The organism is Pleionea sp. WD8-19 (assembly GCF_055326765.1).
The window spans coordinates 1-57,671 of the sequence record NZ_JBUZOU010000007.1; the positions used below are offsets into that span (position 1 = coordinate 1).

Annotated in this window: 44 protein-coding genes (1 of these 44 running past the window's edge); 17 read left to right on the top strand and 27 right to left on the bottom strand. The window is 42.1% G+C overall.

Features of this window, described 5'->3' with window-relative positions:
• Positions 1-141: 141 nt before the first annotated feature.
• Complete coding sequence (gene recG / locus ACTUJY_RS10000; RefSeq protein ID WP_463615946.1) at positions 142-2,220, bottom strand: ATP-dependent DNA helicase RecG; 2,079 nt, start codon at positions 2,218-2,220, stop codon at positions 142-144.
• A 155-nt stretch (positions 2,221-2,375) separates the two neighbouring features.
• Here recG and ACTUJY_RS10005 point away from each other — a divergent pair, with 155 nt between their 5' ends.
• A complete protein-coding gene (locus ACTUJY_RS10005) occupies positions 2,376-2,564 on the top strand; it encodes a DUF6316 family protein (protein WP_463615947.1) in 189 nt (62 codons plus the stop codon).
• A gap of 8 nt (positions 2,565-2,572) precedes the next feature.
• Here ACTUJY_RS10005 and tcdA read toward each other — a convergent pair whose 3' ends face one another.
• Positions 2,573-3,367, bottom strand: a complete 795-nt coding sequence (gene tcdA, locus ACTUJY_RS10010; RefSeq protein ID WP_463615948.1) for a tRNA cyclic N6-threonylcarbamoyladenosine(37) synthase TcdA — start codon at positions 3,365-3,367, stop codon at positions 2,573-2,575.
• Positions 3,368-3,436: 69 nt separating this feature from the next.
• Between tcdA and rsuA the strand changes: the two genes are divergently transcribed.
• Positions 3,437-4,147 carry a 16S rRNA pseudouridine(516) synthase RsuA gene (gene rsuA, locus ACTUJY_RS10015; protein ID WP_463615949.1) on the top strand — a complete coding sequence of 237 codons (711 nt, stop codon included), beginning with the start codon at positions 3,437-3,439 and terminating at the stop codon, positions 4,145-4,147.
• Positions 4,148-4,150: 3 nt separating this feature from the next.
• Positions 4,151-4,873 (top strand): pseudouridine synthase, encoded by a 723-nt coding sequence (locus tag ACTUJY_RS10020; RefSeq protein WP_463615950.1) that lies wholly within the window; start codon positions 4,151-4,153, stop codon positions 4,871-4,873.
• 8 nt (positions 4,874-4,881) lie between these two features.
• On the opposite strand, the gene ACTUJY_RS10025 is transcribed toward ACTUJY_RS10020, so the two are convergent.
• Entirely contained in the window at positions 4,882-8,046 is a 3,165-nt protein-coding gene (locus tag ACTUJY_RS10025) for a ligand-binding sensor domain-containing protein (RefSeq protein ID WP_463615951.1), read from the bottom strand.
• Positions 8,047-8,104: 58 nt separating this feature from the next.
• Positions 8,105-9,763 carry a S8 family peptidase gene (locus tag ACTUJY_RS10030; RefSeq protein WP_463615952.1) on the bottom strand — a complete coding sequence of 553 codons (1,659 nt, stop codon included), beginning with the start codon at positions 9,761-9,763 and terminating at the stop codon, positions 8,105-8,107.
• 446 nt (positions 9,764-10,209) lie between these two features.
• Between ACTUJY_RS10030 and ACTUJY_RS10035 the strand changes: the two genes are divergently transcribed.
• From ACTUJY_RS10035 to ACTUJY_RS10050, 4 genes are all read left to right on the top strand, one after another.
• Positions 10,210-13,269 carry an ATP-binding protein gene (locus ACTUJY_RS10035; RefSeq protein ID WP_463615953.1) on the top strand — a complete coding sequence of 1,020 codons (3,060 nt, stop codon included), beginning with the start codon at positions 10,210-10,212 and terminating at the stop codon, positions 13,267-13,269.
• Positions 13,270-13,291: 22 nt separating this feature from the next.
• On the top strand, positions 13,292-13,456 hold the full coding sequence (locus tag ACTUJY_RS10040) for a hypothetical protein (protein WP_463615954.1): 165 nt from the start codon (positions 13,292-13,294) through the stop codon (positions 13,454-13,456).
• A 32-nt stretch (positions 13,457-13,488) separates the two neighbouring features.
• Positions 13,489-15,351 (top strand): S8 family serine peptidase, encoded by a 1,863-nt coding sequence (locus ACTUJY_RS10045; protein WP_463615955.1) that lies wholly within the window; start codon positions 13,489-13,491, stop codon positions 15,349-15,351.
• Positions 15,352-15,544: 193 nt separating this feature from the next.
• The gene (locus tag ACTUJY_RS10050; protein WP_463615956.1) at positions 15,545-16,249 is read left to right on the top strand and encodes a 2OG-Fe(II) oxygenase; all 705 of its coding nucleotides are present in this window, start codon (positions 15,545-15,547) and stop codon (positions 16,247-16,249) included.
• Between the two features lie 2 nt (positions 16,250-16,251).
• On the opposite strand, the gene ACTUJY_RS10055 is transcribed toward ACTUJY_RS10050, so the two are convergent.
• Both ACTUJY_RS10055 and asnB read right to left on the bottom strand, forming a co-directional pair.
• A complete protein-coding gene (locus tag ACTUJY_RS10055; protein ID WP_463615957.1) occupies positions 16,252-16,863 on the bottom strand; it encodes a MarC family protein in 612 nt (203 codons plus the stop codon).
• 113 nt (positions 16,864-16,976) lie between these two features.
• Positions 16,977-18,680 carry an asparagine synthase B gene (gene asnB, locus ACTUJY_RS10060; RefSeq protein ID WP_463615958.1) on the bottom strand — a complete coding sequence of 568 codons (1,704 nt, stop codon included), beginning with the start codon at positions 18,678-18,680 and terminating at the stop codon, positions 16,977-16,979.
• 160 nt (positions 18,681-18,840) lie between these two features.
• On the opposite strand from asnB, the gene asnC reads away from it, so the two are divergent.
• Together asnC and bluB are read left to right on the top strand one after the other, a co-directional pair.
• Positions 18,841-19,299, top strand: a complete 459-nt coding sequence (gene asnC / locus ACTUJY_RS10065) for a transcriptional regulator AsnC (RefSeq protein ID WP_463615959.1) — start codon at positions 18,841-18,843, stop codon at positions 19,297-19,299.
• A gap of 20 nt (positions 19,300-19,319) precedes the next feature.
• Positions 19,320-19,955: a 5,6-dimethylbenzimidazole synthase gene (gene bluB / locus ACTUJY_RS10070; protein WP_463615960.1), complete on the top strand. Its 636-nt coding sequence runs from the start codon at positions 19,320-19,322 to the stop codon at positions 19,953-19,955.
• Here the strand turns inward: bluB and ACTUJY_RS10075 are convergent.
• Positions 19,949-21,310 (bottom strand): ABC transporter substrate-binding protein, encoded by a 1,362-nt coding sequence (locus tag ACTUJY_RS10075; protein WP_463615961.1) that lies wholly within the window; start codon positions 21,308-21,310, stop codon positions 19,949-19,951. The two genes, bluB and ACTUJY_RS10075, sit on opposite strands and share 7 nt — an antisense overlap.
• Positions 21,311-21,456: 146 nt before the next feature.
• On the opposite strand from ACTUJY_RS10075, the gene ACTUJY_RS10080 reads away from it, so the two are divergent.
• Complete coding sequence (locus ACTUJY_RS10080) at positions 21,457-23,865, top strand: hypothetical protein (protein WP_463615962.1); 2,409 nt, start codon at positions 21,457-21,459, stop codon at positions 23,863-23,865.
• A 121-nt stretch (positions 23,866-23,986) separates the two neighbouring features.
• On the opposite strand, the gene ACTUJY_RS10085 is transcribed toward ACTUJY_RS10080, so the two are convergent.
• The 11 genes from ACTUJY_RS10085 to ACTUJY_RS10135 form a co-directional block, all read right to left on the bottom strand.
• On the bottom strand, positions 23,987-24,229 hold the full coding sequence (locus ACTUJY_RS10085) for a hypothetical protein (RefSeq protein WP_463615963.1): 243 nt from the start codon (positions 24,227-24,229) through the stop codon (positions 23,987-23,989).
• A gap of 307 nt (positions 24,230-24,536) precedes the next feature.
• Complete coding sequence (locus ACTUJY_RS10090) at positions 24,537-25,259, bottom strand: pseudouridine synthase (RefSeq protein ID WP_463615964.1); 723 nt, start codon at positions 25,257-25,259, stop codon at positions 24,537-24,539.
• Positions 25,237-27,093 (bottom strand): serine hydrolase domain-containing protein, encoded by a 1,857-nt coding sequence (locus ACTUJY_RS10095; protein WP_463615965.1) that lies wholly within the window; start codon positions 27,091-27,093, stop codon positions 25,237-25,239. The genes ACTUJY_RS10090 and ACTUJY_RS10095 overlap by 23 nt, the downstream gene beginning before the upstream one ends.
• A gap of 55 nt (positions 27,094-27,148) precedes the next feature.
• Entirely contained in the window at positions 27,149-27,994 is an 846-nt protein-coding gene (locus tag ACTUJY_RS10100) for a methyltransferase domain-containing protein (protein WP_463615966.1), read from the bottom strand.
• The gene (locus ACTUJY_RS10105) at positions 27,994-29,208 is read right to left on the bottom strand and encodes a DUF418 domain-containing protein (protein WP_463615967.1); all 1,215 of its coding nucleotides are present in this window, start codon (positions 29,206-29,208) and stop codon (positions 27,994-27,996) included. The genes ACTUJY_RS10100 and ACTUJY_RS10105 overlap by 1 nt, the downstream gene beginning before the upstream one ends.
• A 49-nt stretch (positions 29,209-29,257) precedes the next feature.
• On the bottom strand, positions 29,258-29,935 hold the full coding sequence (gene trmH / locus ACTUJY_RS10110) for a tRNA (guanosine(18)-2'-O)-methyltransferase TrmH (protein WP_463615968.1): 678 nt from the start codon (positions 29,933-29,935) through the stop codon (positions 29,258-29,260).
• Between the two features lie 27 nt (positions 29,936-29,962).
• A complete protein-coding gene (locus ACTUJY_RS10115) occupies positions 29,963-30,349 on the bottom strand; it encodes a RidA family protein (protein ID WP_463615969.1) in 387 nt (128 codons plus the stop codon).
• 215 nt (positions 30,350-30,564) lie between these two features.
• Entirely contained in the window at positions 30,565-32,667 is a 2,103-nt protein-coding gene (gene spoT / locus ACTUJY_RS10120; RefSeq protein WP_463615970.1) for a bifunctional GTP diphosphokinase/guanosine-3',5'-bis pyrophosphate 3'-pyrophosphohydrolase, read from the bottom strand.
• A 125-nt stretch (positions 32,668-32,792) separates the two neighbouring features.
• Positions 32,793-33,035: a DNA-directed RNA polymerase subunit omega gene (gene rpoZ, locus ACTUJY_RS10125; protein ID WP_463615971.1), complete on the bottom strand. Its 243-nt coding sequence runs from the start codon at positions 33,033-33,035 to the stop codon at positions 32,793-32,795.
• Positions 33,036-33,163: 128 nt separating this feature from the next.
• On the bottom strand, positions 33,164-33,781 hold the full coding sequence (gene gmk / locus ACTUJY_RS10130) for a guanylate kinase (RefSeq protein WP_463615972.1): 618 nt from the start codon (positions 33,779-33,781) through the stop codon (positions 33,164-33,166).
• Positions 33,782-33,881: 100 nt separating this feature from the next.
• Positions 33,882-34,736, bottom strand: coding sequence for a YicC/YloC family endoribonuclease (locus tag ACTUJY_RS10135; RefSeq protein WP_463615973.1), 855 nt, complete (start codon positions 34,734-34,736; stop codon positions 33,882-33,884).
• A 157-nt stretch (positions 34,737-34,893) separates the two neighbouring features.
• Between ACTUJY_RS10135 and rph the strand changes: the two genes are divergently transcribed.
• Positions 34,894-35,610, top strand: a complete 717-nt coding sequence (rph, locus tag ACTUJY_RS10140) for a ribonuclease PH (RefSeq protein WP_463615974.1) — start codon at positions 34,894-34,896, stop codon at positions 35,608-35,610.
• A 136-nt stretch (positions 35,611-35,746) separates the two neighbouring features.
• Here the strand turns inward: rph and ACTUJY_RS10145 are convergent, their stop codons facing one another.
• The 4 genes from ACTUJY_RS10145 to hrpB all read right to left on the bottom strand — a co-directional run bounded on the left by ACTUJY_RS10145 (position 35,747) and on the right by hrpB (position 42,907).
• Positions 35,747-37,921 carry a tetratricopeptide repeat protein gene (locus ACTUJY_RS10145; protein WP_463615975.1) on the bottom strand — a complete coding sequence of 725 codons (2,175 nt, stop codon included), beginning with the start codon at positions 37,919-37,921 and terminating at the stop codon, positions 35,747-35,749.
• Positions 37,922-37,931: 10 nt separating this feature from the next.
• Complete coding sequence (locus ACTUJY_RS10150; RefSeq protein WP_463615976.1) at positions 37,932-39,920, bottom strand: DUF3857 domain-containing transglutaminase family protein; 1,989 nt, start codon at positions 39,918-39,920, stop codon at positions 37,932-37,934.
• Between the two features lie 248 nt (positions 39,921-40,168).
• On the bottom strand, positions 40,169-40,366 hold the full coding sequence (locus ACTUJY_RS10155; protein WP_463615977.1) for a hypothetical protein: 198 nt from the start codon (positions 40,364-40,366) through the stop codon (positions 40,169-40,171).
• A gap of 21 nt (positions 40,367-40,387) precedes the next feature.
• A complete protein-coding gene (gene hrpB, locus ACTUJY_RS10160) occupies positions 40,388-42,907 on the bottom strand; it encodes an ATP-dependent helicase HrpB (protein WP_463615978.1) in 2,520 nt (839 codons plus the stop codon).
• Between the two features lie 139 nt (positions 42,908-43,046).
• Between hrpB and ACTUJY_RS10165 the strand changes: the two genes are divergently transcribed.
• The 3 genes from ACTUJY_RS10165 (at position 43,047) to ACTUJY_RS10175 (ending at position 45,832) form a co-directional block, all read left to right on the top strand.
• Positions 43,047-43,805, top strand: coding sequence for a DUF4097 family beta strand repeat-containing protein (locus ACTUJY_RS10165; RefSeq protein WP_463615979.1), 759 nt, complete (start codon positions 43,047-43,049; stop codon positions 43,803-43,805).
• Positions 43,806-43,932: 127 nt separating this feature from the next.
• On the top strand, positions 43,933-44,898 hold the full coding sequence (locus tag ACTUJY_RS10170; protein ID WP_463615980.1) for a ribonuclease Z: 966 nt from the start codon (positions 43,933-43,935) through the stop codon (positions 44,896-44,898).
• A gap of 163 nt (positions 44,899-45,061) precedes the next feature.
• Complete coding sequence (locus ACTUJY_RS10175) at positions 45,062-45,832, top strand: DUF4922 domain-containing protein (RefSeq protein WP_463615981.1); 771 nt, start codon at positions 45,062-45,064, stop codon at positions 45,830-45,832.
• A gap of 112 nt (positions 45,833-45,944) precedes the next feature.
• Here ACTUJY_RS10175 and ACTUJY_RS10180 read toward each other — a convergent pair whose 3' ends face one another.
• Entirely contained in the window at positions 45,945-46,406 is a 462-nt protein-coding gene (locus ACTUJY_RS10180; protein ID WP_463615982.1) for a nuclear transport factor 2 family protein, read from the bottom strand.
• 233 nt (positions 46,407-46,639) lie between these two features.
• Between ACTUJY_RS10180 and ACTUJY_RS10185 the strand changes: the two genes are divergently transcribed.
• Positions 46,640-48,238 carry a protein adenylyltransferase SelO gene (locus tag ACTUJY_RS10185; protein WP_463615983.1) on the top strand — a complete coding sequence of 533 codons (1,599 nt, stop codon included), beginning with the start codon at positions 46,640-46,642 and terminating at the stop codon, positions 48,236-48,238.
• Between the two features lie 137 nt (positions 48,239-48,375).
• Here the strand turns inward: ACTUJY_RS10185 and ACTUJY_RS10190 are convergent, their stop codons facing one another.
• Together ACTUJY_RS10190 and ACTUJY_RS10195 are read right to left on the bottom strand one after the other, a co-directional pair.
• Positions 48,376-49,233, bottom strand: coding sequence for a hypothetical protein (locus ACTUJY_RS10190; protein ID WP_463615984.1), 858 nt, complete (start codon positions 49,231-49,233; stop codon positions 48,376-48,378).
• A 198-nt stretch (positions 49,234-49,431) separates the two neighbouring features.
• The gene (locus tag ACTUJY_RS10195; protein WP_463615985.1) at positions 49,432-50,025 is read right to left on the bottom strand and encodes a DUF3011 domain-containing protein; all 594 of its coding nucleotides are present in this window, start codon (positions 50,023-50,025) and stop codon (positions 49,432-49,434) included.
• Positions 50,026-50,239: 214 nt separating this feature from the next.
• Between ACTUJY_RS10195 and ACTUJY_RS10200 the strand changes: the two genes are divergently transcribed.
• A complete protein-coding gene (locus ACTUJY_RS10200) occupies positions 50,240-51,361 on the top strand; it encodes a serine hydrolase domain-containing protein (protein ID WP_463615986.1) in 1,122 nt (373 codons plus the stop codon).
• A gap of 67 nt (positions 51,362-51,428) precedes the next feature.
• Here the strand turns inward: ACTUJY_RS10200 and ACTUJY_RS10205 are convergent, their stop codons facing one another.
• Positions 51,429-52,340, bottom strand: coding sequence for a Vgb family protein (locus ACTUJY_RS10205; RefSeq protein ID WP_463615987.1), 912 nt, complete (start codon positions 52,338-52,340; stop codon positions 51,429-51,431).
• A gap of 316 nt (positions 52,341-52,656) precedes the next feature.
• On the opposite strand from ACTUJY_RS10205, the gene ACTUJY_RS10210 reads away from it, so the two are divergent.
• Positions 52,657-56,763 (top strand): two-component regulator propeller domain-containing protein, encoded by a 4,107-nt coding sequence (locus tag ACTUJY_RS10210; protein WP_463615988.1) that lies wholly within the window; start codon positions 52,657-52,659, stop codon positions 56,761-56,763.
• A gap of 49 nt (positions 56,764-56,812) precedes the next feature.
• On the opposite strand, the gene ACTUJY_RS10215 is transcribed toward ACTUJY_RS10210, so the two are convergent.
• Positions 56,813-57,671 carry the 3' portion of an ABC transporter substrate-binding protein gene (locus ACTUJY_RS10215; protein ID WP_463615989.1) on the bottom strand. The gene runs 437 nt beyond the window's last position, so 859 of the gene's 1,296 nt are visible here — the last part of the coding sequence; the start codon falls outside the window, past its right edge; its stop codon occupies positions 56,813-56,815.

Here is a 57,671-nt window from a genome sequence, read left to right on the forward strand (position 1 = left end):
CGGTCAGCGCCTTACCTGATTGAAGTTGTTCTAATGCTTTATTAAAGTCGAATTCTTGAGTCATAGGTCATTCCTGTTTTTAACAGTTTACTGAAATGACACAGATTTCTAAACACTACCAAGGCGGGGTATCCCGCCTTTTTATACCTGCCCATAATCTTCTCGCCTACCAAGCCACCGCTGAATCAATTCATCAGCAACTTCAGGTGATTCTTCAATCACCTTTTTCGCCGCCTGGCTTACCTGTGGAAGCAATAGCCGATCGCGCAACACATCCGCAATTTTAAATTGTACTAATCCGGTTTGCCGTGTACCCAGTACTTCGCCCGGACCGCGTAACTCCAAATCTTTTTCAGCAATTTTAAATCCATCATTCGTCGCTCGCATGGTTTCCAGTCGAGCCTGCCCGTTTTGAGAAAGCGGTGCGCGATACAATAGCACGCAGTGGCTTTCTTCGCTGCCGCGACCCACACGACCGCGTAATTGATGTAATTGCGCTAACCCAAGCCGTTCTGGGTTTTCAATCACCATTAAACTGGCGTTAGGCACATCCACCCCTACTTCAATCACCGTTGTGGCCACCAACAGATCGATTTCACCACGTTTAAACGCATCCATAACTTCCTGTTTATCGAACGGCTTCATTCTTCCATGAACAAGACCAACAGAAAGATTCGGTAAGCTCTCAGCCAATTGTCGCGCAGTCTCTTCCGCCGCTTGACACTGTACCTCTTCCGACTCCTCAATAAGAGTACACACCCAGTAAGCTTGAACTCCCCGACTGCTGCACGCATTTTCGACTCGCTGCACGACCTGGTCCCTACGATTATCGGGGATCACCACCGTGGTTACGGGTTTGCGGCCTGGTGGCAGCTCATCAATTATGGAAGTATCAAGATCGGCATAAGCCGTCATTGCCAATGTCCTGGGAATAGGGGTCGCTGTCATGATTAATTGATGAGGGACAATGCCATTCTGCTTCCCTTTATTTTTCAGGGCCATGCGCTGGTGAACCCCAAAACGATGCTGCTCATCGATAATCACCAATGCCAAATTAGCGAACTCGACGCCTTCGGAAAATAAAGCGTGCGTACCAATCACCATTTGTGCGTTGCCAGAAGCAACATCGGCCAAAACTTGTTTTCGTTCACTTGCCTTTAACTTGCTCACCAAATAACCGCAGTGGATATCCAGAGCTTCCAACCACCCGGAAAAATTATTCCAATGCTGTTCCGCTAAAATTTCGGTCGGAGCCATCAATGCCACTTGATATCCCTGCTCTAAGGACTGTAATGCGGCCATGACAGCGACCAGCGTTTTACCAGATCCAACATCTCCCTGAACCAACCGTAACATCGGATGAGGTACTTGCAAATCCGCTTCGATTTCCCCCACCACGCGCTGCTGCGCGTTAGTCAGTTGAAACGGTAGACTTTGTTTCAGTTTTTGCGCCAAGTGTTGAGACGGAGAAATAGCAACCGAATGTTCGCGCATGAGTTTACTTCGTAATTTGAGCATTGATAAATTAAATGCCAGCAACTCTTCAAGCGCTAATCGTTGCTTGGCCGGATGATGACCGCTTTGCACTTGCTCAAGATCAACACCCACCGGTGGTCGGTGCACAAACATCAATGCGTCCGCCAAATCACCAAGGTTAAAATGTGTTTTTATCGAGTCCGGTAACAACTCTTTTAATTGACCGGCTTTAAGCTTAGGTAAAATCTGCTCGGTCAAGCTACGGAGCGTGTGTTGTTTTATACCATCCGTGACCGGGTAAACTGGTGTTAAACGATCATTCAATGACGGTTTTCCATTGGCTGACAGATACTTCAACTCCGGATGGATCATAGTAAAGCCATTACGACCATGATGAACTTCACCGTAACACAGCAGCTTTTGACCTCGATGCAACCGGTCCTTTTGCGCTTTCGAAAAATAGAAAAAGCGCAAATCCAAAAAGCCGCTTCCATCGCTTATACGGCATACCAATGCTCGGCGTTTACCAAAGGTTATTTCACAATGTTCTACGGTACCAATCACCTGTGCCATTTCGGAAGGTCGCAATTGGCCTATCCGCTGCACCCGCGTTCGATCTTCATAACGATGAGGTAAATGAAACAATAAGTCTTGCCAAGTTTCGATACCCAAACGTGCCAGCTTTTCCCGTACCGCCGGCCCCACTCCTTTCAACTCACCTATGTCATAACTCTTAAAATCCATAGTGTTCTATTTTTGAAATCGATTAAATAATACAATGGCTACAAAGCGAAAATTGCTTATAAGAATACCTTTGTTTTACAAGCAAATACCATAAAAAATCGGGTTGAGATTCACTACAATATAATTGATGCTCTTGTACAAAGGGAGTGAGGCATATGTTAGTACGATCTGGTGAGTCCAAAAAAACCTGGTTTCGAGGTGATCGATTTTTTCATACTGAGTCGGGATGGTTTTTTATCACTCGAGAGAACACTCAGGAAGGGCCGTATAAGACCCATAAAGAAGCGGAAAACGAGCTGAATTTATACATTCGTCATGTTAATGGCGACATCTATCAACATTAATTGCGTAGCTACCGGTTTACAACCGTTAACTTCTTCATTATCTTCTCTAGCACACGAGATGTGGCAATCATGCCAAATGTCGCAGTAACCACACTGGCCGCGCCAAAACCACTGGCACAGTCTAGCCGTGTCGAGCCATCAGCAAAGGATTTTGACTGACAAACGGTTCCATCGGGTTTCGGATAGACCAACTGCTCTTCCGAATAAACACACTCAACACTGTACCGACGTTTCGGATTTCGTGAAAAGTTATAAAATCGTCGCAGTTCACCGCGCACCTTAGCAGCAAGCGGATCTTGCTGTGTACGATTCAAGTCGGCAACTTTAATTTGGGTGGGATCCTTTTGTCCCCCCGCACCACCAACAGTAATCACAGGTATTTTGTTTCGCTTGCAAAAAGCTATCAGAGCCACTTTGGGTTTAACACTGTCGATGGCATCCACCACCACATCCATCTGACTATTGATGTGTTTTTCCAGATTGTCTTGGGTTATAAAGTCTTCAACGACATGTATTTTACACTGAGGATTAATTTGGCGGACTCGTTCTGCCATTACCGATACTTTCATTTTGCCTACGGTATCGTCCATAGCGTGGATCTGGCGATTAATATTGGAAGTACAAATATCATCCAAATCGATAAGCGTCATTTCACCAATTGCCGAGCGCGCTAAAGACTCAGCTACCCAGCTTCCCACTCCTCCAATACCAACCACGCACACATGAGATTGAGTAAAGGCATCAACGGCTTCATTGCCGTAGAGTCGCTTTAAACCACCAAAACGAAAGTCGAAATCATTCATTGCTCAAATAAACACACAATTTCAGTTACACTATCGTCAATTATACGCAGTTCAGTAATCCGACTCATTATGAAATTCCCTATCCGACTCGATAAACTAATAAGCCAATCCTCCGACTTATCTCGCAAGGAAGTTAAACGTCTTGCCCATAAAGAAGAAATCACGGTTAACGGCGAAATCGTTAAGTCTACAGATGTTAAAGTCACTGAGCTGGATGAAGTTTATTGTCAGGGAGAAAAAATCGGAGCCATCGGCCTACGATATTTTATGCTAAATAAGCCGGAAGGGTTTGTTAGCGCCACCAAAGATCACGAACACCTTACAGTGTTGGAATTTATCGATGAGCCACGCAAGGATAATTTAAGCGTTGCAGGCCGACTGGATATCGACACGACCGGACTGGTGCTTCTAACCGATGATGGGCAATGGTTACATCAGGTGATCTCACCCAAACACCATTGTGAAAAAGTCTATTTAGTAGAAACCATAAAACCGCTTACCGAAAAAGCGATCAGTAAATTAGAGCAAGGCGTTTGGCTGAACAACGAAAAAACGCGAACCAAGCCGGCAAAGGTAGAAGTCGTCGACGAGTATAATTATCGTTTGACCATTATCGAAGGCCGATATCATCAAGTGAAGCGAATGTTTGCCGCACTCGACAATCACGTGGAAAGCTTGCACCGCGAGCGCATCGGTGGCATTGAGTTGGATAGTGATTTAATGCCCGGCGAATATCGCGCACTGACCGTGCAGGAAGTTCAGTCGATCGTTAAGAATTAATTCATGTTTAAGCACACAATACTTTATCAAGATGAATTGTTGGTAGCGGTAAATAAACCTTCAGGATTACTGGTTCATCGCAGCGAAATCGACAAGCACGAAACACGATTTTTAATTCAAGAGTTACGCGATCAGCTTGGACAAAAAGTGTATCCAATCCACCGATTAGATAAACCGACATCAGGCGTTATTCTCTTTGCCCTTAATGCCGACATCCAAAAACAATTAAGCAGCGATTTCGAACATAACCGTGTGACCAAAACCTATCTCGCTTTAGTGCGCGGGTTTACTAAGGATGAAGGAACCATTGATCATCCTATTAAAGAAAAAGCTGTATTTAAATCGCAAGATAAAGACGCGCTTCCTACTCGTGATGCCATTACCGAATATCAGTTGATTCAGCAATACGAATTGCCAGTGTGTATCGATAAACACCCCAGCAGTCGTTACTCTTTAATCAAAGTGCAACCAAAAACGGGTCGACGCCATCAGATCCGTCGTCATATGAAGCACATCGCCCATCCCATTATCGGTGACACATCGTATGGCAAAACCACGCACAATCAATATTTTCGCGACCATTTAAACTGTCATCGACTTATGCTGCACGCCGAAAGCTTAACGTTTGAACACCCTTTGACCAATCAAGACGTCATCATTGAAGCAACGAAGCGCGAAGGCTTTGATCCAGTACTATTTAAATTGAACGTTTATAAATTGGAATAAACCGAGTTTTAAAGATCAGTTTCAAGCAGAAATTCATCCGTTAAGTCGAGTATATCATGGCAATTCAGAGTTTCCTGAACCAACTTGTTGGTCAAAGTTTGATTAACACCCTGAATACCAATGTAATGATTACCAGCATGTTTTGCCGCACTGTACATGGCAAACTCAATTAACATAAATAAAGACTCAACTTCCAGATCTGGCTCAATCAATGCGTATGGATAAATGCCGTAGCCAATCGAAAAAGTAATACGTTCACCTTTTTCAATAGACTTCACAACACTTTGCATTTTTACATTTAATTGCTTTGCGAAATGTTGTTTAACAACATCGTTCTTTTCGAAACTTAATATCGCCAGTTGATCATCATTCCAACGCGCTACGAGCTCGATGTTTGAAAGCTCTAACTTAATTGAATTGGCTATTTTTGCAATATATTCGCTGTAATCAACTTTTCCTTCTTCTTTTTCGCAAGTTAGCTTAATTAAACTCAGCACAAGCTTTGGTTGCTCTTCGGACGTAAAGTAATTTATCCATTGAATACAGATTGATGCTTGTTCAATAAAAAAGGATTGATTGGGCAAACTGGTTTTTATATCTATACCCGACATACTTTCAATGTGCTTAACTTGTTCGCTTAGCAACTGATTATTTCGAATATAGAGTTCGGTTTTTTCATTTACTTTATTATCAACTTTGCTTTGAAACATTTCATGCTCCGCCAAACGCCGAGCCTGAAAACGAACCAAATAGATCAAGATCATACAAAACAAAGTAGCGTAAATCGTCCAAGCCCACCAACTCGCCCAAGGAGCAGGCTTAACAATGACGCTCAAATTAATAGACTCATCGCTCCACACGCCATCGTTATTACTGCCCTTTACTTTGAGTAGGTATTGCCCAGATGGAAGGTTAGTGAACGTGGCTCGATTGATATTGCCCAGTTCAATCCAATCTTGATCAAAACCTTCCAGTTTGTACCTGTATTGATTTCTTTGTGGGTTAGCGTAATCTAATGCCGCAAACTCAAACGCAACCAGATAATCTTTATGTGAAAGCGTTATTGACTGAAGCTGATGTACATCTTCGTCGGTGACCAGTAACTTATTTTCACTTAAAACACTGGTAAGTATTACGTTCGGAACAGCGGTATTTTTACTCAACAACTCGGGCTTAAATGCACTCACACCATTGAGTCCACCAAAATAAAAAATGCCGTTACTTGCTTTAAGAAGAGCACCTTGATTAAGTTCGTTCGAGTGAATATCTACTGCAAGATTATATTGTTCAATTTCATTATTGTTTAAATTTATTCTATTGACACCCTTTGTTGTACTAACCCAAATGTCACCATTATCATCTTCAAGTACTCCATTAATAGTACTGCTATTCAAACCATTTTCAACAGAGTACGTTTCGAAATACTCTTTTCCCTTTCTTCTATCGTTCACCCCCCAAAAATTCAACCCATTCCCTTGTGTTCCAATCCAAAAGTTTCCTTTCGTATCCATAAACAATGAAAATATAATATTTCCTGATAAGGAACTATCGCCCTTTTCTTCTTTCTTATAAGTAACAATTTCACCTGAGTTTTTATCTAACTTAGAAAGCCCGCCACCATCCGTTCCAAACCATATATAGCCCTCATCGTCTTCAATCACATTAAATACGTTCTCACTTAACATACCACTTTTGTTGCTAGCAAAATTATATTTGGTGAATGTATCATTGGACTCATTATATCGATTCAACCCCGACCGATACGTAGCGACCCACACCTCTCCATCCGAATCCTCAAAAATCTTAGTAACACCGTTGGCGGATAGACCATTAATATCGCTACTCTGCTTGTAATTTTTCTTTAAATTTAGAGCCTCATCATAAACAAGTACACCTTCAGATACTGTTCCTATCCAAAGCGTTTTATTTGAAGTTGAAAGTATTGAAGTAATTCGTCTTGCACTGACTTTTTTTATGTCAATTGGCTCAACCATTCCACTCGTTTTCCTTAACACGTTAAGCCCGCCTCCAAACGTACCAAAATACACATCACCTTTTCCATCTTCTTCTATCGAATAAATAGCATTATTAGATAAACTAAAGGAATCTTCAGGCACATTCCGGTAATGAATAAACTTTGATTCTAATGGGCTCCAAATATTGATACCCGACAATGTTCCAAACCATACCAGTCCACTTGAGTCTTCTAATGCCGTTAACACTCGATTATTGGACAGCGAAGAAACTTGTGAAGATTTATGAACAATATTTGAGAAAACTTCTGTTTCCGAGCTAAATCGACTTATGCCTCCATCGGTAGTAATCCATAAATTATCGGAAGAATCCTCTAATATAGAGTAAACTCTATTATGAGCTAAAGTATCGCTTCTCCCATTGTCACTTTTAAAAGTTTCAAATGTTTTCTTTAGCTCATTAAATCGGTTTAACCCTCCACCTCGAGTTCCGATCCAAATTCGTCCCTTTCGATCTTCATAAATGCATCGAATCCGCTCACTCGTAATACTTCCGGTGGAGCGACTACTGGGTAGAAACTGTTCTGTCGCTGATGAGGAATACAAAAACAAGCCTTTCCTATCAGTTCCAAACCACATCCTTCCTCGGGAGTCTTCATAAATGGCTCTAACATCCGTTGCACTGAGGCTTTTATTTTCAAAAACGTTTATATCAAAAGTGTTTAATTTATTTTCCTTAATTTTTATAGCACCATGCCTTTCCGTACCTGCCCATAATACATTGTTAGCGTCCAAAAAAAGCGTATTAAATCGCACCACTTCCGTTTGATTAACCTTAATAACGACTCTTTCGAAATCGTCATATTTTGGATTATACTTACTGAGTCCTCCACTTGTTGCAACCCAAACGTTTCCATCCACTCCCTTGGTTATTGCCCGAACAACATCATGAGACAAAGTTCTTTCATTACTTGGATCATGGCGGTAAATATATATTTTTTTACCATCATATCGATTCAAACCCTCTTGTGTACCAATCCATATGAATCCATGATCATCTTGATAAATGGACTGTACTGTATTTTGTGAAAGCCCATGTTGAGTGGTGATGTGTTTAAAGCGTGTATTAGAAAAGTCGTCAGCAAAAAGTTTCGATATGATAATTAAATGAATACATAGTAAAGTTAGCTTTGGAACCATACGAGTCTCAATAAGGTAGATACCGTTTTTTCTTTTCTTCTATTTTACTATGCGTAACTTAATCTTGCTCAACCCATATATTAGTATTAATTATGGAGTCACTTTTAACGGTATGGTCATTCCAAATGCTGGCGTCATTCCAAATACCGGAGTCATTCCAAAGTCCTGCATCATTCCAAATACTGGCATCACCCCAGAGTACATTGTCATTCCAAATTCCAGCGTCATTCCAAATGCCTGCATCATTCCAAATACCAGCATCACTCCAAGTGTATCCTGACTCATAATTTGTACTTCGATTCCATACGTCTTCACTATTATCTCTAAAATAAAAGTGATGCTGCTCGTTCATTTTTGTTACGCCTGCATAATGTTCTGTTCCACTGATATCCTTATTAATATCCATTCCTTGATTTGCGCATCCCAACAAAGAACTGTCATACGCAGTTTTAGCATCCACTTGACCTGCACCTTGTTGAAAAGGCGTGTATGCCCACAATCCGTCAATATTGCGAGCGGGACGAGCACTACTGATTAACCTACATTTAACATCATCAGGTTTAAGGCTCGGCTCAGCACTTATTAATAATGCAACAATTCCACTGACTACCGCTGCAGACTGCGATGTACCCGACATAGTAAAATATTTGCCACCATCATAAAATTCAGGGTGTTGCAACGCTAACTGCATTTTACTTTCCATAAGGCCCATCAAATGCCCACCCGGAGCTACGATATCGGGCTTAACAAAGCGTTCAAAAGTGGGTCCGCTCGCAGAAAACTTTGCCAAACGATCATCAGAAAAGTCATCCGGTGTGTAATTATCGGTCACTGCTCCAACCGTTATAAAATAAGGTACATTTCCTGGGATTCCGATGCTTGCAGATTCTCCAATATTACCCGCAGACGTAACAACCGTTATACCGGCACGCCATGCTTTCATTAATGCTTGGTTGACCGGATCGTCCCAATAATAGGATTTGGGTTCGGCACTAAAAGATAAATTCAAAACCCGTATGTTATAAGTATCTTTAAAATAGATCGCCCATTGAATGCCGCGGATGACATCCGCGTACTTACCTTCACCATTTTTATCAAAAGCCTTAACGCTAATTAACCGCGCATTCGGAGCAATACCATAATATCGGCCTCGCGTATCAAACTCACTATTAATCGCCACACTCGCCACATGCGTACCATGACCACTCTCTTCATCATCATTCATTGACGTTTTGTTGGTCATTGCATTATAGGTACCGTATACGCGATGACGACCATAGGCATCGTGACGAATGCCGCTCATCGACTTCACACCGGTATCCAGCACAACAATAGTGACACCATCGCCCAAAATGCCTTGTTGATGAAGCTCATGTGCACGTGTCATTTGTGTGGCTGAAGCGGGGGTAAAATCAAGTCGCTGCCCCCAGGCCAAACCATCGTTTTTTACTTCATAATCCGGGAAGAGCCTCAGTCCTGAAGCCGCTAATTGTTGCGCTTGAAAATGCGTTAACTTTGCAGCAACCGCATTAATTATCGAAAGGTTGTGAGTGATTTCAGCGCCAAATGCTGCGACCTGTACATTCGCTTTTTCACCTTGAATGATATAGTTTTCGCTGGATGACAAGCGCTCTGCCACTTGTTGGCTCATATTACTTGAACCAGCAACAACAAGAATGGCACACAGTGAAAGGACTAAAGATATGAGTGATTTCATTTCTTTATTTACCCCGCTTGGTTGTCGTTACAGTCGATTTATTGTGATGATTTGGCTGGCCCGAGCCGTATTAGGTTATTTTTCAACCATCAATATATCTCATTAAAGGATATATATTCCACTACTGATTCGACTCTTTGATTATTTTTTTAATATTATTGTCATAATTCGATTATTTAATAACATATTTTTGCCAGAAGATCGCGCACAACCCACCGTTTTGTCGTTTTCAGGCCAATTCTCGTCGCAATCCAACTATTCTCTGTACATCCTCAGTGTTATCAATAAGTTTGGGGCAATTGTCTGATTTCTGTATTAGTTCTTATCAAAGTTTGGGTTTATTAGCACAAAACTCGGACACTCTCACAACGACTCAACAATCTTGGACTCCCCCCAACTCGGTCAAGACAAGTGTTAGCACTTGATCTTTTAGCAGGTTTATTACCATGATTGACTATCCCAACAGCCACATATTTAAAGACTCACGCGGAGGGCACCCTTTGAGAGGCAGTAAAGGTCACCTGATTCAATCGCTCGCTTGGCTGATACTAGCGATTGTGGCGTTTCTTTACCTATTACCAACATTCGATACGGAAGTTCGCCAGTTTTTTTCAACCCACATAGCAGATGCCTTATTTCTATCATTATTGATAGTCATGGTTGTTTTCCGTTTACGAAGAGAAAATAGTGGTGTCTCTGCCTTATTCTGGTTTTTAATGGGAGCCAGCTTTCTTTCTTGGTTTATTTTAACTCTGGTGTTTAATTTTGGCTGGCAGAAGTTTCCTCATTCAACTCACAACCTTTTAACCGGCGTCAGCTATTTTCTTTTTTATGCTTTGATGATTGCAGCCATCGAAATTAAAGCTTATCGACGCGCCACCCAAGTTCTCACGCAACACAGCTTATTGATTTGGATTTCAACCCTTTCATTTACGCTTGGTGCATTCGCTTATTTAGTCATACTGCCTTCGTCTTACGGCGTTCCCGAGTCGAACACTTGGCCTTCAAATTTTTTGTTTTACATTTTGATGGATACGTATCTTTTGATCCGATGGTGGTTGCTTGCTTACACCTGTCGATTGGTTCACTGGAAAGGATACTTCTTGTTTGGCTTAGCGTCATTAAACTGGTTAATTGCCGATACTGTCGAAGCGCTAAGCCTTATGAATGTGATTGAAAGAGAAAGTGGAAACTGGACTGACTGGTTGTGGTATACCCCGTACGCATTAACCTTTGCAGGTCTTCAACAACCCCACAGCTCCGCCGAAAATGTCGACTTAAAGCATGGCTTTACGCGAACGCACTTATTTAACAGCCCCATTTTTTTTCTCGCGGTAATTATTCTACTTTACCTAATAAACTCTCGCTTCCCATTAGTAGAGCAAGCTGATTATTCCGCACAAAATGTACTTTTATTCGGGTGGCTTTTCATTACTTTTGCTCTCGCTGTATTACAGTTTAATACTCTGAACCAACAAACCCGTCGCATGCGGCATACACTGAAAGAAGCTCGGTTTACCCAGGACTCTCTGCAACAACATTTACAACAACAAGCCCGTCAGCTGAAAAACCAAATGGATTCCTACAAGTCGATTTTGGAAACCACCAGCAATGCCATTTTCACGGTAGGGCATAATGGAGTCATTCATTCTGCCAATCCCGCAACGCAACGTATGTTGGGTTATTCTCCGGAAGAACTGGTAGGCAAACCCTTTACACAACTCGTAGAACCCGGCGATGAACTGGCATTATTTTTTCAATATCAAAGCTACCAACAGAAATTAAAGCGAAGAGAATCCGGTCTGGAACTCGAAGCGGTTATGAAAAACAGTGACGACCAAAAGGTTCACGTACATGCAACGATTTCACAAGGCCGGATGGATACCAATGCACCACTCGTGATCTCACTCGCCGATATTCGAGAACAAAAACGCGCAACCGAAGAACTGCATCGAATCAAAGATCAATTTACCGCTAATATTTCGCACGAATTTCGAACGCCTTTAACCATCATTAATGGTGTACTCGATAATTTGTTACACACAAGCCGTTCCGAGCAAGAAAAGGCACAGCTCAATACAGCAAAAACCAACGGTTTACGCATGGTTCGAATGGTCGAGCAACTGTTAGAATTATCGCGTTCGGCAAACCGCTCTGTACTGCTTTCTTCTATCGATGCAACACCGGTCATTAATTTCGTAATCCAATCTTTCGAAGAAATTGCCAAACAAAAAAGCATTCACTTTCAATTTCCAAAACTGAACTCAATTTGGGTGATGGGTAATGCTCAGGCTTTGGAAAAAATAGTATTTAACTTGCTATCAAATGCCTTTAAGTACACACCGGAAGAAGGCCACATATCGATTCAAATAGAGCGACAAAGTACCAATTATCAATTAATCGTAAGCGATACCGGTGTCGGTATTTCAGAAACAGAACAAGAGAAAGTATTTCAACGATTCTATCGAGCCAGTAACACTGAACGAAAAGCCATTCACGGTGTTGGTATCGGTCTCGCCTTGGTCAAGGAACTGTGTGAAGCCATGGGTTGGACCATCAGTCTGGAATCCCAACCCGGTAAAGGCTCTCAATTTGTCATTAATATGCGAGCTTCAGAACTGGCACCTCAAGAACAATTTATCCCCCCAGTAGACTACCAACCTACCGATGCATTAACTCGAAATGTCGAGGCCGAACTGGTTGACACCCACGAAACTCAAAAACAAAAGCTTGGGGTTAAATCGAAATATATGGTCTTGGTCATTGAAGATAATGCCGACATGCAAGCTCACTTAAATCAGATATTATCACCGCACCACCAAATACTTACCGCTAGCAATGGTGAAGAAGGTATTCGCTTAGCGCTCGATTACATACCCGACATCATCATCTCCGATGTTATGATGCCCGGATTAAATGGATTTGAGACATTAAAAATTCTACGTCGTAATGAATTAACCTCCCACATACCCGTCATCATGTTAACTGCACGTAGCGATGTCGACAGTAAAATCGAAGGATTGGAAGCCGAAGCCGACGACTACCTCACCAAGCCTTTTGATGCGCGGGAACTGTTACTTCGACTACAAAATCAAATTCAATCACGCGTTAAACTGCAACAAAAACTCACGCAACAATGGCATAAACAACCGTTTCAGAACGCTCAGCCAGGGCCTGTGGAAGACAAGTTCATACAAAAGCTGAACAGTAAGTTTGAAGCTCACTACGCGGAAGCTGACTTATCCATGAGCTTTCTATCCAGCGAATTAGCCATGAGTGAGCGCCAACTTCAGCGAAAAGTAAAAGCCTTGCTTGGCATTAGCCCATTGGAGGCTTTAAGACAATTTCGACTGGAAAAAGCAAAAGTCCTGCTCACAAGCCAGGAACAGGTTGGACTAGTCGCTCAAGCTTGCGGATTTTCGTCGCAAAGCCATTTTGGCCGGTGCTTTAAAGAGTACGTCGGCGTACCACCTCGCGAGTTTCAAAAAGAAGCGCAAAATCCTTAAAATTGGTAATAATACCAAGCCCATGTCGCATACCAACCAGGAATTGTCGTATTTCGACTATCTCAAGCCCGTACATTTATTGAAAGATGAAGCTCAAGCTGCTGCCAAAGAAGCACAGCAACAACAGGGACAACCACAGTGCCAAGACACTGCCAAGGAAGACTTCGACGTAACACAACTCATCTGAACTACGAAATAAATCACTGGGAGAGATACCGAATGGTTTCAAAGATTAAAGCACTTTCTGCAGCTACTCTGGTAGCGCTGTCCACTGGCAGCGTTTTAGCTGAAGACAGCCGCTACATTATTCAAGTCGACAACAGCAAAAAAGGGGTCGTAAAAGCACTCGCAAAAAAACTGGGTGGTGACATTAAAGTTGATGCAAACGGCTTTATTGCCGCGTCATTCGAAGGCAAGACACTGAACGAAGTAAAAGGATTACTGAATAACCCTCATATCAAGTTAATTGAAGAAGATGCTCGTCGAATACCCTTAGCGTTATTCAGTGACGACGTGGGCGACCCATTGGCTCAACAATTAACGCCTTATGCGATTTATCAATCGCAAGCGGATCAACTCAACCTCCAAATGAGCAATGCAAAAACCGTTTGCGTTATCGACTCGGGTATCGCGCGTGAACAGGGAGAAACTGGCGGATATAATGCCGATTTTGACTGGACCACAATCACAGGCACCAGTAATTCGGGCACTGGCGACTGGTTCCGCGATGGTGGCCCACACGGTACTCACGTAGCCGGTACAATTGCCGCAACAGACAATGGCTTTGGTGTTATAGGCATGGCTCCAGGCAACCCCATGCACATTATCAAAGTCTTTAATGCATCGGGTTGGGGTTACTCTTCCGATCTGGCTTACGCCGCTGAGCGCTGTACCGAAGCTGGCGCTAGCATCATCAGTATGAGTTTAGGAGGAGGCGGAGCGAATAGTACCGAAGAAAACGCTTTTCAAACCTTTACAAACAACGGGGGCCTGGTATTAGCGGCCGCCGGCAACGATGGCAATAATGTTCGCTCTTATCCTGCGGGATACAAATCCGTCATGATGATTGGCGCCAATGATGCCAATAACGCTATCGCCGACTTTTCACAGTTCCCTTCCAATACCGTCACCAAAGGACGAGGTAAAAAGAGAACGACGGAAACACACGATGGGTATGGCGTTGAAGTGACGGTTGGCGGTGTGGATACCTTATCCACTTATCCATCAGATGGCGCTGCTTTAGCATCCATGACAGCTGACAATATAGGCTTTGCCGCATCAGCGATGGAAAACAATGGCGAAGCCAATGGAGCAACCTATTTTATGGGTACGGCTGAAGCCACCGATTCCGGTGCCAGCGGTAGAATTTGCGTCATCGATCGCGGCAACATTTCCTTCCACGATAAAGTCGCCAATTGCGAAAACTCCGGTGGGATTGGCGCGATTATTATTAATAATGAACCGGGCATGCTTTACGGTACGCTGGGAGAATCCAACAGCACTTCGATTCCGGCGGTTGGCGCGACTCAAGAAGACCGCGCAGCACTCGTGGCGGCATCATCTGCCAGTGTAAAAGTGAGTGCGAGCGATTACGGCTATATGAGCGGTACTTCCATGGCCACACCGGGTGCATCAGGTATCGCTGCTTTGTTATGGTCCAATCATCCACACTGTACTGGAACTGACATACGAGCGGCAATGAAAGCAACCGCTGAAGACCAAGGTGCAACCGGTCGTGACGATTACTTTGGGTACGGTATCGTCAAAGCCAAAGCCGCACATGATTATTTAACGGCTAATGGTTGTGGAGGTGATAACGGCGGTGGTGATCCAGGTGGAGATGATATTTCACTGAATGCTAACGGCTATAAGCAACGTGGCGTTCAGAAAGTTGATCTTTCCTGGTCGGGTGCAAACAGCAGCAACGTGGATATCTTCCGCGATGATAATTTAATAACAACCACGGCAAACGACGGTGCTTATACCGATAACTTGAATGTTAAAGGTGGAGGCAGCTATATCTACAAAGTATGCGAAGCGGGCACTACAGCGTGTTCCGCGAATGTGTCTGTTGTGTTCTGATGATCAATCACTGTCTAATAACTATAAGATAAGAAAGCAACACGTTAGCGGGTCGTAAGACCCGCTTTTTTATTTGAAGGACAAATAAATTCAGCTTTTTGAATAAGGTAATTGCACTACCGGAAAACTTTATTTAACCTGAAAACCCGGGCCAAATTTTTTTTTAATGACGCTCTAAATCAGGATCAAACTTATGAGTCACTTTATCGTTGAGTTTAAAAATGCCTTACCCGCTGAGTTTTGCGATCATGTGATCCAGAAGTTTGAGCAAGATACTCGAAAAACCCCTGGCAAAACCGGTGGAGGCGTCGACAAAGCAAAAAAAGACAGTCTCGATCTTTACATCACTGAATTAAGCGGCTGGCAGCAAGAGTGCCAAACCATTTCTAACTTAATATTGCAGGGCTTAATTCAATACTCGAAAGCTTATCCCTTTTTATTGACCGGCGCTGTTTCACCTTCGATACAGGATGCGAAAACAGGTCAACCGCGATCCGTTCATTACGAAGAGATTCGTAAAATGAACGAGCCTCAGATTGGTCAACTGATTCAAACGATCTACCGGCTCGATAACGTCAACCTACAAAAATACAAAAAAGGACAAGGCGGCTACCATCATTGGCATTCGGAACATTTTCCGCATCCGACCGATCGCGAACAAAAATCATTGCACCGGGTATTGCTTTGGCTAATTTACCTAAACGATGTAGACCAAGGCGGCGAAACCGAATTCTTTTTTCAACAGTCGAAAATTAAAGCCAGCAAAGGCAGCCTGGTTTTAGCGCCTTGTGACTTTACACACACGCATCGTGGTTGTGTTCCAGAATCTAACGATAAATACGTGTTGGCTTCGTGGGTAATGTATCGACATGCAAATGAATTATATGGAAAGCAGTGATACTAAAATTTACCAACCCAAGTACGTACTCCATTCATAATCATCTCTACGGCAATCGTTCCGGCAACTAATGCCGTTACACGTCCAGCGATTTCTATATAACGATTGATGAGTGCTTCATTTCTGGGAAGCACAAAATCATGTAACCATTTTAAAATCACCATGGTCAGTAAGCAGATAAACACCCCGATTAACACGATTAAAGTAGCAATAATGGGATCGTGTCGTTTACCTATCACGACGCAGGCACTGATTGTTCCAGGCCCAATCAACACGGGCATCGCAACCGCTCCAGAAAGGTGTTGCGACTCACCTTGCAATATTTCGATAGCGGTTGGACCTCGAAACACGAACTGAAGCCCAATCACCAAAAAGACAACACCTCCGAATATTTGAAACGAAGCAAAGTCCGCTTGCAAAAAGCGAGTGAACACCGCATCGCCCAACACGACAAAACAAAAAAACACCAGCGACGCAATCCAACCGGCACGTACGAGCACGTTTCGAAACTGACGATTATCAAGTTTTTGTACCATACCGATTAAATAAACAATCAGTAAAAATGGATTCAACAGAACCAATAGTAGAGTAATAGAACTGAGTATTTCTGACATACGCGGATAAGAATGGGTTTCAATGCCAAATTGTCAGATTAGTACCGGAAGCAGCAAAAGTAAAAAGCACTCCGTTGTAGAGTGCTTAAAAAAGATATGAAAATTAGAATTTCTTAACTTAGCCGATAGCCATCAGTATGAACGGATGTCACCGCACGACCGGACGGATCAGCCATTTGTTGAAACTGCTCATCCCAAGCCAAAGCCGTTTCGGTACTGCAAGCAACAGATTTACCCCCCGGAACGGTTTTAGCCGCCGACTCCGACGGAAAGTGTTGCTCAAACATTTCACGATAAAAATAGGCTTCCTTGGTAAGCGGAGTGTTCACCGGAAACCGAAAATGTGCAGTCGTAATTTGCTCGTCACTAATCTGCTGCTCCGCCAGCTCTTTCAGGCTGTCGATCCAACCGTAGCCCACACCATCAGAAAATTGCTCCTTTTGACGCCAGCAGACCTCTTCTGGCAATAAGTCAGAAAAAGCTTCGCGTAAAATGTGCTTTTCCATTTTACCTTCGGTAATCATTTTGGATTCGGGATTTAGCAACATCGCGGTTTCGATAAAGTCGCGATCAAGAAAAGGCACGCGAGCTTCCACCCCCCAGGCGGCCATTGACTTATTAGCGCGCAAACAATCATACCAGTGCAACTTTTCAACTTTACGAACCGTTTCATCATGAAACTCGCGGGCGTTGGGCGCTTTGTGGAAATACAAATAGCCACCAAACAGTTCATCGCTGCCCTCACCACTCAACACCATTTTGATCCCCATCGCCCGGATCTTGCGAGCCATCAGATACATGGGTGTGGATGCTCGAATGGTGGTCACATCGTAGGTCTCCAGATGATAAATAACATCAGAAAGTGCATCGATGCCTTCTTCAATGGAGTACACAAAGTTATGGTGGATGGAACCGATGTGATCGGCAACCTTTTGCGCAGCCAAAAGATCCGGCGAGCCTTCCAGCCCAATGGCGAAAGTATGTAAACTCGGCCACCAGGCCGAGGTTTGGCCATCTTCTTCAATTCGTTTGTCGGCAAATTGTTTAGCAACCGCAGCAACGATTGACGAATCGAGCCCACCAGAAAGTAAAACACCGTAAGGCACATCCGTCATTAAATGACGCTTTACTGCCGCAGTCAAAGACTCGCGTACACTTTCAACACAAGAAACATTACCTGCAACAGAATCATACGATTCCCACTTGCGTTGGTAGTAACGCTCCGTAGCTTCTAACTTAATGGGTTGCGCCAGTGCTTTTGGTGATTTGCTCGATAAAAAATGACCTGGAGGGAAAGTAATGACTTGCTCACACACCTCCGACAAGGCCTTCATTTCTGACGCCACATAAAAGTTGCCCAATTTGTCATAGCCCATGTACAGAGGAATGATTCCTATCGGATCACGCGCAATCAGGTAACTGCCGTCGGTTTCGTCATATAAGATAAAGGCAAACATGCCGTTTAAATCATCAAGCAGCTTTTTGCCCTTTTCTCGATAAAGAGCCAGAATGATTTCGCAATCGGATTTGGTTTGAAAATCGTATTCACTCGATAACTGTTGTTCTAACGCCTTGTGGTTATAAATTTCTCCGTTCACCGCTAACACTTGCTTACGGTCGGGCGAGTAAAGCGGTTGAGCCCCATTTTCAACATCCACGATCGCAAGTCGTTCATGCACCAGGATGACCGACTCCCCCTGAAACACACCGGACCAGTCAGGGCCACGATGCCGCTGTTGCTTCGATTGCTGAATCGCCTGTTTTCGCAGCGCCAAAATATCGGATTGAATGTCGAGGATCCCTAGAATGGAACACATGATTATCACCTTGGTTAAATTTTCAGTCTCTTTTTTAATCAAGCATTAACCAAACCAAGCTATTTGTGAATACCTTAAAAGATAAATGGCATTTCAGTTAAATATTTTCTATTATTTACCCTGTATATTGAAAAATCGTTAATATCGCTACCGAAATACTATGGAAAATCAGACAATCGACAATCTGGACAAACGCATCATTAATGCTTTGGTGGCCAATGCCCGCACGCCCTATGCCGAGCTGGCAAAGCAATTTAAGGTGAGCCCGGCAACCATTCATGTGCGAATCGAAAAACTAAAAGGGATGGGTATCATTGAGGGTACCCACTTACAAGTTGATGCCAAAAAGCTGGGTTACGACGTTTGCTGTTTTATTGGTATTAACTTGCGTAGCGCAGGTGACTACCCGGAAGTGATTCGACAACTGGAACAAATCGACGAAGTGGTAGAAGCCTACTACACCACTGGCCAGTACAGTATTTTCATTAAAATCATGTGTCGCTCCATTGACGATTTGCAGTGGTTGTTGATTGATAAAATTCAGGCAATCGATAAAGTACAAGCAACCGAAACCTTGATTTCGTTACAAAACCCCATTCAACGCAGTATTCAAGCTTAGGGTCTGTTGACACTCGTTATATGATTTTTGATCAGCACCACCAGCAATGCCTGGAAGACATAATGCGTTTGCGCCGTGATGTGCGTGGAAATTACTTTATTGATACGCCTGTAACGGATGAGGATCTCAATCAACTTTTTTATGCCGCATCCTTGGCACCCTCCGTCGGCTTTTCCCAGCCTTGGGAATTTGTGGTGATAAGAAATCAAAAAGTAAAAAAATCCATTGCTCACAATTTTCAACAGGAAAACAAAAACGCTGCCGTTTTATTTAGTGACGATAGACAAAGGCAATACCAACAATTGAAACTGGAAGGCATTCAAGAAGCCCCCGTGAATTTAGCAGTCTTCTATCACCCAAACAAAGATCCGGTACTCGGTCAAACCTCAATGTCCCAAATGGGCGAATACAGTGTGGTTTGCGCGATTCAAAACATGTGGCTGATGGCTCGCAGTATGAACATTGGCATGGGTTGGGTCAGCATACTTGATCCGGAACAAGTGAGAATTACTTTAAACGCGCCCAAAGCACATAAGCTGATCGCCTATCTTTGTGTGGGTTATGTCAGGGAATTTTTAGATAAGCCCGAGCTGGAAAAATTAAATTGGGAAAAGCGTAAATTAAAGCATCAATTTGTATTTAGTGAGTCTTATTGATCGACTGCGATACTCGTTAAATCATCACTTTGCTTGAGAGATTTTTGGCAATCTGGGATCTCTCCTTTATTTTCAAAGTAACTGGCAATGGTCATGGTAGCTTCTATATTTTCTCCATGTGCATTAAACCGTATTCGTCCACTGATACCGTTATATTCCAAAGAATCGTGTTTTTGATACAATGCGACAATATTTCCAAAGTCTCGATACGATATAGGATATCCGTTACCCGCGACTTTCTGTATGGCGTCAACAAACTTAACGTTTAGTTTGTTTTCAATTTGCATAGCCATGGCGAATAACATCACCCCATCATACACATACGCACTATCATACCCGTTAATATCAATGCCCAGCCTTTCACCAATTTCAGCCTGTAACCGTTGAGTATCTTCATTCACATTGAGTGAGGCATCCGAAAGAAGAAACTGAACACATTGTTGAATATCCCCTAACACCACACCCGGCTCCAATCGTGGTTTTACCGTGTCTCCAGCAATAACGTAAGGAAGTGATCCTTTCCAAGTTTCCCCCATTCGCTTAATAAATTGAAGGATAATGTCTGCCCGAAGTGTCACCACTACAGCACTCGGATTTGCTCGTTGTATGTCAATAATTTCCGGTCGCAAGTCAATTTCGTCAATATTAACCCACGCACTGAGTTGCAACTCACCCGCTAACGTTATTCCCTTTGCTGCTAAGCCTTGTTTGATTCCCGCAGAAAGCTCTTCGCTGTAAAGATCGCGTCCCGTGATCAAATAAACACTTTTGTCTCGATTTAAACGATCCAGCTCCTTTAAAATTTTGTCGCTTTGAAACTGATTGCTCACCACGCTGCGCCAAAAGGATTTGCCACCATATTGTATACCCAGTTTCGTAGCCGATGCGGAGGGAGAAAAAACGGGCACCTTATAAGGCAGTGCAACTTTGCTGAGAACCAATTCAGTGAAGTTTGAATTATTAGGACCAATCAATGCTTTCACTTTATGATGTTCGATAAGCTGCTGCGACAGCCTTACCGATGCCGCTGAATCATTGTCATCGTCGGCTCGCACAATAGCCAGCGGTTGACCTCCGATTCCTCCGCTGCGATTAACCACTTCGGCCGCCAAGTCTGCTGCAGCGATAAGTTCTGCTGAGTACTTAGGGAAAGGCGTTAGGGGTACGACAATCCCAAAATTGTACGAATTAGCTCTAACAGGATTGTCCTTCGACTGAAAAATTTCGAGACCTTGGTATTTATCATCCACTGAAATGTGCATCAACTCTTTTAAAGAAAGAGAAAACAAGTCTTCTTCGGCATAGCCAAAAATATTTATACAACAAAAGCATACGATAGCTATGTGTTTATACAACGAAAACTCCGAAACAAATCTTAGACACACCAGAAAAAATCTCATGGTGAGTATTTAAACAACTGTGATAAGCTGCGTCCACCATAATAGTGGGTTATCGATTGAGAATACAAAATATTTATAAAACATTACATAAAGGACACATAATGAAATATAAAGCGTTTTTGTCTGTCTTTGCATTCGGTGTATCGACAGCTTCCTTAGCCAGCACCGACTGCTCTCAAGTTCAGCAAATTTCAATACCTCAATGTGAAGCGTTGATCGATTTTTGGTCACGAGCATCTGGACCAACCTGGTCAAATGCCAGTACCAATAAATGGAATAAAGACAACCAACCTTGTGGCTGGGAGGGTGTGAGCTGTAACGCGGATCAAGTGACCGGCATCGAAATCGACGATTCAAACTTAGTCATTAATCACGAGTCGATGGCGGCCTTTCCCGCTCTGGAAAAGCTCACTTTAGCCAATGCTTACGTTTACGGTAATGTGCCAAATTTAAACAGTAACCCACAACTGAAACAGCTAAATTTATCCGGAAGCGCCATTGGCGAACGTATGAGTTCCCTTGCCAACTTAGCCCAACTGGAAAGTTTAAACCTTTCGGGCACTCAATTAAGCAAACTCCCCGATCTTTCACAAAACCTAGCGTTAAAAAGTTTAAACCTTTCCAACAATTACCTGAGCAGCCTACTACCCAACCTCAACAACTTCCCGCTACTCGAAAATTTAAACATCGAACAGACGATGATTTGGGGGCCGTTAACCTTTAACGGCAATCCTAATGCCAGCATCCCTTTGCTGGACGGTTCGCAAGTTTGTAAATCATCAAAGGTAGACTATGGCCACTTAGAACAAGCGATTGATCATCTCCCTCGTTGTTCCAGTTTTGGTGGAGCCGATTTTAATGTGAGTGAATTTGGTATCCTGCCTAACGACGGCAAAGAGGATGGTATCGCTTTAAACCAATTACTTGAGCATTTTTCGTATTTAGTCGATGAATACGGCAACCTCAATGTAACATTACAGTTCGACGCAGGTACTTATGAGTTTTCTATCCCATTACTCGTCAACCGACTTCATAATGTCAAATTACTGGGAGTAAACGTCACAGAGTCCATTTATGAAGAAAGCCCGAACGCCTTTACTCAATTTGTCAAATCGTCAACGTTTGTAAATAATGCCGACCTGCAAAAAGGTACCTTGGTTACGGTTAACGGCTCCGAAAACACAACGATTCAACGAATTGTCTTTCGCGGTTTAGAAAGCTCCTTAGAAAAGGAGTTTACTTGGGGCGATCACGGACTGGCGCTGATTAATACGTACAATGCCAATATTTCAAATAACCGTTTCGACAACTTCGGTGATTCCGCAGTTACACTCACAACGGACTTGTCGCAACACACATACCACTTTCCGAGCTCGAGCTCTGCGAATAAAGTGGAGTTGAACTATTTTAACAACATTCACCGCGTAACAACTGCGGGTAACGATTACGGCTCGTATGAACTTAAGTTCAACTACAACACCGTTCGACATTTAAAAAACAGTTTGCAGTTCCATGCCAAAAAACATACCGAAGGTTTAGAAGTCAACCACAACGATATTGAAGGGCCAGGAGCAGAGTCTGACTTTTACGCCAATGGCATTCAAGTGGCTGGTTATTCTAAAGTTGAAATTCGTGGCAACAAAATAAAAAATGGCCCCGTAAATGGTATTGCACTTCGTTCCCTTATTTACAATTTTACGGACGATCGCTACGACTGGGGCAACTATTGGGTTACCGAAAACACGATCGAAAACTATAAACAAGCCATTTTTGTGCACAATGCTTTATTTACAGATGGCTATGAACCCGCGGCACGTGATATTCGTATTGAAAACAATAACATTTTAAGTAGTTGGAACAGTATGCAACAAGCCCATATTCACCTAATCGGTAAGCGCTTCGACTACAGCTACGTAAATGACAATACCATTTTCGGTGGTCAATATGCGGTTTGGCCATCAACCAGTATCGATGGTTTAAGCATAGGTCATAACCCGTTTTATCCGAGCAATGCCTTCGACATTTCACTCTACTACGATCGAATGACAGGACCTAACTTGATCCAAGATCCACAAATCAATAATCTCAGCAATTGGTGGATCCCGCGAGCCAATATTTTAGATTCAACGGATCGAGGTAACAGCTTCCATACTGTTCAACCTTACGCCCCGTTGAAGAATGGTCAACATGACTTTTTCTGGTCAGCCAAACAGTTTGCAGTCGAAGCCGGCAAAACCTATTTGTATTGGGCTTCAATGAAAAGCCAGGGATATAACCCTAAAGGCGCCTTAATGGTACAGTTCCGAAAAGCAGACGGTTCTTTCCATTCTAACGCACCTATTGTTCAACAAAATACAAGTTCAGAAAACCAATGGGAATATGTGGGTATGGAGTTTCAAGTGCCAACAGGTGCTGCATTTGTAAAAGTATCTGGTTTTATGTACGAACAGTCGCCAGACAACATGGCGTCGGTTTGGTTCGATGACTTATCCATTACCGAACTCCGTTAAAGTACTCCGTTACAAGCCACACTGAAAGTGTGGCTTGTTTTCCTACTCGTTAGCAACGTTTTTAGATTTAAACCTTTCTAATAAAGCCACTTTCTTACTTTGACTTACTAATTGATACGGTTCAAGCCGCGGCAGCACCAAATCCAACGCCAACCACAAACCCAATGATAAACATCAATAAAAGCAAATAGTAAATCCAACGTGCACCTTGCGGGTGCGCAAAATTCACCGTCCATCCATGAGAGGGATTCTTTTTTGGCACATAAGGTCGACTATCCCGTTTGCTGAAATAAATCGTACTCCAGTTATCCGGATTCTCCCATTCCGCTTGATCCACTTCGTTTTGCTGGCTTCTTTTACTCATTAACTTCACCATGAAGTTTTAATTCAATGTAGATGACGCAACAGTAAATTTCCAATTATAAAGATCAACCGACTTAACCTGTCATCACTCAAAACGAGCTATTTCAAGCGCCCTTAATTAAAAACCAGTTATCGAATAGCACCGTATTTTATATAATACTCGATGTGTTTTTTCACTTAAATGATTTGTATACCGCAATTTCATTTAAATAGACTAATTAGTCTTTGTAAGAGAGGTGCTGCTTTTCGTACCCATCAATGATCACCTTTAAAAGATGGGTTAGCACCCATCCTACCGTCCCTGAAGATTATTTCTTTTCTACGGCTTTAACATCGAAAAGTGAAAGGTTGGCTTCAATGATATGAGTCAACTCAGCATCAGTAAACCACTTACCTTGATTTGGAAAACATTTTACGGTTATTCGTTCATTCGATTCATCATCAAAACTCAGTTGCAGTGCATGCAAATAACACCGATCCGCTTCTGCTTGAACTTTTTTATCACCATAGCGAAAATCACCCCAAATCGGACAACCGTTACTTTTCATTGCAACGCGAATTTGGTGAGTTTTTCCAGTAAGTATTTTTACAATAGCCAGCCTCAAGCCTTCTTTATAACCCAAACTAAAAAACTGTGTTACAGCCGGGTTATTTTGGGTACGAGTCAGTTTCCAGTTGCCATTTCGAGAGGGTTCCATATCACCAATGATGGTGCCTTGTTTTTTCTTTGGTTTACCCTTAGTCAAAGCAATGTAAATTTTATCGGTGGTTTTGTGTTGAAACTGTTGCGATAGAAAAGACGCCGCTTTAGGATTTTTAGCCAGCAACAAACAACCGCTGGTAACTGTGTCGAGCCGATGCACCGGTGCCAAGTATTCGAGATTTAATTGTTCTTTTAACAGCGTAACGATACTTGGTGCACCGCCCTCTGAATGCATGCCAACACCGGCTGGTTTATTCGCTACCAGCCAGTTTTCGGTTTGTTGAATGATTGGAATGTTTATTTGCTCATCCAAAAGTTTGTATTCCAATCACACCGTATTGAAATAAGTAAAGTGTTACCACAACAAACACCATACTCGATAACAAGCAAAAATATTTGGCGAATGCATTGAGAGGCTTATTAAAGTATCGTACGCTTTGAATGAATCCAATAATGGCGCTCAACGCGAACATTATCGAGCAAAACCAGATAGCGATGGATACAAAACTTGGTTTACCCAATAAGTTCATCATGTCGACAATCTGCCCGATGATGAAAAAGACTAAAGTTCCAGCAAGTGATAGGCTGGCGCAAAACGGCCACAACCGAATTTGCATAGCTGCACCGGGTTCGATTTTTTTCGATAGTCGACGCACTAACCACACCCAAAACCACAGCAAATGCAACACAACCAAAGCAATAAACATCCAGGCGACTACCAAGTGTGTCCAATGATTGACCGAAGATATTTTTTGGTAATATTGATTTCCAATTTGCAAAGCATGCCCTTGATCATCTTCAAGTAAAACCAGTGTCGGTTTTGTTCTTTCCTCAAGTCGAAACAGGTTTTGCGAAACCGGAAAATAAGTTGTCAACTTGCCGTCATAAACACTTAATTCTTTGTCTGAAAAACTCAGTTTATGGACGTCGAAAACTTGTTCAATAAAACGAGCAAACTCCTGCCTTGGATTTACCGGCCGATAATAACCAGAGAAAGCACGATGCTGTTCGGTTATTTCGGCTTTTGAATCTGCTGGCTTAGGCACTGGTAGTCCGTAAGTTATATATTCACGGATCGCTTTGGAAATGGCTTTCATTCCCGCGCCACTGTCTGAGTTGATCATAAAAGCATAACCAATGCCTTCTTTCGGCAAATAAGCCAAAACAGCCAATCCTCCATTAATGCCGCCATTGTGCCCCTGAAAAATAAATTGATTATGAAACGAAGTATAATTGTTAAGGCCGTATCCTACGCGTAAACCCGCTTTTGCTGCCAATGAAGATGCCGGCGTTTCCATTCGTCGAATTGAAGCTTCAGACAAAACGCGCTCTCCATTCGCCTCACCCCGATTGATTAAAAAACGAACCAAACCCGCCATATCGCGTGCTGATGCATTTATGGATCCAGAGGGGCGCATCCCAATATGCCAATATTCAGACGGTTTTCCTTTCTCATATAATGTTGCCAATAACGAATCATCTTCTGGGTAGCGATAAGTGGCACTGGTCATTTCCAAAGGCGAGAAAAATTCTTCCGCGACATATTTCTCAAAATCCATGCCGGTTATTTTTTCAATAGCATAAGCAACAGCTGGAGGGCCGGCATTGGAGTACGACACGCGAGCACCGGGTTTCCATCGTGAATATCTTGAGTCAGGATGATAATCAAGCGCTTCTTTTAGTGTCAGGGGTTTGGGATCATTACTGGCGTATTCAGCCAAATGAATGTCATCCCAACCTGCCGTATGTTCAAGTAAATGCACCACACGCACGGGATCACTCTGCTGCCAGTCATTTGTAAACGCTACATCCGGTGCCAACTCCCGGTAAGGCATTTGTAAATCGAGTTTTCCCTGCTCAACCAGCTTCAAAGCAGACAAAGAAACAAACATTTTAGAAACCGAGCCGATGCGAAATAACGTTTCTGCTGAGGCTGGTTTGTCTTGCTCTTTATTAGCAACACCCAACCCGGTGACCCATCGATCGGTTTTCCTGTCGACAATGGCAAGACCAATACCTGGAATACTGTGATGTTCTAGCAAGTGTTCAATTTGCGCTTTTAACTCATCAATGCTTTTAGCAGGCTTACTCTCTTTTTTTTGTTCAGCCCAACTCATACAAGTCAGAAACGTCAGTAAGATATAAAGTGATGTATTTTTCATAGTTTCCTTATTGATATTATTGTGAAGTTTTGTGCATTATTAAGCGTCTGCTGTTCTATCCTATCTTCCTCGCAATAAAACGTGACATAGGCCGACCGTCTTCTAGTGTTTCTACTTCATCAAGCAATATGTCAAACTCGCTAAACGCGTTGGCAAGCTCTCCCGGTGCCAACAAATAGTTTGGGTTTCTTGGCGAACCGATTTTTTCAGATCCTTGCATAAAGGTTTGATAAGCGATCAATCCACCACATTGAATAAGCGATTTTATCAACGGTAGCAAAGGCCGATGCAAATAGCGGCAAATATTAATGGCGGAAAAGTCATTAGGCCAGGGTACAAGTTGTTCAAGCGTAAAGTTCTTTTCTAGGTCAACCTGCTTTAATTTCAATTCGGCTTGATGATAATCCGCGCTCAGTTGTGCACGTTGAAGTGCAGTTTCAGAATAGTCAACGCCATAAACCGACCAGCCTTGCATCGCTAAATAGATAGCATCGCGGCCAGAGCCACAAGCCAAGTCGAGAATGGTTGAGTTTTTAGGTAAATAGTTTATTAAAAATTGCTTTTCAAAAGTTTCGATAAAAGGGGCAGGCTGCCAATAAAATGCAGAAGATTTTCCCGACTGAAAATATTTTTTTGGTAATTCGTTAAGTTCAACCCAATGAAACTTTTGCGTAACCTTTAGTGCTCGTTCATGGAAAAAGTCGTCAGCAGCCGATACACAGTTTTGATCAACAATAATACTAAAGCCTTGTGTCTTTTTAGGCAGTTCCTGCATTCTTAAAAACAAATGTTGAGCCGGAATATTAACAGAACCTCTCACATGTCGTTGCTCGAACTGTTGTTGCGTTCGACAATCGAATAGTGGAAGACCCTGATCAACCCATGCCTGCAAGTTTGTCATTAACGATTCGCCTGCAACCGACCGTAAGTTAAACTTCGCCACAGCCACTCTAACGGCCCAAAGCGAAAATGTTTTAACCAAATATGAGAAAATACAATAACAACGCCCCATACCGAAATGGCAAAGAGCACTTGTTGATATCGCTCCAGATCTCCGTAAAGGTTAAAACCGAATCCGTAGATGATGTAAGTACAAATTAACGATTGCGCAATGTAGTTAGTAAAAGCCATTTGACCAACACGAGCAAACGCTCGCTTTACTAAACGGGTATCGACATTTTTCGCTAGCAACATCATCAAACTGCAGTAACCCATTGCCGCAATAATACTGCCCCAGTAGTTGTACTGCATGCCAAAAGCCATAGAGTACTTCCAGTTAAACTCAGCCGCTAAGTTGTTAACTACACCCCATGCGGTTAACGACATTCCCACAACAATAAATACTACGCCGAGCATCGAATAATGTTTCGTCAGCCATTCGCCATGAAAAAAGCGACTTTTATACAGCGCCATACCAATAAGGTTAAGTCCCAGTACTTTAGGCAAAAACATGAGTAACATAGGTTGCATTTCCGCTACTTGGCCAATACGAAATGCTAGAGCTTGTAACCAATTGCCTGTATAAGCAGAAATTTCAGCATTTAAAGCATCTTCACTCGGTTGCCAAAAAGGTAAGATATCTTTAGCGACATCTTCTGGCGGGATATAAGGAAAAACGAGGCCTTGAAGTAAGAAGATCAACCAAACTAACGCTATCAATCCCAACGCAGACCCTATCAGCGTTTTAACTTTGGCATCACGGAATAAATACGCCAAAGCACCACTCATTGCATACATGACCAGAATGTCACCCCACCAGATAAAATAAGCGTGGATCATACCAAACAAAAACAGCCACCCCATTCTTAAGTAGTGGCGTTTTCCACTGTGGCCTTCTTTCTGATCCGCACGCTCAGAAAATATAAAAATTCCAGCACCAAAAAGGATCGAAAAAATACTCATAAACTTTTGATCAAACAATAGGTGAGAAAAATACCAACTCCAATAATTGATTCCGGAAAAGTCACCATATACCGTTGGATTACCATATGCAGCAGCAGGCATTGAAAACGCCTGAATATTCATCATTAAAATACCCAATACCGCAATACCGCGAATAAAGTCGAGGGCTAACACTCTTTGTTGGTTTACGACTGGTAGGTTCATTTGATTCATAAAAAATCCACGAGTTAAAGCACATTCCTGGTTAAGTCACTGGCAAGCGTTAAATATTACGCCGTAATTCCTGCCACTCAGGGTCGGCCACATCCCCTTTTTCATTAATCGCCGGATAGCGCAATCCGTGTTTGTGACAAAATCGCATAATTTTAGGATGCAACCATTCAAACATCAGTCGTTCAAATGTTTCATCGGTAATTTTTCGCTCGCCGTACATATTTGCTTGCGTGCGTTGTCGTTGTGCTTCATATAAAATTAATGCCGTTGCGACAGAAACATTCAACGACTGCACCATTCCAAGCATAGGAATAATAATATGATGATCCGCCACGGCCGCAGCTTCGTCGCTCACCCCTTCCTTTTCCGCACCCACTAAAACACACGTCGGTTTCGTGTAGTCGATTTTACGAAAATCCACAGCCTGCTCTGTAAAGTGTGCCGCTAGTATCTGCATTCCCTTTGCTTTAACAACGTCGATTCCTTGCTGAAAGTTTTCATATCGGTGTGTTGTGACCCATCGGTCACTGCCCATCGTTGTGCCACGACAGCGCTTAATACTCCCTTCAGGATAAACGGCATGTACTTCACCAATGCCAACCGCGTCGCAACTGCGTACAATGGCCGCCAAATTATGCGGTTTATGCACTTGATCCATAAACACCGTCAAATCGGGTTGACGGTTATTTAACAACTCGGTAATTCTTGCAACGCGATTTTCTTTCATTTCTTGAAACTCGTAGCTCGGCACTCGTTACTGATTTACAACCATAACACCATCCATTTCAACATTTGCTCCTTTCGGTAGTTCTTTAACACCTATTGCGGCACGAGCGGGATAAGGCTCGGAAAAATATTGCGCCATAATTTCGTTAACCGTAGCAAAGCAAGAAAGATCGGTGAGAAATATATTCAATTTAACAATGTCATCCAGTGAGCCTCCGGCCGCCTCAGCCACTGCCGATAAATTTTTAAACACCTGATGAATTTGCGCTTCGATAGTCTCGTTAACCAGATTCATGGTTTGCGGGTCAAGTGGAATTTGCCCGGAAAAATAAACCGTATTACTGGATTGAATGGCTTGCGAATAAGTACCAATGGCAGCGGGTGCTTTACTTGTGGCAATTACTTTTTTACTCATGATAAATCCTGTTAGCTTATTTTCGATATTTTAATTCGATACTAGTGCGGAACACAGTAGCAGTCACGTTATGGCTTCGACAAACTCATCTAACGGAAGCGCTTACTGGCTGTGTTTTAAAGATCGTTATCTGTTTTTGTCACATTGTTAGCACTAGCAACTAGCAACTAGCAACTAGCAACTAGCAACTAGCAACTAGCAACTAGCAACTAAAATTATTTACTACGATAAATTTTATTCACAAACGCATACTTACGAACGCGACGAATGATGTTCGCCAGATGCAATCGATCGCGCACCGTCATGGTAAAGTTTAACGCATTGGTCACACCGTCTTGCGGATCAATATCAATATTCACAATATTGGCCTCGGCATCAGCTATAACACTGGTCACCTTCGCTAATACACCACGCTCGTTAAAGACCACAACACGCAACTCAACAATAAACTCGCCGCTGATATTTTCTTCCCACTGCACCGGCATGTACTTGTGGTCACCTTTTAAATGCTTAGCGACATTGTTACAGTCTGCGCGATGAATAATGATGCCCCGACCAGCACTGACAAAAGCAACAATCGGCTCATAAGGGATCGGATGACAACATTTGGCGTAACTCACCAGTAATCCTTCTGTACCACGAATGGCCAAAGGTTTTTGTTCGCTGCTTTCTTCACTTTCAGGGCCTTCTTTTTCAGGTTGCAATCGATGCGCAATCACAACACTGGCAAGACGCCCCAAACCAATTTCGGCAAGCACTTCGGTAAAATTTTTATGCTTGGTTTTATGCGCGACCTTATCTTTAATGTCATCGCTGAAGTCGTCCAAGGACTTATCTCCCAGCGCTTGTCGCAATAATCGTTCACCTAAGTTTATCGCTTCATCTTGACGTAAATGCTTTAAGAAATGACGAATATTGGCGCGTGCTTTTCCTGTTATCACAAAACTGAGCCAACTGGGATTGGGTTTAGCCCCCGGCGCAGTAATCACTTCCACAGTACTGCCATTAATTAATGGGGTCGATAATGGCATGATTTGACGATCAATTTTACAGGCAATACAACTGTTGCCGACATCCGTATGAATGGCATAAGCAAAGTCCACTGGCGTCGCGCCGTGAGGCAACACAACAATTGATCCATTAGGCGTAAAGACAAACACTTCATCAGGAAAAAGATCGATTTTTACGTTTTCAATAAACTCCATGGAATCGCCAGCGCGATTTTGCAGTTCCATTAAGTTTTTCATCCATTCGCGTGCTTTCACTTCTGCCGGGTTTGTATCATTGTTAGATTTATACAACCAATGCGCAGCCACACCATTTTCGGCCATTTGCTCCATGGCTTCGGTACGAATTTGAATTTCAATATGTAATCCATGTGGCCCTTTCAGTGTGGTGTGTAAACTTTGGTAACCGTTGGCTTTGGGAATGGCAATATAATCTTTAAATCGACCGGGAACAGGAATATAAAGGCTGTGTAAAATTCCTAAAATGCGATAACAAGTATCTTCCGAATCACAAATCACGCGAAAGCCATACACATCCATGACCTCGTTCAGCGAACTGCGCTTTTCTTTCATTTTGCGATAAATGCTGAACAGATCTTTTTCACGACCGATAACGCGTGCATGCAACACGTCGGCTTCTAACCGGTCCTGAATCGTTTCAATAATGGTATTAACGATTTCTTTACGGTTACCACGCGCTTTTTTAACCGATTCTTTTAGGACCCGATACCGCATCGGGTAACGGGCAGCAAATCCGAGATCTTCCAGTTCACCGCGGATCACATACATCCCTAAACGAAGTGCGATAGGCGCGTAAATTTCCAGAGTCTCATTGGCAATACGGCGACGTTTTTCTGGCTTTAATGAACCTAATGTGCGCATGTTGTGCAGACGATCAGCGAGTTTGATTAATATCACCCGAATGTCTTGCACCATTGCCATCATCATTTTGCGAAAGTTCTCCGCCTGAGCTTCGGCACGGGTACGAAATTTGATTTGCGTTAATTTACTAACGCCTTCGACTAAGTCGGCGACTTGTTCGCCAAATTTTTCCGCCAATTGCTCTTTGGAAACATTACAATCTTCGATCACATCGTGCAATAACGCCGCCATAATCGTTTGCGGGTCGAAATGGTATTCAGCCAGAATTCGTGCCACCGCAACCGGATGTGTAATATAAGGATCACCCGAGGATCGTAATTGCCCGGAGTGCGCATCGCGAGCGACGACATAAGCATCGGCAATTTGCTTGACTTGCTCGCTATCGAGGTAAGTTTCCAGCTGTTCTTTTAAACCGGCAAACAGATACAAGTTTTATTCTCCACCTGGTCTGTCGAAAAGGAATTAGTGGTTTGTAGTTCGAGAATAATTCAATAGATAAAAGAAAGCTACCGAACTGTTACAGCGCGGTAGCTCTGAGTTCCGAAAAAAGCGGGTTATTCTTCGGTGTATTCTTCTGCTTCTTCAACAATTTGGCCGAGGCGATCAACATTACCGCGATTGACCAGATTTTTTTCAATTTCACGTAAAGCCACAACGGTCGGCTTGTCGTTATCCCACTCAACCATAGGATCTTTGCCCTGAGTGGCAATTTGGCGTGCACGCTTGGCGGCAACCAAAACCAAATCGAAGCGATTGCCGATTTTATCGACGGCGTCTTGAACGGTAACTCGAGCCATTCAAATTCTCCAGTTTCAACTAAATAAGATTCGCAAATTGGGTGATAACCACGCCCTACACAAGACAGCACTACCTAAGTACTTACTAACCTTGAAAGACGGCCGCATATAATACCTTAAAATGGGCATTAAGCCAAAAGATTGTCGATTAATTGCCCATGCCGGCGCTGCTGTAATGGTGTGCGTTGTCGCTCGGCCAGTAAAATCGCTTTTAGCTCCTGTTTCGCGACATCAAAATCGTCATTGATCACCAAGTAATCGTACTCATGGTAATGTGACATTTCCGCCTTAGCGGCAGCCATGCGCTTAGCGATCACCTCGGCATCATCTTGGCCACGACCGTGAAGTCGCTCTTCCAAGGCGGTTTTAGACGGAGGCAAAATAAACACAGTGCGACAGTCGGGCACCAGCTTACGGATCTGACGAGCGCCTTGCCAATCAATTTCAAGGATCACATCGATCCCCTGATCCAGCTGCTGCTGAACCCAAGTTCGCGAAGTCCCATAATAATTGCCGAACACTTCGGCGTACTCCAAAAAAGATTGTTGCTCAATCATCTGTTTAAAGGCATCGACACTGACAAAATGATAATCGACACCATTTTGCTCACCCTCTCGCTGCTTGCGCGTGGTGTGCGATATCGAAATCATGACATTTTGAGTGTCTCGCAGTGTTGCCTTCAATAGGCTGGTTTTACCCGCACCACTGGGTGCCGAAACAATATAAAGTGTGCCTGAGTCGGTCATGGTGTCACTCAGTAAATCTCAATTTAAAGTTGGATTGCAAAAAGCATAGCAGCATCGTTGGTTAAGCACCAAGAAGACCGATACCGCGATGCATTAACGTCTATTCTATATTCTGGATCTGCTCACGCATCTGCTCGATAAAGACTTTAATCTCAACCGATGCTGTGGTTGTTTCGGCGCTGATCGACTTAGAGCCCAAAGTATTCGCCTCACGATTCAACTCTTGCATTAAAAAGTCGAGCCGTCGGCCTATCGTGCCACCTTTTTTTAGCAGTCGACTGACTTCCTGCAAGTGAGTTTGCAGACGGTCTAATTCTTCATCCACATCCACTTTTTGCGCCAGTAACACCATTTCCTGCTCCAGTCGATCCGGCTCCAGTTCGACTTTCACTTCTTCGAAACGATTTAGGATGCGTTCGCGTTGCCATTGAACGATTTGCGGCATACAAGCCCGAACTTTGGTCACTTGTTCTTCAATACCGTCTAATCGAGCTTGAATAATATCGACCAAGCTCGCACCCTCGCGTTGACGCATATCAATCAAAGCAGAAATGGCTTCATCGAAAGCGGCCATCAATTCTTTCTCAACTTTTGAGGTATCCAGCTCGGTAGTCTGGATCAGCCCAGGCCAACGCATCAATTCGGTAATCTCCAGCGCCTGTTCAGTACCCGCCGCCGACTGTAGCTGCTGATGAGCGGTAATAAGCTGTTGTGCTAACTTTTCATTGATGGAAATAGCATCTGCATCGGTAGGTGAGTACTCCACCCGTAAGCTGATATCCAATTTGCCGCGTTGTAATCGCTTACGCAACTTATCACGCAGAGCAAACTCCATACTCCGAAACGCCTCTGGCAAGCGAAAATTGGTTTCCAGAAAACGTTGGTTTACGGAGCGAATTTCCCAATGCGCATTGCCCCAATCCGCTTTTATTGGCTGGCGTGCAAACGCCGTCATACTAAAAATCATGAATTAAACCATCTACTTATCAGAACAAGCATTGTAGCTGAGATGTTGACTGACTTCATCCATTGCCCCTGACATCAGGCGCTTGCTTGCTTTATAATCGGAAAATATCCGTTTCAACTTACACAATTTTCACCCGGAGATCACCATGCGCCCCAGCGGAAGAACCCCCAATCAACTGCGTCCTGTTACCATCACCCGTAATTTTACCAAACATGCCGAAGGTTCCGTTCTCATTGAAATGGGAGAAACTCGAGTGTTATGTAATGCGTCTGTCGTTGAAGGCGTTCCGCGATTTTTAAAGGGTAAAGATCAAGGTTGGCTCACGGCTGAATACGGCATGCTGCCTCGCTCAACCCATACGCGCAGCGATCGTGAAGCCGCTCGGGGCAAACAAACAGGCCGAACCCAAGAAATCCAACGACTCATTGGCCGCGCCCTTCGCGCAGCAGTGGACTTAAAACAATTGGGCGAACATACCATTTACCTCGACTGCGATGTGTTGCAAGCCGATGGTGGAACACGCACAGCGGCTATCACTGGCGCCTGCGTTGCGTTAGTGGATGCAATTAACTGGTTACGCAAGAACAACAAAGTGAAAGTAAACCCTCTAAAACATATGATTGCCGCCATTTCAGTAGGTGTTTATCAAGGTGTTCCGGTACTGGATCTTGATTATAAAGAAGACAGCGCCGCCGAAACCGATATGAACATCATTATGGATGAAAACGGCGGCTTCATTGAAGTGCAAGGTACCGCGGAAGGCGAAGCCTTTTCTTATGACGATTTACAAGCCATGTTGGAGCATGGGAAAAACGGCATTCGTGAATTGATTGAAGAACAGAAGCGGGCTTTAAATCAGTAACTTTAAAATATCTACAGGCTGATTAATGTTGAAAACTTAATATCCGAACCAGTGTTTTCTATTCGTTAAGAAAACTTGGGAAAAAATGTGGGTAAGATAGAGTTAACCGAATCTTACCCACTTATAAAACAATCTATTAAATTTTACATCCCATGCTTGACTGTTTACAAATCAATAACCATTTTGATAAACCTTCCGATTCACCAGACAAGATTGCTTTCTTATAATAAGTTGCAGCTTTATCAATATTTTTATCAACTTCCGTCCCTAGCTCAAAAGCTTCAGCTACTTTTAACATCGATATCGAATGTCCAAGATCTGCAGCTTGTTGAAAGTAATCTAGCGCAACCTTAATACTTACCTCTACTCCCCAACCGTTTTCAAATATTCGCCCCAAATTGTAAAGTCCATACTCGCTTTTATTTTTCGCGGCAACTTCGAACCATCGACGGGCTTCTTCAAAATTGGCATCATCAATAATTCCCTCTAAATAATAGAGCCCTATCGTATTTTGCGCGCTAGAGTCACCTTTTTCCGCAGCTTGTTGGTAATAATCAAATGCCTTTCTTTTATCAACAGCTGTTCCACGACCATAAAAATACAGTTGCCCCAAATTAAAATACGCTTTTGCAACGCCTTCATCTGCAGCAAGTTGATAAAAATGCATAGCCTGATCATAGTTCAACTCGACACCATAACCATATTCATACATATAGCCTAAATTAACAATACAGTCAGTATTTCCCGATCGCCCACACAATAAATACCAAAGAAAAGCATTGCTATGGTTTGCTTCAACTCCCTTACCATTTGTTAGTAACACTCCCAAACGAAACTGTGCTTCAAGATGACCATTTTCAGCAGCTTTTTTGTACATTAGGTATGCATTATTTAAATCAACCTCTTGATCATACATACCAACTTCATAAACAAGGCCCAACCGATAATGAGCAGCTGGTAAATTAAATGCTGCCGCTTTATTTAACCAAATCATCACTTCTTCATTACTTAAAAACTCATCGAAATACTTAGCAAGTGAATATTGAGCAAGAGGATAATTATTGTCTGCAGCCTTTGATATTTTTTCCAAAGCTTGATTTATAACTATTTCCATCTGTTTATTATCTAATTCTTCAGGATTTTTATTCGCTTGATAAACAACCTTAAAGCCTTGTAGAAAATCCGCTTCTGGATAATCCTGCTTTAATGACTCATTTAAATAATATTGTGCTTTTTCATCGTTTTTCGGTGCGAGCTTTCCTTTGCTAAACCAACCATACATAATAAATGCTGCATTTCCAGGCTCTAGCTTTTGTTCTGCACTATCATACAGTTGCTTAGCAAGTATTGGGTCTTTATCGATTCCAATACCCTCATATAATATATAAGCCAACAAAAGCTTAGCAACTTCATATCCACCCTCAGCTGCGGAAACGAGCAGTTGAGAACATTCACTGAACGAGAACTTTTCGCTTCTTTTTTGCAAGCACAATTGACCAAGTTTAAAGTTAGCCCTTATCGACCCCATCGCAATGGCCTTTAAGTAAGCTTCTTCAGCTTCTTTATATTTTTCTTGATACTCTAATACTTCGCCAACAGCAAGTTGAGCTGCATAATCTATATCTTTTAATGGAGTAATAATATTGGTATAGATTAGATCTGAAATACCTGCAAATGGATAGTTAACTTCTAAATAACTATGGAAAAACTGATTAGTATCAAAATATATAATTTTATTTTTTTTGCTATCAACTTCCTCTACTAAATATGCTCGATATACAAATGAACGATTATTCTTAAAAACTAGATAACTATCTAAAATATTATAGCCAGCTATCGTTAACAAGTCGCCCGCATCCCCCCAAGTCGGCACACGATATCCATCGTAACTAAATTTACCACTATTACTGGACAAAATACCCGTCAACAAAAATTGCAGTGCATTCTCGTGCTGACTCTTCAATGCTTCGTTACCAACCGACTCATAACACTCGATTGCAGCCATATGTGTCTTTAATGCATAAATATTGGTGTCAAATACAGAACTCCAATTAACCTCACTACAAAGTGTATTACCGAGAGCAATCTTATCTTGAACGGACTGAAACCACTCATATTCTTTACTTGTATTAAATACTTGTGAAGATTCGAGATAAGTGTGCCAAAACTCTTGATAATCTACGCTTTGAGCGTTAATTTTCACTTGCTTCGAAAGCTGACTTAATTTTTCATCATTAAGAGCAACTGGAGAAAGCGGTTTAATAGAGCATCCAGAAAGACAAATTACAACAATAAAAAAAAGTACTCTCATTTAAAATCCACTATTTGCTGATTAAAGATTTAATTAAACTTTTCATGCGACGGTTTGACTCCTCACCTTCTCCAGGTTTTGGTTTAGCCCAAAACGAGTAAAACATAAACTTATCAACCTCATCTATTTGTTCCAGGTATTTCGATACTTCACTTGCCTCTACATGATCGGTTAATGATTTAAATTGATAACGCACATCAAAATAACTATCTTTCTTCGTAACTGTTCGCTTAAACTCAAACCATGGTGTTACCAAAGAATGCTCAGTATTATTATCATGCCATAAGACTTCACCAGATACATCTATGAGAGTTGTATGCGAAACATCAACAGGATGATGAACGGCAAGAGGAGTCGTGCGATTAACTTTTTCTGGCTTATATAAATATTCAGAAAAAACCGGCGCAATAATTTTGAATATATCCTTACCAGAAACCTGTTCAGAAATTTCGTTGATTTGATAATACTCTTTAACCGTGAACAGATTATTCTTCTTTTCATCGTTTACCTGAAATGACTCAATCGACTTTATATCTGAATAATACCTCGAATAAAAATTAATAAAGTTTGAACTGATATTTTTCGGAGTCATGGAACTAAAGTATCTACGCATTTGCTCCGCTTTCAGTCCACTATATTGAGTTTCTACATTCAGCTTAGCTACTCGTTTACCAACATCGATCGTATAATATTCAACTGACTCAACTCTTAATTTTTTGGTATTTTCATCTGCAGGATGTATAGACTTTAATTTCATCTCACCGGACTTCAAGAGTAACGCATGCTTGTAATCGTAAAAACCTCGATGCATCAACCCTCCTTTTTGTAAATTAACCGTTCCATCAATCCAATATTCTTTATCTTCAAGCTTAAAGTAGGCAATAACATGATCAAAGGACAAAGGTGAGGGTAGATCATCAACAATAGACTTTCCTCGAGTAGACGAGACAAGAGCAGGATAAGCTTTTACCCCCAACTCATTTAGCATAGCTATGATCAATACCGTTTTATCTTTACAATCACCATAACGTTGATCCAAAATCTGACGCGGTGGCCGAGGTCGATGCGAATTGACACCAAACTCAATACCAAAATATCGGATATCATCTTGAACAAAGTTTATCGAGTTCTCAATAGCTTGGAGTAAACCATGTTGATTTTTCCATTGTTGGATCTGTTGTTTCAACTCCTCAGGCAATGTGTAATCTAGTTTATAAAGCGAACGTGCCCAATTATTAACTTCCAACCATGAGTCAATAGCAGAGTACTGAACGACATTATATGGTTCAAACCAGTAAGGATACTGAGTTTCGGAAGGACCCGCAGCTACGTCTAGTAACTGAAGCGAATAGCGAAGTCCTCCATTTACACTTTCCTTGTTAAATGTATATTGCTTATTTATGTACTTAAAAAACAGCGGTTCTTTAGTTAGAATATCAATTGAAATTTGAGCGACAGGAACACTCCAGTTTAAATAAAACGTTCCGAAATCGTGACGATCAAAAACCGGATTATGGCCAATTACGGAGTAGCGGAGGTGAATTAAATCATTAGGGCGCACATCTTCCAAAATAAACATTGCAACCCACTTTTCATTATAAATTTTACTATCTAATTCTGTTTCACTTTGAAATAGCTTGAACTTGTCCAGCTGTAGCTTCTCAAACCTTTTGTTGTTACGGACAATACTAATCTCATGAAAAACAATTTTCTCATATGCGGGATAGAAGTTAATTTTTATCTCCGAAGCTTCTTTTAACCCTTGACTATTGAGAGGTTCTTGAATTAATTGATAATAGAGAGCTTTCTCCTGTTTCAAATGATTAACTTGTAAGTTACTTAAGTGATAAGCAACCGCTCCCGTCCGATCAGCATTAGCAATTAACTTAACCTCTTTCACCCACTCTGGAGAAGGTTGAATTTCGACTTTTGGACTAGAGGCATGAACTTTGACGAAAAGAACCAATAAAAAGAAAAATATCCCCTTAATACGACTCATATACTGCTCCATAACGACCCATTTATTTCTACTACCCGCCTACGAAAAGCAAATGTTTACGTAAGGCTCATTTTGCAGGCCGCGATGATATCAAACTTTTTGTAATTTGACTGCTTTTTGTTCAACTTTTAATAAACTACAGCCTATCAAAGATATAGTTATGAACAGACTCTTATAACTTTTCGTGATAACTTTACGTAAAATCCTCTTTAATTGAGCTCAAAGATATCCAACCATCAATTAATACACTAATGAAGCCTCACCTTTTCTTTTCCGCAACGTTCGCAACGATAAATAGATACCAACTTACCTTGCTTTACATCGAATTGTTTCGCTTGACATACTTTCCACTTATGAAACCCATTGTCGCATAGTGTTTTGCTTTTTTGGCGCTGTTGCTTTTTCGCTTTACGCCGCGCATTCGTTAAGGGAATGATGTCAGCCATTGCAGTCCTGTGCTCCTCTTTCTAACCGCGCTTTGACAATTGTTTATTCGTTAATCGCGTCGCCGCTGATGATGATGGGTCTTCAGGCCAGGGATGTTTCGGGTATCGCCCTTTCATTTCTTTACGCACTTGTGGGTAACCGTTTTTCCAAAAGCTCGCAAGATCTTCAGTGATTTGTAAAGGATGCCGTGCAGGAGATAACAAATGAACCGTGAGTGAAAGTCGACCATTGGCTACTGATGGCGTCTCTCTAATCCCAAACATTTCTTGCAATTTAACCGCCAGAACCGGTTTCGGCTCCGCCAAGTAATTAATGGCTATTTTAGAACCCGATGCCACCTGAAATCGTTGTGGCATCAATTGATCCAGCACTTGCTGTTGATCCCAGGTTAATAAACTGTAAAGTGCATCACGTAAAACCTGCTCGGTAATTGTATTCAAGTCACCGCGCTGATCGAGAAAAGGCAATAACCATTGCTCCAATAAGTCTAGAAGCGATGCATCAGTAACCGATGGCAGTTGTTCACGAAACTCTTCCAGCTGCCGTAAATATTCGACTCGTGCTTGCCATTGTTTCAGTTCATTATTCCAAGGTAATAAAGACAAACCTTGCGCGCGTACAATTTGTAAAATGCCTGCTTTTAGTACTTCAGGCTCCGGATTGATAATTGGCGTTGTTTTTAAAACTAAAGCATCGAAAGTGGTTTGCTCAAAATACTGCAATTTTTTGCGTTCTTCATCCCAATGCGAAATCACTTTCTGCTCCATTTGATTAGCAAACAGTTCTTCAATCGAGGTTTTGTCGATGGGTGCCGCCAGGTGTATTTGCGCGTTTGACTCTTTCATTGATGAGCGCGCCACCACAATATATTCGTGCTGCCAATGGCAACTATTGGGCAACTCTGCTCCGCGGCCATTGGCAAGTCGATAACCGCGCCCACGACGTTGCGCAAGTCGATCGGGAAAAGCAAGCGCCAATAACCATCCGCATTCTTTATTCGAGTGAACATGATGATCAACCCGATCACGTTCGGCTAACTTGTTAGAGAGCCGATTAGCCTGTAACAATATTCGCCCGATGACGCCTTTGGCCGCCCCCTGTTTATGAGCCTGTTGCAGTTCCAGCAGTCGAAATTCGATATCAGGATCTTGTCGTAAATCATCAGCAACAAAATCTCTTTCTTCCAATAAGGCGGCTAATAAACAGGCGTTGTCACTTAAACCCAATTGCGCCCCCAGGATCATCATGTGTGCTAAGCGGGGATGCACTCCTAAACCCAACACATTGCGCCCGTGTTCGGTAATGGCCAGGCTCGAATCTAAAGCTTCGAGCCGCTGCAACAGTTGTTGTGCTTGACGAAAAGTCGAAGCTTTCGGCGGATCCAAGAAAGCCATCGCTTCCGTGTCTTTTACGCCCCATTGGGCCAGCTCTAAAACCAGTGGCGCGAGATCGGAGCGCACTATCTCGGGCGCCATCTGCGATGCCAACTGCTCGCCCGCAGGCCACAATCGATAACAATAACCTGCACTCAATCGACCGGCTCGACCGGCACGTTGTTCGGCAGACGCTTGTGAAATGCGACGAGTGCGTAGCCGATCGAACCCACACCCTGGATCAAACTCACTTTGCCGAACCAGTCCACTGTCGATAACGGCTTCTACTCCGTCGATGGTAAGACTGGTCTCTGCAATATTAGTCGCGAGAATAATGCGCCGCTTTCCTGCAACCGGAAACAGTACCTGTTTCTGTTGCGACAAGGGTAAATCGCCATAAAGGGCGAGTGGTAGTAGCTGATCATTATCGAGCTTCTGCACGATACGTTCTGCTCGACGAATTTCTGCAAGGCCAGGCAAAAACACCAAAATATCTTTTTCAACTTGCTTTAACGCTTTTTGAATCGCGATTTCAAAAACATCTTGCCAATTGCCGTATGCTGGTGGAGCCAAATGTTCAACAGTAACGGGAAACACACGGCCTGGACAATCAACAACAGGCGCATCATTGAACAGACAACTTAACGCGTCAGCATCGAGCGTTGCCGACATGATCAAAAGCTTTAAATCATCACGCAGTGCCGTTTGCACTTCTCTCGCAAGCGCCAATCCCAGGTCGGCATGCAAGCTTCGCTCATGAAACTCGTCAAACACAATGACCGCTACGTCGTTTAATTCCGGATCCGACTGAATCATGCGGGTTAAAATGCCTTCGGTTACCACTTCGACTCGTGTCGCTTGGCTCACTTTAACGTCGTTGCGGATTCGATAACCTATGGTGTGCCCAACAGGCTCACCCAACAGCTCCGCCATCCGATAGGCCGCTGTTTTTGCAGCCAGTCGGCGTGGCTCTAGTACGATAATTCGGCCTTGCTTTCCAAATTTTTCGAGTAGACTTAACGGAACCAACGTGGTTTTACCAGCTCCCGGAGCAGCTTGTAAAATAACACAAGGATGATCGAACAAATGCTGTTGCAACTCGGGTAATGAGGCAACTACCGGTAATCTGGTTTGTTCGAATTGTTTTGACAGTGCGTTAAGAATCATAAAAAAGGACTGCAACAAGGATGAGCGTCATTATAACTTGGCATGGAAGCGATTAATATTTTGTAACACCCTTTTGTTCAAACCATTTTTGCAAGCGCAACGTCTAGAGATTAAAACTCAATACGACAATGGAGCTTTTATGAGCCAGACAAAACCTTTTATGATTGCTGCTTTTACTTCTTTGCTTGCTCTTTCAGTGCATGCTGATGTTCGGGATGAAATCAACAAAGCCTATTCATTCGACTCTAAAGGCAGAATTTCGCTCTCTAATATAAATGGCAAAGTCGACGTAATGGGTTGTGATTGCAATGAAGTCACTATTAAAGCTGAAATCATTGCCTCCGATCAGGAAACGCGCGATCGTATTAAAGTGGAAATTGATGCCAGTGACGATCATCTTGATATCGTGACTCGTTACGATAAGAAAAGGAGTCGAGGACATGATGGTCGCTACTCGAAAGTTAATTACACATTAACGGTACCTACTACCGTCAGCTTAGATGAGATGAAGTTGGTTAATGGCGATTTAACCATTAAAAAGGTAACCGGTAAGCTGGAAGCCGAATTGGTTAATGGCCGGCTTACCACCGACGGTTTAGCCTCTAATGTTGATGTGAGCAGTGTCAATGGTTCTATTGAAATCAACATGCAGGACACCCGTGCCGTAAGCGACATCCACTTGAAGTCAGTGAACGGTGCCATTCACTTGTATTTACCTGAAGAAATCGACGCTTCTTTTCACGCCAAAACCGTGAATGGAAAAATCAGCAATGCTTTCGGTCTGGAAGTATCGAAACACAAGTATGTCGGCAGCTCGATGAGTGGTCAATTGGGTAGTGGTCGTATCGACGTTGATTTAGAAACGGTGAATGGCCGTATTGCAGTAGAAAGACGTTAAAGCACCGTATTTCGAAGGCACAGGGGCGTAAGTGAAAGCTTTCGCCCTATCTGTTAATTCTGGCTCTTATTTCATCTTAAAAAGGAGTATATTCCTCTAAATAAGCACTCATTTAATATTAACACTTATGGAAATCACATTCTTAGGAACCTCCTCTGGAACCCCGACTAAAACGCGTAATGTTACTGCTATCGCCATTCGAGAAACCAACCAAAAAAGTTGGTGTCTAGTCGATTGTGGCGAAGGCACTCAACATCGAATATTAAGTACCCATTTATCACTCAATCAATTACAAGCTATTTTCATTACGCATGTACATGGCGATCATTGTTATGGGTTACCCGGATTACTCGCGAGTGCAGGGTTAGCAGGCCGAACTAAGCCCTTGTGGATTATCGGTCCTCCAGAAATCAAAAACTTGATAAGTGCGGTGCAAAGTCATACACAGCTTTTTTTAAGTTACGAGTTAGTGTTTGTGAATATCTTCGAGCAGAGCACATTCACGTCTCTACCTGACTTTTCGGTTGTAGCGACCAAACTTTCACACCGCGTTCCTTCTTTCGCCTACAGCTTTACTTCAAAACACGTGGATAGAAGACTGAATATCGATAAATTGAAAGCTGAAAATATTCCTCCGGCTCCTTATTGGGGCGAAATTCAACAAGGAGCGGATGTGTCGACTACCAACGGAAAACTCTTAAAAGCAAGTGACTACTTGTTACCAGCAGCTGCACCATTAAAAGTGATTATTGCCGGAGACAATGATTCTCCGCAATTACTTATGACAGAGGCAAGCGATGCCCAGCTACTTGTACACGAAGCAACTTATACTCAAGACATTGCTGAGAAAGTCGGTAGCGGACCACAGCACAGTTCTGCGCAATCGGTGGCTCAATTTGCCGAACAAGCGAAGTTACAAAACTTAATCCTGACTCATTTCAGTGCGCGTTACCAAGATGATACAACACTATCACCGTCTATCGCCGACATTGAACGAGAAGCCAAGCTCTTCTATAAAGGTTCATTATTTTTAGCGCAAGATTTAGCGCGTTATCGATTAAGCAAGGATGGAACCGTCACTCACGAAGCGTAAGCATCACTTCCGTCGATGCCTCAAAAATGATTGAGATAATGTTTAAAGCGCGGAATAAAAGAAAACATCACGAAACACGCTCACTCGAGTCGGAGACTGTTGAACTGACGATTTAAGCATCTTATAGTAGGTCCATCATCAACCGTACAAGGCACATACATTTGTGAACTCGATTTGGCATAAAGCTAAAAAAGCGGGTGATTCGGCAAATCAATCGGGTCATTTGCACCCTATCGCCACTCGCAGCTTGGTCGTTGAACAAGACGGTGTTCATTGGCAAGTACAATTGGTTACCGAAAATATTCTAACCAAAAAAAAGGAAAAAGAGTCGCCGGGCAATCCTTTTTTACCTTACGAAAAAGAAATGTATGTTCAGGATGTCGATGACCATTATGTTTGCCTTTTGAATAAGTTTCCGGTACTGAGCAACCACCTGTTATTTTGCACTCGAACATTTGAAGAACAATCAAAACCGTTGCAGTTACACGACTTTAATGCCTGGATTGCGGGTTTTACCGAAAGCCAAATTTTAGGCTTTTACAATGGTGGAAACGAGGCAGGTGCCAGCCAACCGCACCGTCATTTACAATTGGTCAAAACATCAATCCCTTTGGAGGAAAAAATACTTTCAGAACAACTCCCCTTTCCACACGCAACGTTTCAGTTTAATGAATTGCAGGCGGAAGCGTTGTTTAGTAACTATTCGGAAGCGCTCAATTCATTCAATTTACGACAAGCAAATAGCTGCAAAGCTTATAATATTTTGCTCACTAAAAAATGGATGATGATAGTCCCGAGAAGCAAGGCTACAGTTCATAATGTTTTTGCAAACAGTTTAAATTTTGCAGGCAGCTTTTTACTCAAAAACCAGAAGCAACTAGACTGGCTTATCGAGTTTGGATTTATGAAACTTTTAACTCGACTTACCCACTAACGAAATGGGCCGTCAGTTTTACTTGCTATAGCCTAGAGACCAATTATCGAAACAACACTTCAATGTTCATTTTAAATTCTTAAACGACTTTGCCAAGCGGAAGTTCTAGAAATTATTTCGAGGTATTCTTATGTTGAGTTAAGTCATGATACTGCCAAAGCACGTTAATAATTTTCCACTCACCAGAATCATTTTTTACAAGATGCATATAATCAATCCAATCGTCTGCAACCAGCTTAACGGATGCAATTTTATTGTTCACATCCAAAACAAAAACATCCTTTCTTGGCTCTTCAGGAAACTTATCTCCTTTTACGTTATAACTTTCAGCCACCTTAAGCATGGTATCGTAGTCTGTGTTCATAATATATTCGACACCATTTTTGTCTTTCCAATGAGTACGTTTCGCTAGCTTTTTATCGATTGCACGTGCCATTTTATCTGGCTCTAAACTATGTTGAGACTCAATATAGTCCAATGCTACTTTTTTTATCGCCTCAATATCACTTTTGCTCCTAGCTTGAACGCCAAAAGTAAGAAACATGACAGTCAGTATAATAAGTGTTCTAATCACCGTGATTCCTTATTTAATGTCAACAATATCACTTTTGGCAATATATCAGATTAATAGGATGAGTCCATGTCATCTACCGCAAATTAAAGGTCGTTTATCTCACCGCTTAAAAAGAGTTAAACTAAGGCTTTATTTTTCTGACTTAAAAATGTGCCGCGATTTTGAGTTTTTTATATTGAACATTATTTCTTAATCGCTACCTATTACCAAGTTTACGAGTTATAAATTATTTTATGTCTACTCCACGAACCTCTACAACCGAAGCAAAACTCAACGCTAAGCTCTCGCAATGCTATATAGAGCAATTGCCAGGCACTCATACACCAAGTAACCGTCCGCAACAAACACCCAGAATCTGTTGGCATCATTGCCCAACAACAACGGTAAAAGCACCGCAACTCATCGCCTATTTTTCCGAAATGGCAGACGCATTGGGACTCACCGAAGACGATATGCACTCACGATTCGTTACTGAGTTTTTAAGTGGAAATACCTCGTTAAAAGATGCCGTACCTTACGCCGCTTGTTACGGCGGTCATCAGTTTGGCCATTGGGCCGGTCAACTGGGTGATGGACGCGCTATTACCATCGCCGAACTGGTACACAACAACAAACGCTGGGAAATGCAACTCAAAGGGGCTGGGCTAACCCCCTATTCGCGAACGGCCGATGGTCGTGCGGTATTACGCTCTTCCATTCGCGAGTTTTTATGCAGCGAAGCGATGCACCACTTAGGCATTCCCACAACGCGAGCATTAAGTTTGTTAACCACCGGAGAAGACATCGTCCGCGATGTAATGTACGACGGCAACCCGGCTCCTGAGCCTGGTGCAATTGTGTGCCGTGTTTCACCCTCGTTTACCCGCTTCGGAAATTTTGAAATTTTTGCCGCCCGCCAAGAGTTTGATGTTCTCAATCAATTAATCGACTTTACTTTGCAAAGAGATTTTCCACATTTAACCGGACCGCGTGAAAAGAAAATGAAATCCTGGTTCGCAGAAGTATGCCAAAGTACGGCACAAATGATCATCGAATGGCAACGCGTTGGTTTTGTACATGGTGTAATGAATACCGACAATATGTCTATTTTGGGCTTAACCATTGATTTTGGACCTTACGGCTGGCTTGATAATTACGATCCTAACTGGACACCCAATACAACCGATGCACAAGGGCGACGTTACCGTTTTTCAAATCAACCCGCCATAGCACGTTGGAACCTAATATGTTTAGCCAATGCGCTGGCAAGTGTTGTTGACGATCATTCCATTTTTGAACAAGGCATACAACTTTATGACGCGACACTTAGAGAAGGCATGCTGAACATGCAATGTCGAAAGTTTGGGCTGGATAATCTAGCCGATAACATCGAAGACAACGCCAGTGTGATCAACCGAGCCTATCAACTGATGTACGATGCAGAGATCGACTTTACCTTATTTTTTACCCGGTTAGAATCACTCGATGTATCTCAGCCAGACGCATCATTGTTCAACGATGTGTTTTACAATATTGATAAGCAGAAAAAATATGCCGAAGAGTTCAAGCAGTGGCTAAACCTTTATTGCAACCAGTTACGAACTCAGACTTTGAGTGATGATTCTCGGCTGTCGCTCATGCGTAAAGCAAATCCTAAATTTATTTTACGCAACTACCTGGCACAACAGGCTATCGATAAAGCGCACAACGGCGATTACTCTGAAATACAGAATCTAATGCGTCTGTTACGAACGCCTTACCAGATCAGCTCGGAAGAAAGTGACTATACGAACAAACGCCCCGATTGGGCGAAACATAAGGTGGGGTGCTCGATGCTTTCATGCAGTTCGTAATTGAGGTTTTATCGCTCTTTGTACTCTTCTCGATTACAAGAAGAGTACAGAGTTCGGTGTAAAATACTTCACCGATAACGTTTACGAATGCGTCATACCATTACTTGCGTTGCATAAAGGTATATCCCACGCAATAACTAACAACCTTGAGGTGAATAATGGTCACACTGTGCAATATGCACCCATTTGCCATCGAGTTTTACTGTTTTTGATCCGCAAGTCAGTCTTTGCGAAGTCGTACTGCAAATGTGTTCGACTATACCACTGTTATTTTCAATAACACCGGTTAAAGATTGAAGATCGACCTCATCACCATAATAGGTTCGACCATAAACGTTTGAAATGGTGTTTTGATTTACGGCTAATGGCGTTCCTGTTGCTGTAGTTCCACTTACGATAACAAAACTTGCTTCAAGTGCTCGCGAAGTTTGCACAACACTGATATCCACTCTAAAGACACCTTCACTTCCATCCGGGTAGTTGATTATGACTTCAAACTGTTTTAATCCAGGTCCAAACGAATAGCCGGCACCCGCAGTAGCAACCTCATTCACGGTGATCGACGTGCTAATCGTTTCCTCCCTTTTTTGTTGATAATGGTCAACTGCATTTTGAAACTCAGTCCAGGTAGCGTAATCCGACTCTTGAAGCAATTGAAAAACAGCGCCCGACGCCGTGTTGGAATTGTCTAACGCGTGTGTACTCACAGAGTTATAAGCTCCGTTCGCGCCTATATTCACTTCAACTTCGTAAACATTCGGTGATTTTTGTAAAAGTGTAGCGGCAAGACTTAGCTCTTTTGCCAACACCTCTTTTAGCGAGTTTTGAAATGCTATGTCACTTGACGACAACGACAGCCTTACAACTTTATAAGGATCGTAATCACCGCCCTCGCCTTCTTCACCCGAACCTCCAGAATTGTAAGTTAACCCCCATTTTTTTAGAACTTGCGTTGCATTGTTAAAAATGAGCAGCTTATCACCGCTTTTTTTCATAATTTTTCTCGCCGAATTTTGTTGCGACCAGTCGCTGCAATTATCACAATTTATATACTTTACCGATGCAAATATCGAACTGGAAAATAACACCACTAAAACAACCAAAATATTTCTATACATAGGAATTTATCTCACTAATTACAAATGAATTTTATAAAATCAATTGATAGGCGAAGTTTTTATTTAAATTAGCCACTAATGTCTCTGCATCGAGCCATCATTACCATCACCACCACCTGAACCTCCGCCCGTTCCACTTCCAGAGCCACCAGCACTTTCTACGACGACATTAAATTTTCCACGACATCCACTATTCACTGAAATATCAACATAACTCACATCATTTTGAGCCCATACGTCAGGTTGAGGGCACCAGCTTTCGGAGTAACGCTCAGACATCCAAACACGAGACTTTCTCGTCAAACCCAAATTTCGACAATCGGCAAAGCCATAATCGACACTGCTGCAATTAAAGGAATAAGTTAATACCGAACTTTTCGGCACATAGGTAAACGTTGCTCGGCAGCCATTTTTAACCGTGAGTTTTCTTCCATCGGCTGAAAAGGAGTAATTACCAGAACACGTCGCTGTCGAATGAATATCAAGCCAATTCAGTTCATTTGTTCGTTCATGGTAATTTGTGGGTAAGTCACAAACTTCGTCTTCACCATAAATACTTTCACAAAGTACTGATATTTCACTCAAACGCTTAATTTCACCAGAGGCATTTACCGCTTCAGATAACAAAATTAGCGAGGTTAGGATTAAAAGGTAAAACAATTTCTTCATACGACTTCCTCAAATTTAAACGGCCAAAATTGGCGACCTCTAGATTAGTATGTCGCTCGAAAAAGGCTTATCAATCATTGGCCAAATGCTGGTAATATTCAGACAAATCGGTTAGAAATGGTTAATCGAAAGCCAACAAACCAAAATTTTTCTTGATTTAAAAAAAGGTATGATTAAGCTGAGTTAAATACATTTTTCAATAAAGAATACGAATATGCATTGGACAACCGATGATAGAGTCACAATTAAATGTGTATTAACCACCCTATGTTTCTTGCTGCTCACAGGATGTGTCATAACCTCCAACCAACCCGTTCAACTGGAAGACGGACTTGAAGCCAGCTCACCGAAAACAGAAAAAATGGACAGCCAGCTATTAAAAAAAGCGGCCCATGAAATATACGAGCTGGACATGGGCACGGTTACCCCCATGATTCAACATAATAAAGATTATTCGAACATCAACAGTATGCTCATTGCACGAAATGGAAAATTGATATTTGAGCGTTACTACAATGGTTATCGCAGGGATACGCCTCATCCGATGGCCTCTTTAACAAAGAGTATTCTTTCAGCAATGGTCGGTGTTGCTATTGACAAGGGCTACATTGAAAGTGAAGAGGAAAGCCTTTACCGGTTCATTCGATATGAACACTATAACCACTGGGATGATAACAAAAAAAATATCAAACTAAAGCATCTGTTGACGATGACCACCGGCTGGCAGTGTGGTTCAATTACCGACTATAAAGAACACTGCGGTTTTAAAATGCATGATCAAGCCGACCCATTTAAATGGGTTCTTGATTTACCGATGGAATCGTCACCAGGCACTCAATTTAATTACAACGATGCAGTACCTACTTTTTTATCCGCAATCATAACACTTGCAGCGAAAAAGCATATTGCCGAGCTTTATCAAGAAACGATAATGAATCCACTTAAAATAAACAATAATGCGATAACCACTTCTCAAATGACAAGTCGTGAAATGCTTAAGCTAGGCCTTTTGTACTTGAATAATGGGCATTGGCAAGGACAACAACTCATATCGCCCCAATGGATCCAAAAATCCACAAAAGTTCATTTTCCTTTTGATAGCCAACAACAAGTTGAAGGTTATGGTTATCTATGGTGGCGCTATCATTTCAAAGTAGGCAACAAAAAGCTTGCGGGTTATTATGCCGCCGGCAATGGCGGACAATTTATATTTGTTTTACCCGAAGTTAATTTAGTCGCCGTATTCACAGGCAGTAATTATGGCAGCGCATATTATATGCGCCAGCCATTTGAAATTATGGAAAAATATATCTTGAGAAGTTTATCCGAAAGTTAAATCGAGTTTATCCACGACAAACAACCATTGGATAACGTTTCTACTTTATGGACCGATGACTTACCCGCTATGGGTTGTATGGGCGCCAAATTGACGGTGTAATGTCTATTTTTCGAACATAGGGTGAAAAGTATTCTGTAATAAAGAGAGCATTTTGTTGTTTATTGGTAGCGATTCCGTTAGGGAGTTGAAACGCGGCTGAGTGATTCGGACCGTCAATATGCCCATATTCTCCTGTTCCAGCAAACACACTGATTTCGCCATTTAAGGTTACCTTGTAAATTTTATTGGTAAATAAACTGGTTGTATAAAGGCTTCCTGCTGCAAATACCAAGTAACCGATATTGTTTCCTGCCTCTTCCATGGTAACAAGTTCTGAGACGTTATCGTCACCATCGATCTTGATTATTTTTCCATCCGAATAATTGCCAACGTACATATTATTACGATGGTCAAATGTTATACCTATCGGGCACGCAACTAACAATGGATCATTTGAAAACAATTCTACGTATCCGCTATTATCAATCCGATAAATTCCACCATCGTAACAACTGGTCACGAACAATCCTCTTGAGCTACTAAACGCCATTCCACCGCCACTCGATGCGGGGATCGTTGCAAACAACGACAACTCGCCGAAACTGTCGCGTTTATATACGTCACCACTGTTCAAGCTCGCTACGTAAAAATTTCCACGATTATCGAACACACTCCCCATTGGACCACTTAAGTTTTCCAATCGAACCGATGAGTTGCCGTGGATGTCCAAACCAAATACCTGACTTCCTGTAAGTTGATTTTGTTCATCAAATCGGCCGATATTCGAAATTAAAATTCGGTTTTGATTATCCATTGAAATACCATCGTTATAAGCCGCTGGTAACTCAGCAATGGTTATGACATCAGCGGATACCCACTGTGAAAAAAAGTAAAACAACGAAATGATTAGGCTAAATTTTAAGCTTAATGTTTTCATCGACACGTCTCCTTTATTGATTATTGTGCAACGGTTTTCACCGAAAAAAATGCGAGAGAGGTATTATGAAAACAATTGTCACGATATTTGTAGTAAAGCTTGGACAATGCTTAGCAGTAAACGGACATTTATCCAATACAATCTAACTCATTGTTTTTAAAAAACTAAATCAACCAACCCTCTATAAAGCCTAATCAAATACCACGAGAAATGTCTTACCATTGCTAGTGAATGGCAGATAGGTCATAGACAATAAAGCAACTGCTTGGTAGCGTTGAAAACTCAATTCGCTAAACGAGCTGTTGGAGACGCGACTTTGAAATTACACTTCCTATCCCATCGATTGTGCAAATACATGGTAGGTCTTCTTGCTTTATTTTTTACGCTTCTTACCCATACGAAAACACTTGGATTTCGTCCGGTGTTCAACCCGCAAGAAGTAGAAGGCGACGTTTATTGGTCTATTGCACAAGACCAAAACGGATACATCTGGTTAGGAAGCGCCGATGGACTTTACCAGTACGATGGTTATGATTTTGTCCGTTATAGCAGTAACAACGACATTAAAAGTGCAGCACTGAATCATATTCGAGCGATATTTGTAGATTCGCAAAACCAAGTTTGGCTTGGCACCTACGCTGGATTGGGTCGAGTAAACAAAGAGACCCAGTCAATAGAAAAAGTGGAACGTCGCGTTAACGACAATTTATTACTTTCTGATTTTCAAGTTTTCGCCATAACACCCGATAGCGCGCAGACAGTTTGGCTGGCAACCAATGAAGGAGTACTTCAGCTATCTCACGACTTTTCTGAAGTCAAAAAATTCGACTCACTGACTCATTCGCTTGGTGCTGTACCAAGAGTACGAGCGATTGTAGAAGACAATCAACAACGTCTTATCGCCGCAACCCACAAAGGACTGGTCATAAAAGCTCGCAACGAGCAGAATTTTTTGACCCTACCGACTGTTGTTAATAATAACCAACCTCAAACGATAAAAGCCCAGACAATATTGAAAAAAAAAGACGGTACACTTCTTATAGGTACAAGCAAAGGCGTTTATGAGCTTTCACCCGATACCTTGTCATTAACACCGATTTACCCCGAGCTATCACACATGTATATCATGTCCATTGTTGAAGACAATAATAATGGGTTATGGGTTGCCACCTTTGAGCATGGATTACACTATAAAAGTAACGACAGCATTTACTTCGATGCTTATTTCCATAAGCAAAGGTTTTTGACAATTTTTGTCGATGAAAGCCACATATTGTGGACCAGCAGTTCATCGGATGGCTTGAAAACACTGGATCCAGCAACACTTCCATTTGAGTTTTTCACTCAAGAAAATAACAGTTTGTCTTGTACTTCCGAACAACTTATTTTTTCGATGCATGCCGATCAAGCGGATGGCCTTTGGCTTGGAACGAAGCAAGGTTTAATAAAAACGAATCTAATCAATGGTGAATGCCAACGGGGTATAACAACGACCAGCGGAAATCTAATTCTCGCAAACGAACAAATTTACGCAATTTTTTCCGACCCCAACGACCATCGCCTGCTTTACGTATCAAGTAATTTAGGGCTACACACAATAGATACTGCGAACCATAAAGCTGTAGAGATGGCCACCAAAGGAGAAGTGCCAAGAGCCATTATGGATACTTTGGTTGTCCCAGGCATAGGCACCTATTTAGCAGCCTATTCTGGGCTATACCTCTTAGATCAAAAAACAAAGGCCATTAAGCAACTCAATCCAATTGGATTAACCTCGCCCGGCAATGCCTATTACAAACTCGTGAAATCAAGTAACGAACAACTTTTTATCGCGAGCTGGCGAGGAATCATGACCATTGATCAAAAAGAGCGTCTCGTTCCAATTAATTGGACAGGCTTCCCCTATACCAAAGAGGCGGTTCACCTTTTATTCATAGACAATCGAGATCGAGTATGGATAGGCATAAATCATATTGGACTATTCGTTTATAACACTATTGGCCAACAATTAAAAAGTTACACAGACTTAACGGAACTCCCCGTGATTAAAGGTTTTTCTGCGATAACTCAAACGAAAAATGGTGATGTTTGGATTTCTGGCAAAACAGGTATCAGTCAGATTAACTATGACACCGATGAAATTTCAAACTTCAATGAAAGTCATGGTTTACCCCGTTCCTCCTTCACCCAAGCTACGCTTAACGATCAGGGTGAGGTTCTTTATTTTGGTAATCAAAAAGGCCTGGTTCGATTTCATGTAAACGAGATTGAACAAAACTCAACACCACCCCAAGTGGCTTTAACAAAGTTTTTTTATTTCAACAAATCACTTTCTCCCAAAGATTTTAAAGCGAAATTCAAGCAGACGACCGACATACAAGCAACAAGCCATTTAGAGCTGTCCCATAAAGACTACGCATTTGGATTTGAGTTTGCAGGATTTCACTACACTCACTCATCGAATAATCAGTACGCCTACATGCTTGAAAATTGGGACAGTGAATGGATTTATACCGACTCAGACAACCGTAGAGCCAATTACAGCAACCTTCCTTCAGGTGACTATCGATTTAAAGTAAAGGCCTCAAACTCACATGGTGTATGGACTAACATCCCAATAACTCTTGATATTAAAATATTGCCCTCACCATGGACTTCTTGGTGGGCGCTGATGGGTTATATTATTTTAAGTGCCTCTCTCATTTTAATGATGGTTAAATATCGAACCCGTGTACTTGAACATCGAACAAAAACCTTGGCAGTTGCCGTTGAAAATAGCACTCAACAACTTGTCAATGAAAAAAGTAAAGTGGAAAAATTATTATCGATAAAAAACCAAGAGCTGGCCAACATTTCACACGAATTTCGTACGCCACTCACTTTAATTCTCGGAAACACTACGGATTTGCTTGATAGCCTCGAAAATAACAACACGCAAAAGATCGTCTCGCTTGGCGCTCAACCGCACATCAAGCAACTCAAAACCATTCGTCGTAATGGCAATCAACTGTTAAGAATGGTCGACCAACTACTCAACATTGAAAGTGTACGTATTCAAGCCATTCATGATAGAAAACTTCAACCCAGCGAAAAAATTATTCGGGTAACTTTAGACGCCTTTAGGGTTTTAGCTAACAACAAGAATATTGAGCTCACCGTTGACGAACTTTGTCCAGCTTACTTAAGTATGACTCAAGATGCGCTTGACAAAATAATGTTCAACCTAATATCAAACGCAATTAAATACACCCCCGATGGAGGCAGTGTCACGGTCAGCAGCCTTAGAACGAAAAATAACGATTTAAAAATTCAAGTTAAAGACACTGGAATTGGTATATCAAAGTTCGATCAGGACCACATTTTCAATCGATTTTATAGGCAAAAAGCGGTCATAAAACAGGATATACCAGGTATCGGACTAGGGTTGGCGTTGGTTAAAGAATTAGTTGAAGCGCATGATGGTTCAATTGAAATTAACAGTTTACTTGACCGAGGGACCGAAGTAACCCTTTACTTTCCTATTTGCAGCATCAATGAAAGCTCCATTGAACACACGTTAACAAGTCGTGAACGAACAGTTGAACCATTAAAATTAAATGATGACAACACGACAATCGCAGAGCCTTTCAATGATACCACTTGCGATTCCACTTCTGTGTCGGAACACATTTTAGTTATTGAAGACAATCAAGACATGCAGCACTATATTTACCAGAATCTAAAATCAGAATATCGAATAAGTCTTGCCAACAATGGTGAAATGGGGCTCGAAATAGCAACAAACGAAATACCCGATCTAATCATCAGTGATGTAATGATGCCTTTAGCGGATGGATTCGAAGTTGCCCAAAAACTCAGAGGAAATGATAAGACCAATCATATTCCGATTATTTTACTAACGGCAAGAGCCGACCAAGGGAGTAAAATTCAAGGTTGGAATTACAAAATCGATGAGTATCTGGTAAAACCGTTTGATATGCAAGAGTTAATCATACGAATCAAAAACCTTCTTTCAATTCGGCAGTTATTACGCAAGAGTTTCGCTAAGCAATTGTTCCGTCCGCCGTCATTGAGCAAAGATGCCTCTCCATTAAACAAAGAGCAACAGCAACAGAAAATGTTTATGCAACAGCTGGACCGTGTACTTGAAAAACTGCATGGAATTCCTGACTTAACCATACCTCACATTTCAGATCAGCTAAATATGAGCGGCCGACAACTGTTTAGAAAATTAAAAGCCATTGCGGATATAACACCCAGTGAGTATTTAAAACAATACCGTCTGGAAAAAGCACGCATTGCCTTATTGGAAGGAAACAGCGCAAGCTATGTTGCATTAGACACAGGATTTTCATCGCACAGCTATTTTACTAAATGCTTTAAATCCCAATTTGGGTGCACACCTTCGGAGTATCGCCAATAGCACAACATTACTTTAACGTTTAGTACTTATAAAACGCTCACCGTGAATTTCAGTTCAAATATCGGTGAACATAAACTTCAGCAAATTGATTGTTTCCTTGAGGATCAAACCGTACTTTACCGCTGGCACCCAAATAACGAAATGACATTTTTCCTATGATGTTTTTTCTTGTTTCTTTGAGTTTTAAACCATTCAATCGAGCGCTTCCTTGAGTCAGCTCACTCATAATGGACGGCAAAAGCGCTCCCGTTTTAAGCTGGATTTCCGTTGCTAAAGCCATCAGCACGACAGAATCATACATATAGGCGGAATCGAAACCAATCGTGCCATAATTAAACTTCTTTAGCAGGTCAACTTTAATTTTTTTGGGCAACTGCCCACCATTAACAACTATATGCAGTTTACGTGCAACATTTTTGAACTTTTTTGCTTTATCTCCGTTTCCTTTAACCAACATATCACCAGCCACCAACAATGGCATGCGAACATTCCATTGTTGGTCAAACGCGATCAGGTAATCCTCAATAATATTACTGTGAATGGTAAACACCACAGCATCCGGTCTAAATCGTTTTATTTTGTCAATGTCACTAAGCAAAGGGATTTGCTCAATATTCAAGAGCGAGCTATAGGTTAACTCACCTAAAACGCTGTTTGGCAACAGCTGCCTTATTTTGCTTGACAACTCTTCTCCATAAATTCCTTTTCCACTGACAAGAAAAACCCGTTTAAATCGTTTCTTTTTTTTAAGAAAGTGAACAATCGACGTTGCCTGTTGATCGTTATTGGGAGACGTTCGCCAAAAGAGAGGCTCCTTCGAAAGTTCAACCAGCTTATTGGAAGACGCGGAAACGGTCACTAAAGGTATTTTTTTCGGTATGCTAGCTTGCTGCAATACATCCTTTACC

Bases quoted from the DNA above. Each gene is read 5' to 3' on its own strand.
- ACTUJY_RS10165 (WP_463615979.1), top strand. From the start codon at position 43,047: ATGAGCCAGACAAAACCTTTTATGATTGCTGCTTTTACTTCTTTGCTT.
- ACTUJY_RS10185 (WP_463615983.1), top strand. From the start codon at position 46,640: ATGTCTACTCCACGAACCTCTACAACCGAAGCAAAACTCAACGCTAAG.
- ACTUJY_RS10200 (WP_463615986.1), top strand. From the start codon at position 50,240: ATGCATTGGACAACCGATGATAGAGTCACAATTAAATGTGTATTAACC.
- ACTUJY_RS10150 (WP_463615976.1), bottom strand. From the start codon at position 39,920: ATGAGTCGTATTAAGGGGATATTTTTCTTTTTATTGGTTCTTTTCGTC.
- asnB (WP_463615958.1), bottom strand. From the start codon at position 18,680: ATGTGTTCCATTCTAGGGATCCTCGACATTCAATCCGATATTTTGGCG.
- ACTUJY_RS10195 (WP_463615985.1), bottom strand. From the start codon at position 50,025: ATGAAGAAATTGTTTTACCTTTTAATCCTAACCTCGCTAATTTTGTTA.
- ACTUJY_RS10045 (WP_463615955.1), top strand. From the start codon at position 13,489: ATGGTTTCAAAGATTAAAGCACTTTCTGCAGCTACTCTGGTAGCGCTG.
- ACTUJY_RS10005 (WP_463615947.1), top strand. From the start codon at position 2,376: ATGTTAGTACGATCTGGTGAGTCCAAAAAAACCTGGTTTCGAGGTGAT.
- rpoZ (WP_463615971.1), bottom strand. From the start codon at position 33,035: ATGGCTCGAGTTACCGTTCAAGACGCCGTCGATAAAATCGGCAATCGC.
- ACTUJY_RS10025 (WP_463615951.1), bottom strand. From the start codon at position 8,046: ATGGTTCCAAAGCTAACTTTACTATGTATTCATTTAATTATCATATCG.
- recG (WP_463615946.1), bottom strand. From the start codon at position 2,220: ATGGATTTTAAGAGTTATGACATAGGTGAGTTGAAAGGAGTGGGGCCG.
- ACTUJY_RS10135 (WP_463615973.1), bottom strand. From the start codon at position 34,736: ATGACGGCGTTTGCACGCCAGCCAATAAAAGCGGATTGGGGCAATGCG.
- ACTUJY_RS10190 (WP_463615984.1), bottom strand. From the start codon at position 49,233: ATGAAAAAAAGCGGTGATAAGCTGCTCATTTTTAACAATGCAACGCAA.
- ACTUJY_RS10145 (WP_463615975.1), bottom strand. From the start codon at position 37,921: ATGAGAGTACTTTTTTTTATTGTTGTAATTTGTCTTTCTGGATGCTCT.
- ACTUJY_RS10115 (WP_463615969.1), bottom strand. From the start codon at position 30,349: ATGAGTAAAAAAGTAATTGCCACAAGTAAAGCACCCGCTGCCATTGGT.
- ACTUJY_RS10080 (WP_463615962.1), top strand. From the start codon at position 21,457: ATGAAATATAAAGCGTTTTTGTCTGTCTTTGCATTCGGTGTATCGACA.
- rph (WP_463615974.1), top strand. From the start codon at position 34,894: ATGCGCCCCAGCGGAAGAACCCCCAATCAACTGCGTCCTGTTACCATC.
- ACTUJY_RS10100 (WP_463615966.1), bottom strand. From the start codon at position 27,994: ATGACAAACTTGCAGGCATGGGTTGATCAGGGTCTTCCACTATTCGAT.
- ACTUJY_RS10155 (WP_463615977.1), bottom strand. From the start codon at position 40,366: ATGGCTGACATCATTCCCTTAACGAATGCGCGGCGTAAAGCGAAAAAG.
- ACTUJY_RS10095 (WP_463615965.1), bottom strand. From the start codon at position 27,093: ATGAAAAATACATCACTTTATATCTTACTGACGTTTCTGACTTGTATG.
- ACTUJY_RS10205 (WP_463615987.1), bottom strand. From the start codon at position 52,340: ATGAAAACATTAAGCTTAAAATTTAGCCTAATCATTTCGTTGTTTTAC.
- ACTUJY_RS10170 (WP_463615980.1), top strand. From the start codon at position 43,933: ATGGAAATCACATTCTTAGGAACCTCCTCTGGAACCCCGACTAAAACG.
- ACTUJY_RS10035 (WP_463615953.1), top strand. From the start codon at position 10,210: ATGATTGACTATCCCAACAGCCACATATTTAAAGACTCACGCGGAGGG.
- ACTUJY_RS10055 (WP_463615957.1), bottom strand. From the start codon at position 16,863: ATGTCAGAAATACTCAGTTCTATTACTCTACTATTGGTTCTGTTGAAT.
- bluB (WP_463615960.1), top strand. From the start codon at position 19,320: ATGATTTTTGATCAGCACCACCAGCAATGCCTGGAAGACATAATGCGT.
- hrpB (WP_463615978.1), bottom strand. From the start codon at position 42,907: ATGATTCTTAACGCACTGTCAAAACAATTCGAACAAACCAGATTACCG.
- ACTUJY_RS10105 (WP_463615967.1), bottom strand. From the start codon at position 29,208: ATGAATCAAATGAACCTACCAGTCGTAAACCAACAAAGAGTGTTAGCC.
- ACTUJY_RS10040 (WP_463615954.1), top strand. From the start codon at position 13,292: ATGTCGCATACCAACCAGGAATTGTCGTATTTCGACTATCTCAAGCCC.
- ACTUJY_RS10085 (WP_463615963.1), bottom strand. From the start codon at position 24,229: ATGAGTAAAAGAAGCCAGCAAAACGAAGTGGATCAAGCGGAATGGGAG.
- ACTUJY_RS10050 (WP_463615956.1), top strand. From the start codon at position 15,545: ATGAGTCACTTTATCGTTGAGTTTAAAAATGCCTTACCCGCTGAGTTT.
- ACTUJY_RS10030 (WP_463615952.1), bottom strand. From the start codon at position 9,763: ATGAAATCACTCATATCTTTAGTCCTTTCACTGTGTGCCATTCTTGTT.
- asnC (WP_463615959.1), top strand. From the start codon at position 18,841: ATGGAAAATCAGACAATCGACAATCTGGACAAACGCATCATTAATGCT.
- tcdA (WP_463615948.1), bottom strand. From the start codon at position 3,367: ATGAATGATTTCGACTTTCGTTTTGGTGGTTTAAAGCGACTCTACGGC.
- ACTUJY_RS10020 (WP_463615950.1), top strand. From the start codon at position 4,151: ATGTTTAAGCACACAATACTTTATCAAGATGAATTGTTGGTAGCGGTA.
- trmH (WP_463615968.1), bottom strand. From the start codon at position 29,935: ATGAAAGAAAATCGCGTTGCAAGAATTACCGAGTTGTTAAATAACCGT.
- gmk (WP_463615972.1), bottom strand. From the start codon at position 33,781: ATGACCGACTCAGGCACACTTTATATTGTTTCGGCACCCAGTGGTGCG.
- rsuA (WP_463615949.1), top strand. From the start codon at position 3,437: ATGAAATTCCCTATCCGACTCGATAAACTAATAAGCCAATCCTCCGAC.